The 57,671-nt window shown below is 61.9% G+C and carries 44 protein-coding genes (2 of these 44 cut by a window edge); 24 read left to right on the top strand and 20 right to left on the bottom strand.

What is annotated here, in order from left to right; translation table 11 throughout:
- On the top strand, positions 1 to 3,416 hold the 3' portion of the coding sequence (gene metH, locus JKA62_RS21350; RefSeq protein ID WP_011334495.1) for a methionine synthase. It extends 295 nt beyond the left edge of the window; the window shows 3,416 of its 3,711 coding nt (coding positions 296-3,711); its start codon lies beyond the left edge, outside the window; the stop codon is at positions 3,414 to 3,416.
- Positions 3,417 to 3,420: 4 nt separating this feature from the next.
- On the opposite strand, the gene JKA62_RS21345 is transcribed toward metH, so the two are convergent.
- A complete protein-coding gene (locus JKA62_RS21345) occupies positions 3,421 to 8,202 on the bottom strand; it encodes a leucine-rich repeat domain-containing protein (RefSeq protein ID WP_201819310.1) in 4,782 nt (1,593 codons plus the stop codon).
- Positions 8,203 to 8,359: 157 nt separating this feature from the next.
- Between JKA62_RS21345 and JKA62_RS21340 the strand changes: the two genes are divergently transcribed.
- A complete protein-coding gene (locus JKA62_RS21340) occupies positions 8,360 to 8,578 on the top strand; it encodes a DUF2970 domain-containing protein (protein WP_201819308.1) in 219 nt (72 codons plus the stop codon).
- A gap of 5 nt (positions 8,579 to 8,583) precedes the next feature.
- On the opposite strand, the gene JKA62_RS21335 is transcribed toward JKA62_RS21340, so the two are convergent.
- Positions 8,584 to 9,657 carry an ABC transporter substrate-binding protein gene (locus JKA62_RS21335; RefSeq protein ID WP_011334497.1) on the bottom strand — a complete coding sequence of 358 codons (1,074 nt, stop codon included), beginning with the start codon at positions 9,655 to 9,657 and terminating at the stop codon, positions 8,584 to 8,586.
- Between the two features lie 525 nt (positions 9,658 to 10,182).
- On the opposite strand from JKA62_RS21335, the gene JKA62_RS21330 reads away from it, so the two are divergent.
- Both JKA62_RS21330 and JKA62_RS21325 read left to right on the top strand, forming a co-directional pair.
- Positions 10,183 to 11,841 carry a nitrite/sulfite reductase gene (locus JKA62_RS21330; protein WP_011334498.1) on the top strand — a complete coding sequence of 553 codons (1,659 nt, stop codon included), beginning with the start codon at positions 10,183 to 10,185 and terminating at the stop codon, positions 11,839 to 11,841.
- Positions 11,825 to 12,319, top strand: coding sequence for a DUF934 domain-containing protein (locus tag JKA62_RS21325; protein WP_007959510.1), 495 nt, complete (start codon positions 11,825 to 11,827; stop codon positions 12,317 to 12,319). The genes JKA62_RS21330 and JKA62_RS21325 overlap by 17 nt, the downstream gene beginning before the upstream one ends.
- Before the next feature lie 60 nt (positions 12,320 to 12,379).
- Here the strand turns inward: JKA62_RS21325 and sohB are convergent, their stop codons facing one another.
- The gene (gene sohB / locus JKA62_RS21320; protein ID WP_011334499.1) at positions 12,380 to 13,402 is read right to left on the bottom strand and encodes a protease SohB; all 1,023 of its coding nucleotides are present in this window, start codon (positions 13,400 to 13,402) and stop codon (positions 12,380 to 12,382) included.
- A gap of 207 nt (positions 13,403 to 13,609) precedes the next feature.
- On the opposite strand from sohB, the gene JKA62_RS21315 reads away from it, so the two are divergent.
- Entirely contained in the window at positions 13,610 to 14,320 is a 711-nt protein-coding gene (locus tag JKA62_RS21315; RefSeq protein ID WP_011334500.1) for a histidine phosphatase family protein, read from the top strand.
- Between the two features lie 48 nt (positions 14,321 to 14,368).
- Positions 14,369 to 14,686 (top strand): SCP2 sterol-binding domain-containing protein, encoded by a 318-nt coding sequence (locus JKA62_RS21310; RefSeq protein ID WP_007959502.1) that lies wholly within the window; start codon positions 14,369 to 14,371, stop codon positions 14,684 to 14,686.
- A gap of 52 nt (positions 14,687 to 14,738) precedes the next feature.
- Here the strand turns inward: JKA62_RS21310 and JKA62_RS21305 are convergent, their stop codons facing one another.
- The 10 genes from JKA62_RS21305 to JKA62_RS21260 all read right to left on the bottom strand — a co-directional run bounded on the left by JKA62_RS21305 (position 14,739) and on the right by JKA62_RS21260 (position 28,847).
- A complete protein-coding gene (locus JKA62_RS21305; protein ID WP_011334501.1) occupies positions 14,739 to 16,322 on the bottom strand; it encodes an ABC transporter ATP-binding protein in 1,584 nt (527 codons plus the stop codon).
- Between the two features lies 1 nt (position 16,323).
- The gene (locus JKA62_RS21300) at positions 16,324 to 17,346 is read right to left on the bottom strand and encodes an ABC transporter permease (protein ID WP_011334502.1); all 1,023 of its coding nucleotides are present in this window, start codon (positions 17,344 to 17,346) and stop codon (positions 16,324 to 16,326) included.
- Positions 17,346 to 18,410, bottom strand: a complete 1,065-nt coding sequence (locus JKA62_RS21295; protein WP_011334503.1) for a microcin C ABC transporter permease YejB — start codon at positions 18,408 to 18,410, stop codon at positions 17,346 to 17,348. Before JKA62_RS21295 ends, JKA62_RS21300 begins: the two co-directional genes overlap by 1 nt.
- Positions 18,397 to 20,250: an extracellular solute-binding protein gene (locus JKA62_RS21290; RefSeq protein WP_201819305.1), complete on the bottom strand. Its 1,854-nt coding sequence runs from the start codon at positions 20,248 to 20,250 to the stop codon at positions 18,397 to 18,399. The genes JKA62_RS21295 and JKA62_RS21290 overlap by 14 nt, the downstream gene beginning before the upstream one ends.
- 114 nt (positions 20,251 to 20,364) lie before the next feature.
- Positions 20,365 to 23,019, bottom strand: coding sequence for a TonB-dependent receptor (locus tag JKA62_RS21285; protein WP_201819302.1), 2,655 nt, complete (start codon positions 23,017 to 23,019; stop codon positions 20,365 to 20,367).
- Positions 23,020 to 23,137: 118 nt separating this feature from the next.
- Positions 23,138 to 23,641 carry an RES family NAD+ phosphorylase gene (locus JKA62_RS21280; RefSeq protein WP_011334506.1) on the bottom strand — a complete coding sequence of 168 codons (504 nt, stop codon included), beginning with the start codon at positions 23,639 to 23,641 and terminating at the stop codon, positions 23,138 to 23,140.
- A complete protein-coding gene (locus tag JKA62_RS21275; RefSeq protein WP_201819331.1) occupies positions 23,638 to 24,129 on the bottom strand; it encodes an antitoxin Xre/MbcA/ParS toxin-binding domain-containing protein in 492 nt (163 codons plus the stop codon). Before JKA62_RS21275 ends, JKA62_RS21280 begins: the two co-directional genes overlap by 4 nt.
- A 254-nt stretch (positions 24,130 to 24,383) precedes the next feature.
- A complete protein-coding gene (locus JKA62_RS21270) occupies positions 24,384 to 27,305 on the bottom strand; it encodes a TonB-dependent receptor (RefSeq protein ID WP_201819300.1) in 2,922 nt (973 codons plus the stop codon).
- A gap of 91 nt (positions 27,306 to 27,396) precedes the next feature.
- Positions 27,397 to 28,344, bottom strand: coding sequence for a FecR domain-containing protein (locus JKA62_RS21265; protein WP_201819298.1), 948 nt, complete (start codon positions 28,342 to 28,344; stop codon positions 27,397 to 27,399).
- Positions 28,341 to 28,847: a sigma-70 family RNA polymerase sigma factor gene (locus tag JKA62_RS21260; RefSeq protein ID WP_011334510.1), complete on the bottom strand. Its 507-nt coding sequence runs from the start codon at positions 28,845 to 28,847 to the stop codon at positions 28,341 to 28,343. The genes JKA62_RS21265 and JKA62_RS21260 overlap by 4 nt, the downstream gene beginning before the upstream one ends.
- A gap of 298 nt (positions 28,848 to 29,145) precedes the next feature.
- Between JKA62_RS21260 and JKA62_RS21255 the strand changes: the two genes are divergently transcribed.
- From JKA62_RS21255 to JKA62_RS21240, 4 genes are all read left to right on the top strand, one after another.
- The gene (locus tag JKA62_RS21255) at positions 29,146 to 30,864 is read left to right on the top strand and encodes a hydrogenase maturation protein (RefSeq protein WP_201819296.1); all 1,719 of its coding nucleotides are present in this window, start codon (positions 29,146 to 29,148) and stop codon (positions 30,862 to 30,864) included.
- Between the two features lie 239 nt (positions 30,865 to 31,103).
- Entirely contained in the window at positions 31,104 to 31,967 is an 864-nt protein-coding gene (locus JKA62_RS21250; RefSeq protein ID WP_041475306.1) for a LysR family transcriptional regulator, read from the top strand.
- A gap of 109 nt (positions 31,968 to 32,076) precedes the next feature.
- Complete coding sequence (locus JKA62_RS21245; RefSeq protein ID WP_201819294.1) at positions 32,077 to 33,222, top strand: sterol desaturase family protein; 1,146 nt, start codon at positions 32,077 to 32,079, stop codon at positions 33,220 to 33,222.
- A 56-nt stretch (positions 33,223 to 33,278) separates the two neighbouring features.
- Positions 33,279 to 34,295, top strand: a complete 1,017-nt coding sequence (locus tag JKA62_RS21240) for an SMP-30/gluconolactonase/LRE family protein (RefSeq protein ID WP_236676622.1) — start codon at positions 33,279 to 33,281, stop codon at positions 34,293 to 34,295.
- A 147-nt stretch (positions 34,296 to 34,442) separates the two neighbouring features.
- On the opposite strand, the gene JKA62_RS21235 is transcribed toward JKA62_RS21240, so the two are convergent.
- Both JKA62_RS21235 and JKA62_RS21230 read right to left on the bottom strand, forming a co-directional pair.
- On the bottom strand, positions 34,443 to 34,613 hold the full coding sequence (locus tag JKA62_RS21235) for a hypothetical protein (RefSeq protein WP_201819290.1): 171 nt from the start codon (positions 34,611 to 34,613) through the stop codon (positions 34,443 to 34,445).
- A gap of 109 nt (positions 34,614 to 34,722) precedes the next feature.
- Positions 34,723 to 34,965: a YdcH family protein gene (locus JKA62_RS21230; RefSeq protein WP_039768852.1), complete on the bottom strand. Its 243-nt coding sequence runs from the start codon at positions 34,963 to 34,965 to the stop codon at positions 34,723 to 34,725.
- A 205-nt stretch (positions 34,966 to 35,170) separates the two neighbouring features.
- On the opposite strand from JKA62_RS21230, the gene JKA62_RS21225 reads away from it, so the two are divergent.
- The 7 genes from JKA62_RS21225 to JKA62_RS21195 all read left to right on the top strand — a co-directional run bounded on the left by JKA62_RS21225 (position 35,171) and on the right by JKA62_RS21195 (position 41,359).
- On the top strand, positions 35,171 to 35,692 hold the full coding sequence (locus JKA62_RS21225) for a DUF4142 domain-containing protein (RefSeq protein ID WP_085695913.1): 522 nt from the start codon (positions 35,171 to 35,173) through the stop codon (positions 35,690 to 35,692).
- A gap of 240 nt (positions 35,693 to 35,932) precedes the next feature.
- Positions 35,933 to 36,784: an STAS domain-containing protein gene (locus JKA62_RS21220; RefSeq protein WP_064381281.1), complete on the top strand. Its 852-nt coding sequence runs from the start codon at positions 35,933 to 35,935 to the stop codon at positions 36,782 to 36,784.
- Between the two features lie 3 nt (positions 36,785 to 36,787).
- The gene (locus tag JKA62_RS21215; RefSeq protein WP_011334518.1) at positions 36,788 to 37,150 is read left to right on the top strand and encodes an STAS domain-containing protein; all 363 of its coding nucleotides are present in this window, start codon (positions 36,788 to 36,790) and stop codon (positions 37,148 to 37,150) included.
- Positions 37,147 to 37,551, top strand: a complete 405-nt coding sequence (locus tag JKA62_RS21210; RefSeq protein WP_011334519.1) for an anti-sigma regulatory factor — start codon at positions 37,147 to 37,149, stop codon at positions 37,549 to 37,551. The genes JKA62_RS21215 and JKA62_RS21210 overlap by 4 nt, the downstream gene beginning before the upstream one ends.
- Positions 37,548 to 38,558: an ATP-binding protein gene (locus JKA62_RS21205; protein ID WP_201819329.1), complete on the top strand. Its 1,011-nt coding sequence runs from the start codon at positions 37,548 to 37,550 to the stop codon at positions 38,556 to 38,558. The genes JKA62_RS21210 and JKA62_RS21205 overlap by 4 nt, the downstream gene beginning before the upstream one ends.
- Positions 38,551 to 39,426 (top strand): sensor histidine kinase, encoded by an 876-nt coding sequence (locus JKA62_RS21200; protein WP_201819287.1) that lies wholly within the window; start codon positions 38,551 to 38,553, stop codon positions 39,424 to 39,426. The genes JKA62_RS21205 and JKA62_RS21200 overlap by 8 nt, the downstream gene beginning before the upstream one ends.
- Positions 39,416 to 41,359, top strand: a complete 1,944-nt coding sequence (locus JKA62_RS21195) for a response regulator (RefSeq protein ID WP_011334522.1) — start codon at positions 39,416 to 39,418, stop codon at positions 41,357 to 41,359. The genes JKA62_RS21200 and JKA62_RS21195 overlap by 11 nt, the downstream gene beginning before the upstream one ends.
- A gap of 5 nt (positions 41,360 to 41,364) precedes the next feature.
- Here JKA62_RS21195 and JKA62_RS21190 read toward each other — a convergent pair whose 3' ends face one another.
- The 3 genes from JKA62_RS21190 to JKA62_RS21180 form a co-directional block, all read right to left on the bottom strand.
- On the bottom strand, positions 41,365 to 43,998 hold the full coding sequence (locus JKA62_RS21190; RefSeq protein WP_201819286.1) for an excinuclease ABC subunit UvrA: 2,634 nt from the start codon (positions 43,996 to 43,998) through the stop codon (positions 41,365 to 41,367).
- Between the two features lie 28 nt (positions 43,999 to 44,026).
- Positions 44,027 to 46,138 carry a hybrid sensor histidine kinase/response regulator gene (locus JKA62_RS21185; protein WP_201819285.1) on the bottom strand — a complete coding sequence of 704 codons (2,112 nt, stop codon included), beginning with the start codon at positions 46,136 to 46,138 and terminating at the stop codon, positions 44,027 to 44,029.
- 132 nt (positions 46,139 to 46,270) lie between these two features.
- A complete protein-coding gene (locus JKA62_RS21180) occupies positions 46,271 to 46,960 on the bottom strand; it encodes a GntR family transcriptional regulator (RefSeq protein ID WP_201819284.1) in 690 nt (229 codons plus the stop codon).
- Positions 46,961 to 47,100: 140 nt separating this feature from the next.
- Between JKA62_RS21180 and JKA62_RS21175 the strand changes: the two genes are divergently transcribed.
- The 7 genes from JKA62_RS21175 to JKA62_RS21145 all read left to right on the top strand — a co-directional run bounded on the left by JKA62_RS21175 (position 47,101) and on the right by JKA62_RS21145 (position 54,569).
- Positions 47,101 to 48,186, top strand: coding sequence for an ABC transporter ATP-binding protein (locus tag JKA62_RS21175; protein WP_011334526.1), 1,086 nt, complete (start codon positions 47,101 to 47,103; stop codon positions 48,184 to 48,186).
- A gap of 1 nt (position 48,187) precedes the next feature.
- A complete protein-coding gene (locus JKA62_RS21170) occupies positions 48,188 to 49,105 on the top strand; it encodes an ABC transporter permease (RefSeq protein WP_201819283.1) in 918 nt (305 codons plus the stop codon).
- A complete protein-coding gene (locus tag JKA62_RS21165) occupies positions 49,102 to 49,890 on the top strand; it encodes an ABC transporter permease (protein WP_064597101.1) in 789 nt (262 codons plus the stop codon). Before JKA62_RS21170 ends, JKA62_RS21165 begins: the two co-directional genes overlap by 4 nt.
- A gap of 15 nt (positions 49,891 to 49,905) precedes the next feature.
- Positions 49,906 to 50,958, top strand: coding sequence for an extracellular solute-binding protein (locus tag JKA62_RS21160; RefSeq protein WP_011334528.1), 1,053 nt, complete (start codon positions 49,906 to 49,908; stop codon positions 50,956 to 50,958).
- A 259-nt stretch (positions 50,959 to 51,217) separates the two neighbouring features.
- Positions 51,218 to 52,414, top strand: coding sequence for an amidohydrolase family protein (locus JKA62_RS21155; RefSeq protein ID WP_201819282.1), 1,197 nt, complete (start codon positions 51,218 to 51,220; stop codon positions 52,412 to 52,414).
- Positions 52,411 to 53,898: an amidohydrolase family protein gene (locus tag JKA62_RS21150; protein ID WP_011334530.1), complete on the top strand. Its 1,488-nt coding sequence runs from the start codon at positions 52,411 to 52,413 to the stop codon at positions 53,896 to 53,898. Before JKA62_RS21155 ends, JKA62_RS21150 begins: the two co-directional genes overlap by 4 nt.
- An 11-nt stretch (positions 53,899 to 53,909) precedes the next feature.
- The gene (locus JKA62_RS21145; RefSeq protein ID WP_011334531.1) at positions 53,910 to 54,569 is read left to right on the top strand and encodes a flavin reductase family protein; all 660 of its coding nucleotides are present in this window, start codon (positions 53,910 to 53,912) and stop codon (positions 54,567 to 54,569) included.
- Here JKA62_RS21145 and JKA62_RS21140 read toward each other — a convergent pair whose 3' ends face one another.
- Positions 54,570 to 57,647, bottom strand: coding sequence for an error-prone DNA polymerase (locus tag JKA62_RS21140; protein ID WP_201819281.1), 3,078 nt, complete (start codon positions 57,645 to 57,647; stop codon positions 54,570 to 54,572).
- On the bottom strand, positions 57,644 to 57,671 hold the 3' portion of the coding sequence (locus tag JKA62_RS21135; protein ID WP_201819279.1) for a Y-family DNA polymerase. It continues 1,388 nt past the right edge of the window; the window shows 28 of its 1,416 coding nt (coding positions 1,389-1,416); its start codon lies beyond the right edge, outside the window; the stop codon is at positions 57,644 to 57,646. Before JKA62_RS21135 ends, JKA62_RS21140 begins: the two co-directional genes overlap by 4 nt.

The raw sequence follows: 57,671 nt of genomic DNA, 5'->3' as shown, positions 1-57,671 counted from the left end.
TGGAAGAACTGGTCTACGAACTCAACGTAGAAGGCGCCCGTCTGGCACGCAAGGTCGCCGACGCGAAAACCCTCGAGACCCCCGACAAGCCGCGCTTCGTCGCCGGCGTTCTCGGCCCGACCAGCCGCACCTGCTCGCTGTCGCCGGACGTCAACAACCCGGGCTATCGCAACGTCACCTTCGATGAGCTGGTCGAAAACTACACCGAGGCCACCAAAGGCCTGATCGAGGGCGGCGCGGATCTGATCCTGATCGAAACCATCTTCGACACCCTCAACGCCAAAGCCGCGATCTTCGCCGTGCAAGGCGTGTTCGAAGAACTGGGCTTCGAATTGCCGATCATGATCTCCGGCACCATCACCGACGCCTCCGGCCGTACCCTGTCGGGCCAGACCACCGAAGCGTTTTGGAACTCCGTGGCTCACGCCAAACCGATTTCCGTCGGCCTTAACTGCGCCCTCGGCGCCCGCGAACTGCGTCCGTACCTGGAAGAGCTGTCGGACAAGGCCAGCACCCACGTTTCGGCGCACCCGAACGCCGGCCTGCCGAACGAATTCGGCGAGTACGACGAACTGCCGGTGGACACCGCCAAGGTCATCGAAGAATTCGCCCAGAGCGGTTTCCTCAACATCGTCGGCGGTTGCTGCGGCACCACGCCGGGCCACATCGAAGCGATCGCCAAAGCCGTTGCCGGTTACGCGCCACGGCAGATTCCGGACATTCCCAAGGCCTGCCGCCTGTCGGGTCTGGAACCGTTCACCATTGATCGCAGCTCGCTGTTCGTCAACGTCGGCGAGCGGACCAACATCACCGGGTCCGCGAAATTTGCCCGGCTGATCCGTGAAGACAACTACACCGAAGCCCTGGAAGTCGCCCTGCAGCAGGTCGAGGCCGGCGCCCAGGTGATCGACATCAACATGGACGAAGGGATGCTCGATTCGAAGAAGGCCATGGTGACCTTCCTCAATCTGATTGCCGGCGAACCGGACATCTCCCGCGTACCGATCATGATCGACTCCTCGAAATGGGACGTGATCGAAGCCGGCCTCAAGTGCATTCAGGGCAAGGGCATCGTCAACTCGATCAGCATGAAAGAAGGCGTCGAGCAGTTCATCCACCACGCCAAACTGTGCAAGCGCTATGGCGCCGCCGTGGTGGTGATGGCGTTCGACGAAGCCGGCCAGGCTGACACCGAAGCGCGCAAGAAAGAGATCTGCAAACGCTCCTACGACATTCTGGTCAACGAAGTCGGCTTCCCGCCGGAAGACATCATTTTCGACCCGAACATCTTCGCCGTGGCCACCGGCATCGAAGAACACAACAACTACGCTGTGGACTTCATCAACGCCTGTGCCTACATCCGCGACGAGCTGCCGTATGCCCTGAGCTCCGGCGGCGTGTCCAACGTGTCGTTCTCGTTCCGCGGCAACAACCCGGTGCGCGAGGCGATCCACTCGGTGTTCCTGCTGTACGCGATCCGCGCCGGCCTGACCATGGGTATCGTCAACGCCGGTCAGCTGGAGATCTACGACCAGATCCCGCAGGAACTGCGCGACGCCGTTGAAGACGTGATCCTCAACCGCACGCCGGAAGGCACCGACGCCCTCCTCGCCATCGCCGACAAGTACAAGGGCGACGGCAGCGTCAAGGAAGCCGAGACCGAAGAATGGCGCGGCTGGGACGTCAACAAACGTCTGGAACATGCGCTGGTCAAGGGCATCACCACCCACATCGTCGAAGACACCGAAGAATCCCGTCAGTCCTTCGCCCGCCCGATCGAAGTGATCGAAGGCCCGCTGATGTCCGGCATGAACATCGTCGGCGACCTGTTCGGCGCCGGCAAAATGTTCCTGCCGCAAGTGGTGAAATCCGCCCGCGTGATGAAGCAGGCCGTGGCGCACCTGATTCCGTTCATCGAACTGGAAAAAGGCGACAAGCCGGAAGCCAAGGGCAAGATCCTGATGGCCACGGTCAAAGGCGACGTGCACGACATCGGCAAGAACATCGTCGGCGTGGTGCTGGGTTGCAACGGCTACGACATCGTCGACCTCGGCGTGATGGTGCCGGCGGAGAAGATCCTGCAGGTGGCCAAGGAGCAGAAGTGCGACATCATCGGCCTGTCCGGTCTGATCACCCCGTCGCTGGATGAGATGGTCCATGTGGCCCGCGAGATGCAGCGCCAGGACTTCCACCTGCCGCTGATGATCGGCGGCGCGACCACCTCCAAGGCGCACACGGCGGTGAAGATCGAGCCCAAGTACAGCAACGACGCAGTGGTCTACGTGACCGACGCCTCCCGCGCCGTGGGCGTGGCGACGCAGTTGCTGTCCAAGGAACTGAAAGCCGGTTTCGTCCAGAAGACCCGCGAAGAGTACATCGACGTCCGCGAGCGCACCGCCAACCGCAGCGCCCGCACCGAACGCCTGAGCTACGCCGCCGCGATCGCCAAGAAGCCGCAGTTCGACTGGGCCACTTACACCCCGGTCAAACCGACCTTCACCGGCACCCGCGTGCTGGACAACATCGACCTCAACGTTCTCGCCGAGTACATCGACTGGACGCCGTTCTTCATCTCCTGGGACCTGGCCGGCAAGTTCCCGCGCATCCTCGAAGACGAAGTGGTCGGCGAAGCGGCGACCGCGCTGTACAAGGACGCTCGCGAGATGCTGACCAAGCTGATCGACGAGAAACTGATCAGCGCCCGTGCGGTGTTCGGCTTCTGGCCGGCCAATCAGGTGCACGACGACGATATCGAGCTGTACGGCGATGACGGCAAGCCAATGGCGCGCCTGCATCACCTGCGCCAGCAGATCATCAAGACCGACGGCAAACCGAACTTCTCCCTCGCCGACTTCGTCGCGCCGAAGGACAGCGAAGTGACCGACTACGTTGGTGGTTTCATCACCACCGCCGGGATCGGCGCCGAAGAAGTGGCCAAGGCCTATCAGGACGCTGGCGACGATTACAACTCGATCATGGTCAAGGCCCTGGCCGACCGTCTGGCCGAGGCGTGCGCCGAGTGGCTGCACCAGCAGGTGCGCAAAGAGCACTGGGGTTACGCCAAGGATGAAGCCCTCGATAACGAGGCGCTGATCAAAGAGCAGTATTCCGGCATCCGCCCTGCCCCCGGCTACCCGGCGTGCCCGGATCACACCGAGAAGGCCACCCTGTTCGCCCTGCTCGACCCTGAAGCACAGGAAATGCGCGCCGGCCGCAGCGGTGTGTTCCTCACCGAGCACTACGCGATGTTCCCGGCGGCAGCCGTCAGCGGCTGGTACTTCGCCCATCCGCAGGCGCAGTACTTCGCCGTGGGCAAGGTCGACAAGGATCAGGTGCAGAGCTACACCTCGCGCAAAGGCCAGGAATTGAGCCTGACCGAGCGCTGGCTGGCACCCAATCTGGGCTACGACAACTGAGCCATCAGATTCGGTCCGAGTCGTCGGAAGAGGAGGAACCCTCCGGTTCCTCCCACTCGCGATCAGCCAGCCATTGTTCAAGTGTCTCCCGGGATATTCCCAGCACCGACTGAGCGCCCGTTCGCTCAGCATGGTCACGGATCCGTTGCAGACTGTCTGTCGACAATGATCGCAAGTGTCCCGATAAATGTGTTCCGGCAAGCAGTTCATCATGGCGGCCGTCAAACGCCTGTGCCGGAATATCCCTGATCGGATTGCCGAACAGCTTCAGCGTATGCAGACGCTCGGCGTGCAGCACCCCGGCCGGCCATTCCTTCAGGTCATTGCCGTTCAAATGCAGCCGCTCCAGCCAGGGCGGGATCGCTGCGTTGAAATCCTTGAGTCGGTTGTGATTCAGTTCCAGCAGCTCCAGCGCCTCCAGAGACGCGGCGTTGAAGGATTTGAAACGGTTGTAGTTCAGACTCAGGCGCCTGAGGTGCTGCAGCGACTCCAGCCGCTGTACGACAGTGCGCCCGTCCTGCAAGCGATTGGCGGACAGATCCAGTTGCTCAAGCCGCTGCATGTCGCCGATGGCTTGCGGCAGGTTCTCCAGTGCATTGGCAGCCAGGTCCAGGGTTTCAACTTGCGTGAACGACAGGAGGAAATCGTTGAGGCCCTGCTCGCTCAGTTCCAGCCCTCGCAGATTCAAGCCCGCCACATGGGTAAAGGCTTCCGGCAGCCTGGGCAATGCTCCCACACCGAGAGTGCCTTCCAGATCCAGCACATAATCGGCCTCGCCAGCCTCACCGAGCAGACCCAGTCGCCAGCACTCGATGATTTTTTGTGCCGCGTCCCCGCGACCTTCCGATGAAATTCGCGGATGCCTGAAACGCTGTTCTGAACTGCGCCGGACGAAGATCCAGCCATTCAACTCCCGGGTCATCACGTCGAACCGCCGGTTCCACTCAGCGAGCCGCGCACTGACTTGTTCGTCGCTGGCGCCAATGCGCAGGTACTCGACTGCTTCAATGGCCTCCTGCTCCGACAGCTCGGGAATGATTCGCTGCAGGCGACCGATGAACGAACCTGGATGCTCTTCAGCGGGCAATGCCGGTGGCAGCGGCAACAACCGCGAGGCCACGCGCGACCCCGTCTCGATGGGGTGCGGGTAAGGGTCGGGTATCGGTTCAAGGGCAAACCTTGCCAACGTCCCCTCCGGCAGCCCCAGGGTCGACTCGACCCGTTGTTGTGCCGCCCGCAGGCGGACTTGCGTTTCGTCTGTAAGGGGAGCACCGGTCAGATTGGTATTGATCAACAGTTCGTCACGGGCAAGCATTTGCGGCGCCAGCGTGGTGATGCGGGTGTTGCGCAGATCCAGCCAGCGCAGCGCCCGAAGCTCTTCGGCTGCCCGCGGCCATTGTTGCAGTTGCGTCCCTTGAAGGTTCAGGACCTTCAGGTTCGGCATGTTCGAGACGTCCAGCCGATACAGCGGATTGCCGGACAGGTTGAGCTCCACCAGTTTCACGCGGGTATCGGTGGGGACGGGATTGGTGGTCAGCGCACATTCACTGAGATCGAGATGGCGAATCTCGGGGAACGCGCGCAGGAATCCACGCATTTGTGCAGCATCTGAACGGCGCGATTGCAGACGCAGGGATTTCACATGAGGAAAAGTCCCCGGCATGGGTGGCAGCGGGTCGTCGCAGATCCACTCGAGGTGACTGTAACCCGGGGTTTCGGCAGCAAGTGGTGCATTGCGCCAGCATTGCTTCAACTGACGCACAGCTCGCAAGCGCTCTTCGACATGCGCACCGGGAACCGCCCATTGAGCGAGCGTTGATTCAAGGCGCTCCCACTCAAGCGCGCGTTCGACCAGCCCTTGCATGATCTGCGCGTCGCTTTGGCCTTCTCTCATCGCTCTGAGGATGACCCCGTTGGCCTGTCGCAAATCCAGATTCGGATAGACGTCGAGCAATCGGATCACCAGCGAAGGATTGACACCCGAACGCCCTACTGCGCCCTCCCCACTGGCGAAATACCCCAGTCGACGACCTTCGAGACGCACTGGCGGTGTGAATGCACGGACGCCCTGGCCGGGTGGAACCACGAAGGCGCGAACCTGCTCCGGGTGAGCGGTGGCGTAATCGATCATCGCACGTTGTAGCCTGGCGCCGTCCGTCATCCCGAATATCCCCAGCGCCTCTGTTGTTTGCCGTGGCAAAGCGCGCATGAGCGCAGGGAAAAACCGATCGAGCCGAGCGCTCGATGCCTGCTCGCTGAATGCCTGGAACAACGGCCCCTGTTTCACCAGATACACCCGGTGTGCCGCTGATTCGCTGCCAATCGCCTCAAGCAGCCCGCCCTGTCGATGCCGATCGCGAAACTCCAGCCGCACATCACCCGGCCAGCCCGGCAGTTTCTCGAGCAACTGCAAAGCCAGACGCCCACTGTCGGCTGAAGGATGCTCCAGGTACAAACCGGCATACGCGCGACTCGCCCGCCCCTGACTTGCGTGCCAGCGCGCCTCCTCCAGCAGGCGGCGAGGGACTGGCCTGGAGGTTTGCAAGATCGCCAGCGAGTCGGCATCGGCATGGGTCAGCACCTCCCGGGCGGCGGCATCGCCGAGTCCCGGACACGCCGTTTGCAGCTTGATGATTCGCGCGTCCGGCGCGGCAGTGCCGCGAGGCGCTTCAAACAATTGCAACGCATCGGCCAGTTCGGGCGGCGGCGGCAGGTTATCCAGATGCATTTTGCGCAAAGCGTTGTCGCTGACACCGCCGATATCGGCGATGGCCAGCAATTGCGTGTCTGAAAGCCTGTCGGTTCGATGCCCGATGCGGCGCAGCAGCGTCAGCCGATCCCAGGACAACGGACGCTCCAGCGTATGGCGCCAGGCACCGACGCCGTTGTGGCTGAGCGGCGGCTGATAGGCGCGGGGATCGCGGGGATGCCGCACTCGCCAGCGTTTGATTGTCCCGTCCCAGTGCTTCTCGTACGCCCTGCCCTCGATTCGGATCCAGGTTTTTTTCCCTTCGGTGAATTGCCCCAGGGCATTGGGTTCGTGTTGGTGAAGATGCCAATCGGGGCTTTCATAGGCCGTCAGATCCGGACGCCACAGCCGGGTTTCGCCGCTGGCCAATGTGACCGGATGCAGTTTTTCCATCACGGGTGCAGCCGTTGCCGGTCTGACGCCGGCCAGGCTTTTTCCGGCCCCGGCGAGCACGCCGAACAGCACCAGATTTTCCGCGACATCGATCAAGTGCGCCTTGGCGGCCTGGCGATCCCCTTCGCTCCAGTCAATGACGCCTTCAATGGACTCTTCCAGCAACTGACCGACCATGACGCCAGTCATGATCTCGCCCAGCACAGGTACAAACCCTGCTGCCGTGGTCAGCACCAGCATGCCGATGTTCAGCAGTACCGCGAGCTTCTCACTGCGCACTTTCGCATCGACATCAGCCGTGGGTACGGCGTGACTGCGGGCATCGGCAGTGAGCCGGTCGCGGTGTTGCTCGAAAAGATAGTTCCACAGGTCAACGTTTTCGGATGCGGGGTCATCGCCCTCGCGGGGAATGACTGCCGGGGCCAGATAAGGGTCATCCTCCGGGAGCGATTGCTGGCGCAGGGGGGGCCATTCATGGACGGATGTGAAGCCGGTGAAGGGATTGAGCATTGTAAGAAGCTTGAGAACAACACGCCCGGCGGCCGATGCGTCCGAGGCATCGCGAGTGAACTGACTGAAATAGTCCGCGCGATCGGCATAAGCCACGAAACGGCTGAAAAACCGCTGATACGCCGTCGGCACAACCTCTGCCGACGAGCCGCTGTCGCGTTCGCTGAAGCGCTTCCTGAACATGTCCCACAGTTGCTTGCGCGTATAACGCTTCAACGGGTGCCGGGGATCATGGGGGATATAGAGCAGCAAATCGTCTGTATAGCGATCATTCTCGCTGATCGAGAAACAGACACATCCAGTCATACGATGCTTCATCAGGCTCAGTTCGTGAAACCAGACGCTCTTGTTCCCCAGGCGAGGATGACGGTTGCCATCGATGACCGACAGGATCATTGAGTAGTCGGCAGGCTCGATGTCGTTGCACAGCAGCGCCTGCTCGGCGGCAGCGCGCAGATCAGCCTTGGCGGCGCCGATGAAATTGTCCCGCAGGGTCGCTTGCACCTCTTCGGCGTGGAGATAGCCCCTGAGGTAAGCCTGATACTTGGCGCCGATGTCCAGCGAACGGCATAGCGTGATGAACCCGGGAACGGTCAACGTGGTTTGCAGGGGAAGGAGCACACCGGATGTCCACCATTCGATCAAGAAACCGGAAGAATCGTGGAATGCCTCAGGCTCACATTCCGAGGCTGCAAAGTTATGCAGCGCCGCCTGCAGCAGCGGCAGTTTCATGAACTCGAACACACCCACTTCTATCGAAAGGATCCCCATTTGAACCGGTTTGTTCAGGCACAGATAAATCACATCGACATCCATCTCCACGCCAAATTGCTCCTGCAGTGCCTTGGTCAGCAAAGGTCTGGCAAAGGTGTCGATGTTTTGCAGGGATGACAGTTGTCGGTCCAGCCGGGACTGGGCGACGAAACTGGCGACAACGGCGTCGTTCAACGCGCGACGCTGCTGCGCGGTGGCCTGGCGATAACCGGGCGTCAGTGCCGCGTTGGCGCTGCCCAGCTCCGCACGTCGCTGCGCCGTGGCGTCCGTCAGCCAATCGGGAATGGCCTGTTCAAGAAACGGACCGTGGATGCTCTGTGAGGCCGCGGGTCTCATATCAGCGGCGGGAATCGGTGGCATGGCGCCTCTCCTGTGGGATGAGGCGTCAGCACACCATTTCGCGGGCGACCGTTCGCAGTAGATAGTTATGCCGGCGCCACCAAGGCATTACCAACGGTTTCGCGCGCTGTCGGCCGATTGACTATGCTCAACAGGCACACTTTGAGACGAGGGATGTATGGACGATCCAGTCGACAACAAACCACCGACCTTCTGGCAGATGCTGCACAGCGTCATGGCGGCGGCGTTCGGGGTGCAAAGCGGCAAGAACCGGGCGAGGGATTTCACCCACGGCAAGCCGAGTCATTTCATCTTTCTGGGCATTGTGTTCACGGCAGTGTTCGCCCTGACGCTGTTCGGCATCGTTCAACTGGTGGTGCATCTGGCCGGCGTCTGACTCGCTCAGTGCATCAGTGTCTGCAGATTGAACGGATAGCGGTAGGAAACCGGACGGCCTTTCGCCGAGAGCTTGCGAAAGTGCACGCCATAGTCCGGTGAGGCGCCCATGGCAAGGATTCGGCGGGCATGATCCCGATCGATCAGTTGCAGCAACGGAATCTGTCGGTCACGACCGCCGTACTGATTCAGATCGACACCCTGCGCGTGATCATGCAGCTCGACCAGTGCCCAGCCACCGAGAGTGAAATGGCCGCCCAGCAACGCGCTCAGCCGCCCGTCAACCAACGCCTGCAACGCTTCGGGCGAGGTGTTGACCGCGCTGAACAGCACGTCTTTGCCCGGCACCTTGCCGGCTTCCGAAACGGCACGCATCGCGCCGAAGGCCATTTCATCATTGGCCGCCCACACCAATGACACCTTGGGATAGCGGACCAGCAATTGCCTGGCCTGCTCGTAGGCACGCTGTTGCGTCCAGCCGCCGTAGACCAGTTGCCGCAGGTGTACCTGAGGATGCTCGGCGAGTGCCCGTTGCATGCCTTTTTCTCGCAGTTGGGCCGAGGGCGTGATCTTCAGACCGGAAAAGGCCAGCAGGTCGATGCTTTCACCGGGCGCGACAGCCGGATGAAGACGAATCAGCTCCTTCATCATCAAGTAGCCGCCCTCTTCATCGTTGGGCACCAGACTGCCGATGCGATCAGCACGATCGGCCATCATCGCCTTCTGGTTGGGCGTCAGTGCCGAGTTGACGATAAAGAGCTTCACGCCGCTGCCATTGGCCATACGCAGGATCTGCGGCGCCACGTACTGTTCATTGACGAACACCAGATAGTCCGGGCGCTCAGGCCCCTGCAGGGCCAGTCGCGCCTGAGCCAGGGTCAGTTCCGGCTGGCGCTGGGCATAGAGGATGCGCAAGTCGATGCCCAGGTCCCGGGCGGCGGCCTGCATGAATTGCGAGTAGCTGACCCAAAACGCTTCCTGGGTCGAGCCCGGATTCAGGAACAGCACCGACTCTGCACGCGCGCACGTACCGAAAACCGCGCCGAACAGCAGCAGGCTGAGGTGGAGAAACTTGAACATGAATCATCCGGGCCCAAGGAAAAATGGCCGCGCATTATAGCCATTGATCACCTGGCCTTTGGCGCTTGATCCCGCCTTTTGTCCGACAATCGTCGCAAGCGGGGCCCGGACGAGTCGTTTTACTGATGGCTGACCCAGAACACCGCCGTTCCAACGACCAGAATGATCAGGAACAGAATGGCCCAAGCATCGACGCTGCTATCGCTTTTCCTTGCCTTGGTTGGGTTGCTCATTGCATCGCCTCTTGTCGGTTTTATCGGTGATTGCAGAAAGACTCGACCACAGTTAAGACGATGATTGACCGCACGACAAATGTGGGTTAGTTGACAGTGATTCTCGTTAGGCGATTTGGTTCTTTCCATATACTCAAACATCACTTTTGCGCATAACTGCAAACGGGTATATTGCCCCGGCTCCTTCAGGGAGTGCGCGGCCGTGCGCGCCGAATTGCAGAGGAACCATCGGACTCCAGCAAGCGAAAACGCAGCGTTTTCCGAGTGGCCAAAGCCTGAGAACAGGACTTATATGTACGTATACGACGAGTACGATCAGCGGATCATCGAGGACCGCGTCAAGCAGTTCCGTGATCAGACCCGACGCTATCTGGCAGGTGAGCTGAGCGAAGAAGAATTCCGCCCCCTGCGCCTGCAAAATGGCCTGTATATCCAGCGTTTCGCGCCGATGCTGCGCGTGGCGGTGCCTTACGGCCAGCTGACCTCGCGCCAGGTGCGCATGATGGCGAAAATCGCCCGCGACTATGACAAGGGCTACGCCCACATCAGCACGCGGCAGAACGTGCAGTTCAACTGGCCGGCGGTGGAAGACATCCCGGACATCCTCGCGGAACTGGCCACCGTGCAGATGCACGCCATCCAGACCAGCGGCAACTGCCTGCGCAACGTCACCACCGACCAGTTCGCCGGTGTCGCAGCCGACGAGTTGATCGACCCGCGTCCGTGGTGCGAAATCGTTCGTCAGTGGACGACCTTCCACCCGGAATTCGCCTACCTGCCGCGTAAATTCAAGATCGCCGTCAACGGTTCGACCTCCGACCGTGCGGCCATCGAAGTCCACGACATCGGCCTTGAGCCGGTCCACAACGCTGCCGGTGAACTCGGTTTCCGCGTGCTGGTCGGCGGTGGTCTGGGTCGTACTCCGGTGGTCGGCGCGTTCATCAACGAATTCCTGCCATGGCAGGACCTGTTGAGCTACCTCGACGCGATCCTGCGGGTCTACAACCGCTATGGCCGTCGTGACAACAAATACAAGGCGCGGATCAAGATCCTCGTCAAAGCGCTGACTCCAGAAGTCTTCGCCCAGAAAGTCGATGCCGAAATGGAACACCTGCGCGGCGGGCAGACCACCCTGACCGAAGCCGAAGTCCATCGCGTCGCCAAACACTTCGTCGACCCGGACTACAAGGCGCTGAGCAATCAAGACGCCGAACTGGCCGCCCTCGACAAAGAGCATCCGGGCTTCGCCCGCTGGCGCACGCGCAACACCCTGGCGCACAAGAAGCCGGGCTATGTGGCCGTGACCCTGTCCCTGAAGCCAACCGGCGTTGCACCGGGCGACATCACCGACAAGCAGCTCGACGCCGTCGCCGACTTGGCCGAGCGCTACAGCTTCGGTCAACTGCGCACGTCCCACGAGCAGAACATCATTCTGGCCGACGTCGAGCAAAGCCAGTTGTTCACCCTGTGGGGCGAGCTGCGTGAAGCTGGCTTCGCCACGCCGAACATCGGCCTGCTGACCGACATCATCTGCTGCCCTGGCGGTGATTTCTGCTCCCTGGCCAACGCCAAGTCGATCCCGATCGCCGAATCGATCCAGCGCCGTTTCGACGACCTGGACTACCTGTTCGACATCGGTGAACTGGACCTGAACATCTCCGGCTGCATGAACGCCTGCGGTCACCACCACGTCGGCCACATCGGCATCCTCGGTGTGGACAAGAAAGGTGAAGAGTTCTACCAGGTCTCCCTCGGTGGCAGCGCCAGCCGTGACGCCAGCCTGGGCAAGATCCTCGGCCCGTCTTTCGCTCAGGAAGACATGCCGGACGTGATCTCCAAACTGATCGACGTGTACGTGGAACAACGCACCGAAGACGAGCGTTTCATCGACACCTACCAGCGTATTGGCATCGACCTCTTCAAGGAACGCGTCTATGCAGCGAATCATTAAGAACAACGAGGTCGTCGACGAAACCTGGCACCTGCTGCCCAAGGATTTCAACATCGACGAAATCAGCAACTGCGACGACCTGATCGTCCCGTTGCAACTGTGGCGTGAACACGCCCGCATGCTCAAGGCCCGCGATGGCGGCCTGGGTGTGTGGCTGGACGCCGACGAAGAAGCCGAGGAAATCGGTGACGACGTGAATGAGTTCCAGGTAATTGCCCTGAACTTCCCGGCGTTCACCGATGGCCGCAACTACTCCAACGCCCGCCTGCTGCGTGACCGTTACGGTTTCAAGGGTGAATTGCGAGCAATTGGCGACGTGCTGCGTGACCAACTGTTCTACATGCGCCGTTGCGGCTTCGATGCCTTCGCCCTGCGCGCGGACAAAGACCCGTACGACGCCCTTGAAAGCCTGAAGGACTTTTCGGTGACCTATCAGGCCGCCACCGATGAACCGCTGCCGCTGTTCCGTCGTCGATAAAACCCTGAGTCAAACACAAAAAAACGCCGGTCATTCGACCGGCGTTTTTTTATGCCCGATTCACCAGAATCGTTGCTGGGTCAGCCGGCTCCACCAGCTCAACAACACGCGATCCACCGAACCGCTGGCGGCCATGCCGATACGTTCCTGGAGGCTTTTGCGTTCGGCATAGTGCAGGTGATAGACCTCGGACTGTTTGGCACGCTCGGCCAGGTATTCGTCGCTGGTCTTGAGTTCGTCGACCAGTTGCTTTTCCAATGCCGCGATGCCGAGCCAGACTTCACCGGTGGCGACTTCGTCGATCGCCAGTTGCGGGCGATAGCGGGCAACGAAGTTCTTGAACAGCTGGTGGGTGATGTCCAGGTCTTCCTGAAACTTTTCCCGACCCTTCTCGGTGTTTTCGCCAAATACGGTCAGGGTGCGTTTGTATTCGCCAGCGGTCAGCACTTCGAAATCGATGTCGTGCTTTTTCAGCAGGCGGTTGACGTTGGGCAACTGCGCCACCACACCGATGGAGCCGAGAATCGCAAACGGCGCGCTGATGATCTTCTCGCCGATGCACGCCATCATGTAGCCGCCGCTCGCCGCGACCTTGTCGATGCACACGGTCAACGGCACGCCAGCTTCCCGGATGCGCGCCAGTTGCGACGAGGCCAGACCATAGCTGTGAACCATGCCGCCGCCGCTCTCCAGACGCAGGACCACCTCGTCCTTCGGTGTGGCCAGGGTCAGTAGCGCGGTGATCTCGTGGCGCAGGCTTTCAGTCGCCGAGGCCTTGATGTCGCCGTCGAAGTCCAGCACGAATACCCGCGGTTTGGCGTCGGGTTTCTTCTTCTGTTTCTTTTCGGACTTGGCCTGGCCCTTGCGCAAGGCCTTGAGCTGATCCTTGTCGAGCAGGGTCTGCTCCAGCCGCTCACGCAGGCCTTTATAGAAATCGTTGAGCTTGCTGACCTGCAACTGGCCGGCAGATTTGCGCCGGCCCTTGCTGCGCAACGCAGCAAAACTCGCCAGCACCACCAGAATGGCGATGACCAGCGTTACGGTCTTGGCCAGGAAACTGGCGTATTCAGTCAAAAACTCCACAGTGACTCCTTCAAACGATGCGCGGTCGTGAAACACACGCGGGAATTGGCTCCAGCATACCCATGCACCGGCCCGTCGGCCAGCCGTGAAACCTCTGGCAACAAGGCTGGAACGGGCATTTCAAACAAGCGTATGTTTTTTCATTGACAGCTCACCGTCATCCCCATAACCTCGCCACAACCTTCAACGTACCGGGATGACGCGGACGTGGGCAGCATCTACTTGATTCGACATGGCCAGGCCTCCTTCGGTGCAGACGACTATGACGTCCTGTCGCCGACCGGTGTACGCCAGGCAGAAATCCTCGGCCGTCACCTCGCCGAACTCGGAATCAGCTTCGACCGCTGCCTGTCGGGCGACCTGCGCCGCCAGCAACACACGGCCAACAGCGCGCTGGAACAGTTCGCCGCCGTCGGTTTGCCGGTTCCGGCTCTGGAAATCGATTCGGCCTTCAACGAATTCGATGCCGACGCCGTGATCCGCGCCCTGCTCCCGGCCATGTTGCCGGAAGAGCCCGAAGCCCTGGAAATCCTGCGTAACGCCGCGCAAAACCGTGGCGAGTTCCAGCGCATCTTCGCCCTGATCATCGAACGCTGGCTCGCCGGCACCTACGACACACCGGGCCTGGAAAGCTGGCTGGGTTTCGTCGAGCGGGTCCAGGCAGGGCTGCAGCGGATTCTCGAACAGGCTGACAACGCCCAGAAAATCGCGGTGTTCACCTCCGGTGGCACGATCACCGCCCTGCTTCACCTGATCACTCAAATGCCTGCCCGGCAGGCCTTTGAACTGAACTGGCAAATCGTCAACACCTCGCTCAACCAGCTGAAGTTCCGCGGTCGCGAGGTGGCTCTGGCTTCCTTCAACAGTCATGCACACCTGCAACTGCTGAAGGCCCCGGAACTCATCACGTTTCGCTGAGTCCGGATTACTGTGACCCTGCTGCAATCAACCAAAAAGGATCGAACCATGACCTCCGTAGCTGATGCCGTAAAAGCAATGCAAGCCAAGTTCAACCCAGCCGCCGCTGCCGGTCTGGATCTGGTCTTCGGTTTCAACATCACTGACGAAGACAAGCAATACGCCCTGATCGTCAAAGACGGCACCTGCGACATCCAGGAAGGCGAAAACCCGGACGCCAACTGCACGCTGGTGCTGGACAGCGAAACCCTCAAAGGCATCGTCAGCGGCGAAACCGACGGCATGCAGGCGTTCATGGGCGGCAAGCTGCGCGTTGAAGGCGACATGATGCTGTCGATGAAACTGTCCGAGCTGTTCCCCGCGTAAGACCGCAGCCAGTCTGCAAACAAATCCCGCCCCTGTGGCGGGATTTGTCGTTTCAGGCGTTCACACCGGCAAACGATGCCGCCAGCAATTCCCGTGTGTACGGGTGCCGGGCCGAATCAAACAACCCGGCCGTTTCGCCACGCTCCACCACTTCGCCATCCTTCATCACGATCAGATCGTGAGCCAGCGCCCGCACCACCGCCAGGTCATGGCTGATGAACAGATAAGTCAGCCCGTGCTCCTCCTGCAACCGGCGCAACAGCGCGACGATCTGTTTCTGCACCGTGCGATCCAGGGCCGACGTCGGCTCATCGAGCAGGATCAGATCCGGCTTGAGCACCAGCGCCCGAGCGATGGCGATGCGTTGTCGCTGCCCGCCGGAAAACTCGTGGGGATAGCGATGACGCGTCGCCGGATCGAGCCCGACTTCCTTCAGTACATCAATCACCGCCTGCTCGCGCGCCTGCGCATCCAAGTCACTGTGCACCTGCAAACCCTCGGCAATGATCTGCTCCACGCACAAGCGCGGGCTGAGGCTGCCGAACGGATCCTGAAACACCACTTGCAGGCGTTTGCGCAACGGACGCAATTGTTTGCCGCTCAGTTGCTCAAGCGCCTCGCCGTTGAAGCGGATGCTGCCGTCGGCATCGATCAGGCGCAGGATCGCCTGACCCAGCGTGGATTTACCCGAGCCCGACTCACCAACAATGCCCAAAGTCTTGCCCCGCTGCAGGTCCAGATCGATGCCATTGACCGCGTGCAGATACGACTTGGCCCGCAGCCAGCCGCCTCCCAGCGGAAAACGCACATGCAGATCGCGAACTTCGAGCAAATCCTCCGCCGCATCCCGGCACAGCGCCGCGCCGCCGGGTTCGGCGTTGAGCAACTCGATGCTGTAGGGATGCTGCGGCGCACGGAACAACTGCTCGCAGCTTGCCTGTTCGACGATCTCACCCGCACGCATCACCGCCACCCGCTGGGCGATGGTGCGCACCAGATTCAGGTCGTGACTGATGATCAGCAGCGCCATACCCAGCCGCTGTTGCAGCTCCTTGAGCAGCAACAGAATCTTGCGCTGCACCGTGACGTCGAGGGCCGTGGTCGGCTCATCGGCAATCAACAATTGCGGTTCGCACGCCAGCGCCATGGCGATCATCACCCGCTGCCGCTGCCCGCCGGAGAGCTGATGCGGATACGCTTTCAGCCGCTCGCGCGGACGCTGAATGCCCACCAGTTCCAACAGCTCCAGAATCCGTTTGCGCGCCGCCGCGCCGGCCAGGCCTCTGTGCAGCGCCAGGCTTTCGCCGAGTTGCCGCTCGATGCTGTGTAACGGGTTCAGCGAGCTCATCGGCTCCTGAAAAATCATCGCGATGCGGTTGCCGCGCAGTTGCCGCAGGTAGCGCTCGTGTACACCCAGCAACTCTTCGCCGCCGTAGCGGATGCTGCCGTCGATCCGGGTGATGTTCGGATCCAACAGTTGCAGGATGCTGTGGGCCGTCACCGACTTGCCGGAACCCGACTCGCCCACCAGCGCCAGGCATTCGCCCGGGCAAATGTCGAAGTTGATGCCGTGCACCACTTCCTGCCCTTTGAACGCCACCCGCAGGTCGCGTATTTCGATCAGATGTTCACGCATATCAAGTCCTGGGGTCGAAGGCATCTCGGCAGGCTTCGCCGATGAATACGAGTAGAGAAAGAATCAGCGCCAGGGCAAAAAATGCCGTCAGGCCCAACCACGGTGCTTGCAGATTGTTCTTGCCCTGGCCGATCAACTCGCCCAGCGAAGCGCTGCCGGCAGGCATGCCGAAGCCGAGAAAATCCAGCGCCGACAACGTGGCAATTGCCCCGGTCAGGATGAACGGCAGGTACGTCAAGGTCGCACTCATGGCATTGGGCAGAATGTGCCGCACGATCACCTGTGCATCGCCGACACCCAGCGCCCGCGCCGCTTTCACGTACTCGAGCCCCCGGCTGCGCAGGAACTCGGCGCGCACCACGTCCACCAGACTTAGCCAGGAAAACAGCGCCATGATCCCCAGCAACCACCAGAAATTCGGCTCGACGAAGCCCGACAGAATGATCAGCAGATAGAGCACCGGCAGCCCCGACCAGACCTCCAGCAGACGCTGCCCGAGCAAGTCGACCCAACCGCCGTAATACCCCTGCAAGGCACCGGCGGCGATACCGATCAACGCGCTCACCGCCGTCAACGCCAGGGCGAACAACAGCGAGACCCGCGTGCCGAATATCACCCGCGCCAGCACGTCCCGCGCCTGATCGTCGGTGCCCAGCCAGTTTTCGGCGGTGGGCGGGCTCGGGGCCGGTTCAGTGAGGTCGTAGTTAGCCGTGTCGTAGCCGAACGGGATCGGCGCAAACCACATCCGTCCGCCCTGCCCCTCGATCAATTCACGCACCTGGGCGCTGCGGTAGTCGGGCTGGAACGGCAGCTCGCCGCCGAAGTCCTGCTCGGTGTAGCGCTTGAACGCCGGGAAAAACCATTCGCCCTGATACGTCACCAGCAACGGCTTGTCATTGGCGACCAGTTCGCCGCCCAGGCTCAGGCCGAACAGCGCGAGAAACAGCCATAACGACCACCAGCCGCGCCGATGGGCCTTGAACCGCGCCCAGCGGCGCTGTCCGATGGGAGAAAGCGTCGGCATCAGGCAGTCCTCGCGGTGAAGTCGATGCGCGGATCGACCAGCGTGTAACACAGGTCGCCCAACAGTTTTATCAAGAGCCCGAACAGGGTGAAGATGAACAGCGAACCGAACACCACCGGGTAATCCCGCGACACCGCCGCTTCGTAGCTCAGGCGGCCGAGACCGTCGAGGGAGAAGATCACTTCGATCAACAATGAACCGCCGAAAAACACCGTGACCAACGCCTGAGGCAATCCGGCCACCACCAGCAGCATCGCGTTGCGAAACACATGCCCGTACAACACCTGTCGTTCGCTCAGGCCTTTAGCGCGGGCCGTGACCACGTACAGCCGCGAGATCTCGTTGAGGAAGCTGTTCTTGGTCAGGATCGTCAGCGTTGCAAACCCACCGATCACCAACGCGCTGACCGGCAACACCAAATGCCAGAAGTAGTCAGCAACCTTGCCCCACAGCGACAGCTCGACGAAGTTGTCCGAGACCAGCCCTCGCACCGGGAACCAGTCCAGCGCCGTACCGCCGGCGAACACCACGATCAGCAGCAGCGCAAACAGAAATCCCGGCATCGCGTAGCCGATGATGATCGTCGCGCTGCTCCAGACATCGAACGCCGAACCGTTGTGCACCGCCTTGCGAATGCCCAGCGGAATCGATACCAGATAAGTGATCAGCGTCGCCCACAATCCCAACGACAAGGTCACCGGCAGCTTCTGCCAGATCAGCTCGGTCACCGACGCACCCCGGAAGAAACTCTTGCCGAAATCCAGTTGCGCATAGCTCTTGAGCATCAGCCACAAGCGCTCGCCGGTGCTTTTATCGAAGCCGTACTGGCGCTCGATCTCGGCCACCAGTTTCGGGTCCAGCCCACGGGTCGCGCGGGACTCGCCGCCAATGCTTTCGACATGACTGGCACCCACCGCCGCACCGACACCGATCCCCTGCAATCGGGCGATGGCTTGTTCGACCGGGCCACCGGGCGCGGCCTGCACGATCACGAAGTTCACCAGCAGAATCGCCAGCAAGGTTGGCACGATCAGCAGCAGACGCCGCAGGCTATAACCCCACATGGGCGGCGTACTCCTTTTGCTGTTGCTGCATTTGCGTCGAGGTCAGCGCGGTCGGACTGATTTCCCACCAGGTGTCGAGGCCGGCGTCGTACAGCGGCGCAATCGCCGGGCGACCGAAACGGTTCCACCACACCGTGGAAATCCCTGGCGGGTAATAGTTGGGAATCCAGTAATAGCCCCACTGCAACACCCGATCCAGCGCATGGGCGTGGCGCAGAAGGCTCTCGCGATTGTCGGCCTGCACCACGCCTTCAAGCAGCGCATCCACCGCCGGGTCGCGCAGCACCATGTAGTTGTTGGAGCCGGGATCATCAGCGCCGTCGGAGCCGAAATAGTTGAACAGCTCGCGCCCCGGTGCCTGACTCACCGGGTAACCGACCACGATCATGTCGTAGTCGCGGCTGCGTACGCGGTTGGTGTATTGCGCGGTGTCGACCTGACGAATATCGAAGCCGATGCCGATCTGCGCCAGGTTGCGTTTGAACGGCAGCAGCAGACGCTCGAACCCCTTCTGGCCGTTGAGAAAGGTGAATCGCAGCGGATCGCCGGCGGCATTCACCAGTTGATCGCCTCGGGGTTTCCAGCCGGCGGCCTCCAACAGTTTCAGCGCCTGCAACTGTTGCGCGCGGACGTTGCCGCTGCCGTCGGTGCGCGGCGCCTCGAACACTTGACTGAAGACTTCATCGGTAATCTTGCCGCGCCACGGTTCGAGGATTTTCAGCTCTTCGGCATCTGGCAGTTCGGTGGCCGACAACGCACTGTGGGAAAAGAAGCTGCGCTGACGCAGGTACATACTGCGCATCATCTGCCGGTTGCTCCATTCGAAATCCCAGAGCATGGCGATCGCCTGCCGCACCCGGCGATCCTGAAACACCGGCTTCTGCAAGTTGAACACAAAGCCTTGGGCACCTTGCGCGGCCCCGGGTGCGAGGTGTTCGCGCAGCAACTTGCCCTGCTCCAGCGCCGCGCCGGCGTAACCGATGGTGTAACTGGTGGCGGAGAATTCGCGGTTGTAATCGAAGCCACCGGCCTTGAGCACTTGTCGCGACACGTCCGTGTCGGCAAAGAACTCCACGCTCAATTGATCGAAGTTGTAGAGCCCGCGAGTGATCGGCAGATCCCTGCCCCACCAATCCTTGATCCGCTGAAATTTCACGCTGCGCCCGGCGTCCACCGCGCTGACCTTGTACGGCCCGCTGCCCGGCGGAATCTCGAAGCCTGCGCCATCGGCGAAATTGCGTGTGCGCCACCAGTGCTCGGGCAGCACCGGCAACGTCGCCAGATCCAGCGGCAATGTGCGGCTCTCGTTGTTCTTGAACACGAAACGCACCTGGGTCGGCGACTCGACCTGCACCTCGGCGACATCGCGAAACTGTTGGCGATATTTGAGGCTGCCCTGAGTGGTGAACAGCTCGAAGGTGTAGCGCACGTCTTCGGCGGTGATCGGCGTGCCGTCCTCGAACCGAGCCTTGGGGTTCAGGTAAAAGCGCAGCCAGCGCCGGTCCGCGTCCAGCTCCATCCGGTGGGCGACCAGACCGTAGACACTGTAAGGCTCGTCCTTGCTGCGATAGGCCAGCGGCGCGTAGAGCCAGCCGTCTATGTCGGCAACGCCGGTGCCTTTGTCGATGTAGGGAATCAGGTGATCGAACGGGCCGCTCTCCAGCGAAGAGCGGCGCAAGGTTCCACCCTTGGGGGCGTCGGGGTTGGCGTAGGCCAGGTGCTGGAAGTCCGGGGCGTATTTCGGGGCTTCGCCGTAGACCGTGAGGGCGTGTTGGGGCGCCGCGAACAGCACCGGGCTCAGCGACAGACCGACGCTGAACAGAATGACTCTGGAAAACATGGGCAGATCCTTTCACCACGTGCCTGCCTGATGGTGATGTGCAACAGGCCGGGCCTTTTTATAGGTCGGGGGTTAGAACGATGTGTTACTAAAACCCGCCCCGACCTATCTTTCTCAGAACTTGTAATTGATCCGCGTGTACAGCGTGCGGCCAAACGGGTCGCCGTATTTCGGGTCGTAGCCGCTCTGGAACGTGTAGGTCTGGTTGCTGAATGGCGGCTCGCGGTCGAACAGGTTTTTCACCCCGAGGGTCACCGCCAGGGTCTTGCGCCAGATATAGGTGCCGGCCACGTCCCAGACGTTGTACGAGCCGACGTAATCGTGAGTCTCGCGATCCGAGTCGTGGTAACCGCTGGTGTAGCGGTTGGTCAGGCTGGCACCGAGCGGACCGTAGTTCCAGCTGCCGGTCAGGCTGTGACGCCAACGGGCCACAGCGCCGGCCGAGGCAAAGTCGCCGCCACGAAAATCGCCGAGCTTGTCGATGTAGTCGCCCTTGAGCTGCTGCTGATAGTCGTAACGGGTGACGTAAGTGCCTTGCAGACCGATGCCGAAATCGCCATACGGAGTGCTCGGCAGGCGATAGTCGAAGCTCACGTCGACGCCGTTGGTCTTGATCTTGCCGAGGTTGGCCAGGCCGGTGACGATGTGATCAATGGAGCCATCAGGCTTGCGGATCAGGCGCTCCGGGTACAGCTCTGGGTTCTCGAACACCGCCGATTCGGGGAATTCGGCGATCTGGTTGGCGATGTCAATCCACCAGAAATCCAGCCCGGTGGTCAGTCGATCAAACGGCTGATAAACGAAACCGAGGGTGACGTTGCGTGCGGTTTCCGGGCTCAGGTCGGTGTTGCCGCCGGAGGTGCGATTGAACTGCTGGGCGCAGTCGCGGTTGGCGATCCCGCCGTTGCTCGGGTTGCCACCGGCGCACAGGCGCGGGTCGTTGTAGTTGGCATTGGTGAACGAGGTGAACGTCGGGTTGTACAACTCATAAAGCGACGGCGCACGGAAGCCTTCACTGTAGGCACCACGCACCACCAGCTCCTTGAACGGCTGGAAGCGGAACGAGTACTTCGGGTTGGTGGTGCTGCCAAAGTCGCTGTATTTGTCGTGGCGCACGGCGGCGGATAATTCAAGGCTGTCGAGCACCGGCACGTTGACCTCGGCGTATTGGGCCGAGACGCTGCGATCGCCCTCCACACTGCCGTTGGGATCGACTCCCAGGCTCTGCACGTCGCCGGCAAACGCGGCGAAATCCTGATGGAAATCTTCCTTGCGATACTCGCCGCCCAGCGCCAGTGCCGAAGGCCCTGCACCGAACCAGTCGCCTATCTCGCGGCTGATGCGTCCGTCAATCGCCTTGACCCGGCCCACCGCCGTCGCGTAATCGCCGTCTACCTCATTGGCCGCCAGCAACGCCGAACCGGCAGCCGTCTGCGGACCGAACGGGTTGATCACACCGTCGGCGATGCCCTGGCTGACGGCACGGTCGTTCACGTAACCGCTGCGAATCGTGTTGACCACCTTGTTCTGGTTGTACGACGCGCCGAGGTTGTAATCCCATCCCACCAGCGTGCCATCGAAGCTCAACAGCAGGCGCTGACCCGTGTTGTCATCTTCATGCTGCCGGGCACCGACGGCAGTTTCACGCCAGTTCACGTCCACCGGTTGCGTCGGGTCGAGGGCGAAACCGCTCGGGCCGGGCGTAATGCCGTTACCCGGATAGAACGCGGTGCCAGGATTGACCTGATTGCCCATCAAAGTGCCGGGGCCGATCTGCGTCCGGTTTTCGTTGCGTGCCCAGAAGTATTCGAGGCTGACGCTGTGATCATCCGACAGCTTGCCGGTGGCCTTGGCGAACGCGGAGGTCTTTTCGGTTTCCGGCACCAGATCCAGGTAATTCCACAGGCTCTGGCGGCAGATGCCGTTGCGTGACAACAGCCCCGGCGCATTGCAACCGGAACCGGCCAGCGGGTTGGTGGCGTTACTGCCCTGGCTCCAGTTGGCGGGCGATGCCGTGCCGGAGGTGTAATCGAGTCCGCGTCCCGGCTGGTAGTTATAGGTGTAGCCGCGATCGTCGGCCGCCAGGCGATTCTGCTTGTCGTAGCTCACCACGCCGAAAACGTTGAAGCGATCGTCCTGCAAATCACCAAAACCCCAGCTGCCGCTGAAGTTGCGGCTTTCACCGCCACCGGAATGGGTCGGCGTATCGTAATTGGTGCTGATCTGGCCTTCGGTGAGGCTGGTCTTGGTGATGAAGTTGATCACCCCACCGATGGCATCGGTGCCATACAACGCCGAGGCGCCGTCGCGCAGCACCTCCACCCGGTCGATGGCGGCGAACGGGATGGTGTTGAGGTCGACGCCAGAGCCATTGATCGCATTGGTCGCGTTGTTGCTCAGACGCCGACCGTTGAGCAGCACCAAAGTCTTGTTCGGGCCAATGCCACGCAAGTCCGCATAAGACGCGCCGCCGCTGGAAGAACCCACCGAACGCCCGGAGCCTACGGACGACTGGTTGGCAGAGATACGGCTTACCAGCTCTTCGGTGGTGGTCACGCCCTGCTTCTGCAATTCCTCGACCCGCAGGATGGTGACAGGCACAGCGGTTTCGGCATCGACCCGGCGAATCGCGGTGCCGGTGACTTCGACCCGTTGCAATTGGGTGGTCGGTTCTGTCGCACTGCTGTCGGCAGCGACAGCCGGCAACGTGTTGATCGCCAGCAGCAAGGCCAGGCTCAAAGGGGATTTAACGGGTGAAAAATGGATCATGAACAGCCATCCCTGCGTTTTGGTTTATGCAGGGATGTGCGATGGCGGATGACGATTTATAGGGTGCGATTTAGACCGTTGGGTGCTGAGGTTATGCAAAATGCGGCATGACGCTTCATCAGACCAACGCCATTTCCGCGAGTAAGCGGGTATCGAGGCCGAACCGCTCCTGCGAGACCATCCTGAACTGCCCTTCTGCCAGGTCGCAGCTCACTAGCAAGTTCCACGAATGGCGGGTTGCCGCCGACGGAATCAATACAAACGGGTGCTCGGCCAGCAACGCGTCGGCGAACAATTGCTGATTGGGTGAAGGCTGTGCAGGGCTCAGCCAGTAAGGGTTCGGCACCTCTTCGGGCTGCACGATTTTCACCTTCGCGTCGCTGATGACCTCAAAGCACGTCAATACATAAGGTTCGCGGTCCAGGGCATCAAAACTGCGGTTGGCTGCCACCTCCAGAATGGCCGAGGAAGGATCGACTGAGGCGTAGACGACGCGTCGTCCGGGTATATTCCAGCGACCGCCTTTCAACTTCGATCCAATCCCGCTGTCCCACGTGCCTCCGTAAACCTCGGGATCCAGCCGCCAGGCATACCAATGCTTGTCCCACGGCAAGGGGTTCATGGGTAAACCCCGTAGATAAGCTGCTGCAAATACTGCTCGACCATCTGAAAACCCAATGGATGCAAGGTCAACTCCAGCGGCACATGACCGTGAAAATAGGTAGAGGGTTTCTGCAGCCAATCCTCCGCCCGTGGTTGCCCCCCGAAGGCCCGAATGGCCAACTCCAGCACCAACGCATATTGGTAGGCGATGACACTCTGCTGCGGGTCAAGTCGTACCGGTTTTCCTTCCTTCAGCAGCCGCCGAACCGTTCTGACCGACTTGCCAGTGATGAGTTTGACCACGTCGCCTTGCTGGTAAAGCTCGGAGGTTGAAAGCATGTCGACGACGTCGTTCAACTCGAAACCTTCATCGGTAAGGTGAACAATCAGCAGGGCGTCATCACCGATGTTTTGGCCATGCACGAGCAATTCGACAGGTTTGCCCTCAACCTTCTTCAAGCCCGCCAACCGGGTTACTTTTGCGCTGGGCAACGCGACATCCTCCATGGGGCACCTGGCACGGTCATCGCGCCACTGTTGGCGTGCGGAATAAGCCGGCGTTTCGTATTCGAGGTGTGCAGTTCGCATGATCAATCCATTATCAGAGGCCTGAGTAATCAGGCCGTTAACGACTTCAATGTCATCGCCGATGCTATAGATCACGCTTCCGACGACCAACCTGAAAAAGTCGTCGGAAATATCCCTGCTTTCACATGAAACCCGGCAACTTCCGTAGGACGTTGTCGGGCGTCATTACGTATTCAACTCCCGAAGTGATAACTCACATCCAGCCACCACTGGCGCCCGTACGGGTCGTAGTTGCCGGTCGGGTAATAAGGCCACCCCGCCGAGTCGTCATGCTTGACCTGGTTGAGCACGTTGTTCACGGTCAGCCCGACGCTTGCCCGGTCGTTGAGCTTGTAGCGTGCACTGGCATTGAACACCGTCCACGGCGACAGACGCCCGTCGCCCGCGCCGTTGGTGACCGAGCCGTAGCGAATCCCCATCAATGTTGCCGTGGCCTTCTGGTAATCCCAGGTCAGGCTGGCGTTGACCTTGCTGCGCCAGTCGTAGTTGGTACGCGAGGTGCGCCAGTCCTGGGTCGGGGCTTCGTCCGACTCCTTGTAGTAATGCGAGAGCACCAGGGTGTAGCCCAGCGCCGAACTGAACGCGCCGTACTGCCCGGCGCCCCAGCGGATGTTGCTCTTGAAGTCCAGGCCGCTGACCCGTTCGCTGGCGGCGTTGATCGCGTTCACCCGCACCCGCTGCAACTGATTGGGATCGACGGCCGCATTGCCGGGATTGCGATCGACGCGCGCCAGGGTCGACTGGCAGTTGGCCGAGTTGATGTCCTGGGTGCCATTGCGGCATTCGTTCTCTTGCTGCAGCAGACGGTTTTCGTCGACGGTGGTCAGCAGGTCATCGATCTCGACTCGCCAGAAATCCGTCGAGAAGTCAAAGTTGCGCGAGGGTGACCAGACGAAACCGTAGGTCCAGGATTTACCGCGTTCGGATTCCAGATCCGCCGTGCCGCTCTGGGTGTAATCGACCCGCCCGCGATCACAGGCGCCCTCCACGCCCTGGCTGCAACCGTAATAGTCGATCTGCGCCGGGTAGTAGCCGTTGCTGTCGGACTGATAGATGTAGTTCAGGTCCGGGGCGCGGAAACTGGTGCCGTAGCTGCCGCGCACCAGCAGGCTGTTCACCGGCCGCCATTCCAGGCCGAGGTTGTAGGTTTTCTGTTGTTCGGTGCGGCCGCTGAATTTGTATTGGTCCCAGCGCCCCGCCGCTGTCGCCAGCACCGTGTCGGTGACCGGAATGCTGAACTCGCCACCGGCCGCATAACGCTTGCGCGAGCCGCCGGAGCTTTGCGCAGGCGTCACGCCGTAGAAACTGCCGTCGTTGAGGCTGTCATCCGGGTCGATACGATATTCCTGCTTGCCCGCCTCCAGCACCCCGGCGAATCCCACCGGGCCAGCCGGCAGATCAAACAACTCGCCGTTGACCGACGCGTTGTAGCTGGTGGAAACCGACTTGCTGCTCTGCGTCAGGTTGCCGCGAAACTGCTCCCACTCCTGGGTTGTCAGTGGCCGGTCAAGGCGCGAGGCATCCGGCGCGAACACCGGATAACCGTCGCGGGTGCCCAGCTGCGGGCCGAGGTAGAAATCCTGGATCGACGAAAGCGGCGTGTAACGCGTGGTGCGCACGCTTTTATATTCAGACCGGTTGGCTGCCAGTTCATAGTTCCACCCGGTGTCGGCGATCTTGTCCGAGAGGCCCAAGGTGCCGGTCCATGAGGTATCGCGCCACTTGCTGTTGTTGCTGGTGCGTCCGCCGATTTCCTCTTCGCCGAAGCGGCGGTACCAGCGCTCCAGATTGCCGCTGTTCTGGTTGATGAAGTCCGGCGAGGTGAAGCTCGGGCCGCGTGTGTTGTTCTGGATGTGATCGAGGCCGTACATCAGGTCGGCGAAGACCTGACCACTGTCGCTGAAATGCCAGGTGCCACGGGTGTAGCCGTCGTAGTTTTCCTTTTGCGTCTGCACCGTCCAGTAATCGTTGTACATCTGGTCGGTGCGGCAGCGCCCGCCGCTGTTGAAGAGCTTGTTATCGAACGTGCCCTGATAGGCACCGCAGCCGGGTCCCAAATAGCGGTTGTTGGTCAGGTCGCGACGGTAGCCGACATCCGCCAGCGGCCCGCTCTGCATGAAGCCACGATCATCGGCCCAGATCGGGTCGCGGTGGGTCAGTTCGAGTCCGAACAAACCGTCGAAGTCGCCCCAACTGCCGCCGCCGCTGATCTGCAAGCGCTGGTTGTCACCGCCGCCGCGCTCGCTGGTGCCGCCCTTGAGATTGACGTCGACGCCATTCATTTTGTCTTTGAGGATGATGTTCACTACCCCGGCAATCGCGTCAGAACCGTAGATCGCCGAGGCGCCGCTGCTGAGCACTTCGATGCGCTCGATGATCGCCGAGGGAATGTTCGCCAGGTTGGTGAAGTTGACCTTGCCGTCATACGGCGTCGGGTAATCGGCGACCCGCCGGCCGTTGATCAGCACCAGCGTGTGATTGGGGCCGAGGCCGCGCAGGTTGAGGGCGCTGGCGGCCGGTTGCCAGGTGTTGCCGTAGTCTTCGCCCTGGGTCATGCCGGTGTTCTGGGTTTGCGTGGCGAGGGCGTCGTAGACGTTCTTGTAGCCGCGCGCTTCCATTTCTTCGTGGGTGATGACATTGACCGGGGTCGCACCATCGCTCTGGGCGCGGGCGATGCGCGAGCCGGTGACGGTGACTTTTTCCATGCGGTAATCGGCGCTGCTGGCGGGCGCCACAGCGGCGGCTTTCACGGGCGCGGCGTTCGGCGCATCGGCCTGACGAATGCTCAGACCCTGAGTGCCCTGCTCGACTTGCAGACCACTGCCGAGCAAGGCCTTCTCCACCGCCTGGCGGCCACCCAATGCGCCGCGCACCGCACTGCTGCGCTTGCCCTGAACCAGATTCTGACTGAAGGAAATCGGCACGCCAGTCTGGCGCGAGATGTCCAGCAGCACCTCGTCGAGAGCCCCTGCGGCAATGTCGAAGGTAAAGACCTGAGCGGCGGCGTCTTGTGCCTGAACGGCGACCGGAGCCATGCCCGCCACCAGCACGATGGTCAGCGTCAGGCGGGACAATTGTTGTTTGAATGAGAACATCGAGGGGCTTCCCTGTTGAAGGCGTCTGCAGGGAATGAGCAGCGGGCCGGCGCTTTTTATAGGGGGACGGATAGACCGGGAAGTTATGGATTTATAACCGCGCTTCGATGCTGACCCAGTACGCGTTATGCCAAGTGACACGGATCGGCAGCGAACGCTCCAGCAGTTGCAGGGTGCGGTCGCTGTCGTCCAGCGGATAGAGACCGCTGAGACGCAGACCGGCAACCTCCGGACTCAAGTGCAGGATGCCTCGACGGTAGCTGCGCAGGCTGTCGATGACTTCGCTCAAGGGGCGATCGCGTACTTCAAGCCGCCCTTGGACCCAGGCACTTTCCTGCCCGTTGCCGGGTTTCAGCGCGAGGATCTCCTGAGCGTTGAACAGCAGACTTTCGCCCGCCTCCACCACTTGCCGCGCGCCGCTGGCGGTGACCACTTCGACTTGCGAATGCAACATCACCAGCCGCGTCGAATCCTCACCGCGCTGCACCAGGAATTTGGTCCCGAGCGCACGAATCCGCCCATGCTCGGTTTCGACCACAAACGGCCGGGACAGATTTTTCGCCACATCGATCAGCAGTTCACCGCTGCGCAAGTCCAGCAAACGCTCGATGTTGTTGAAGCGTGGCACCACGCGGCTGCGGGCATTCAACGTAAGGGCGCTGCCATCCTCCAGCGTGAATTCCCGACGCTCGCCGGTACCGGTCGACAACTCGCCGGCCTCGGGCAACCAGCCATAACGTCGACCGAGCAAACCGGCCAGCACCGCGATACCGAGCACGCTCAAACTGCCGCTGAGGAATCGACGGCGACTGGACGGCGCATTCAGGCTGTGCAACACACTCTCGCGGGGCAAGCCGCGCAGGTTCGCATGACGCAACAGGTTCAGCCCGCCACCCATTTGTTCGATGATCTGCTGATGCCGTGGATCCGCCGTGCGCCAGGCGTCGAAGGCGGCGCGCTCCTGCAGGCTGACGTGCCCCGATTGCAGCAGCGCCATCCATTGCGCCGCTTCGTCGATCAGCGTTTCGTCCGGCCTCATGCCTGCATCGCCTGATAGCAACGCTTGAACGCCTCGACCATGTATTGCTGCACGCGGCTGGTGGACACGCCGAGGCGTTCGCCGATTTCGCTGTAGGTCAGGCCGTCGAGTTGGTGGTAGAGAAACGCCGCCTTGGCCTTGGCCGACAGGCCGTTGAGCAAGCGATCCACCGCCAGCAGCGTTTCGATCACCAATTCCCGTTCCTCGGGCGACGGATGCACCGGTTCCGGCGCCAGCGCCAGGCTTTGCAGATAAGCGCGCTCCAGATCCTGCCGGCGCCAGCCTTCATAGACCAGCCGCCGGGCAATCGTGGTCAACAGCGCGCGGGGTTCGCGGATTGCCAGCGGATCGGGCAGCGCCAATACCCGAAGAAAGGTTTCCGAAGCAATGTCCTGTGCGCTGTGCGGGCAACCGAGCGTACGGCTGACCGCCGCGCACAGCCATCGGTAGTCCTTTTGGAACATCTGCCCGATGACCTGGTAATGCGGGTTGTGACTCCCCATGCGTTACTCCCTGAAAACGGGTTCCACCCGCTGCGAAAATCCATGGATACGCCGGGATCTTCCGGCGGTGATCAGGGATGCGACTGTGCAATAGCGCCTGAGACATTTGAAGTAATAAAAAATCAGGATCAGCAAACCTTTGAGAATAAGGCACGTCGTCGCCACGGCAATATTGGCTGACACAACGTTGATCTCGATCAGTGGCGCGAGCCACGCCAGTCACTAACCTTGCGCCTCCATCGATAGCCACGGACGGCTCACAGGGAGCCTGCGGCTGACCTTTCAAGGAAGAACAATCATGCGATCACTCAACATCATTCTTTTGTCGTCGGCGTTCAACGGCCTGACTCAGCGTGCATGGCTGGACCTGCGCCAGGCCGGGCACTCGCCGAGCGTGGTGCTGTTCACCGACGAAGCCGCCGTGTGCGAACAGATTGAAAACAGCGGTGCCGACCTGGTGATCTGCCCGTTCCTCAAGGACCGTGTGCCCCACGCACTGTGGAGCAATCCGCAGCGCCCGGTCGTCATCATCCACCCCGGCATCGTCGGCGATCGCGGTGCCAGCGCACTGGATTGGGCGATCATGCGCGAGCTGCCGTCCTGGGGCGTGACCGCCCTGCAAGCGGTGGAAGAAATGGATGCCGGCCCGGTCTGGGCCACCTGCGAATTCAACCTGCCAACGGGGCTGCGCAAATCCGAGCTGTACAATGGCCGGGTCAGCGACGCGGCGATCTGTTGCATCCGTGAAGTGGTGGAGAAATTCATCGACGGCTTCGTGCCGGTGGCGCTGGACTACAACGATCCGAAAGTGCGCGGGCGTTTGCAGCCGAACATGAAACAGGACGACCGCACTTTCAGCTGGCATGACTGCTCGCGCTTCATCAAACGCTGCATCGATGCGGCGGACGGCCAGCCCGGCGTACTCGCCAGTCTCGCCGGCGGGCAGTATTACGTGTTCGACGCGCACCTTGACCAGCGCACCGGCATGCCCGGCGAAATTCTCGCGGTACACGACGACGCGGTGCTGGTGGCGACCGGTGATCACAGCCTGTGGATCGGCTCGCTGCGACGCAAACCGCAACCGGGCGAGGAAACCTTCAAGCGTCCGGCGCGGCATGTACTGGCCGGGCAACTGGCGCACGTGCCGGTGCTGGACTGGTCGATTGCCAACGCGCCGTTCAGCGACGAGCCGTATCAGCCGATCCGCTATCGCGAGTCCGGCCAGGTCGGCGAGCTGACGCTGGAGTTCTACAACGGCGCCATGAGCACCGAACAATGCCGGCGCATGGTCGAGGCGTTGCGCTGGGCCAAGTCCCGCGACACGCAGGTACTGTTGATCAAGGGCGGGCGCGGCAGTTTTTCCAACGGCGTGCACCTGAACGTGATTCAGGCTGCAGAAGATCCAGGCGCCGAAGCCTGGGCCAATATCCAGGCCATCGATGATGTGTGCGAAGAATTGCTCAGCGCGCGGCAGCTGGTGGTCAGCGGGGTCACCGGCAATGCCGGCGCGGGCGGTGTGATGCTCGCCCTGGCGGCTGACATCGTGTTCGCCCGTGCTGACATCGTGCTCAACCCGCATTACAAGAGCATGGGCCTGTACGGCTCGGAATACTGGACCTACAGCCTGCCCCGCGCCGTCGGCCCGGCCATGGCCGAACAACTGACCCAGGCCTGTCTGCCGGTCAGCGCTGCTCAGGCGCTGCAACTGGGCATGGTCCAGGAAATCGGCCCACGCTGCCCGGACGAATTTTCGCTGTGGCTGCTGCAACGGGCCAATAGTGTGCTGAGTGATCCGACTTATGCGGCAGTGCGGGAGCGTAAGTTGCGGGTCGATCATGTGTTGATTCGTCAGTGTCGCGAGGCGGAGTTGCAGGAGATGCAGGAGGACATGCTGTACAACCGCAATCAGTTTGCCGAGAAGTGCCGGGGTTTTGTTTATAAGCGCAAGACTTGCTGCACGCCGGCGCGGTTGGTGGAGGAATGGGCTCGGGTGGTTGATACCGAGCTGGTCAGTTGATCGGCGGCGTCTGCTTTTCCCCTCACCCTAGCCCTCTCCCGGAGGGAGAGGGAACCGATCCGGGGAAATTGGGGAGATACATCGACTTGAAAGATCTGCTTTGAATCCATAATCGACACGATTTTTCAGGTCGATGTACAGCGCAAGACAACTCGGTCTGTCCCCTCTCCCTCCGGGAGAGGGCTAGGGTGAGGGCGCTTTTGCCTTACAATGCGCGCACCTAAACCACCGGCCCGCCCATGGACATCGACCTCGCCCGCACCTTTCTGGAAATCGTCCGCCACGGCAGCCTCGCCGCGGCGGCGGAAAAGCTGTTCGTCACGCAAACGGCAATCACCGCCCGGGTCCAGAAACTAGAAAGCCAGTTGGGCAGCACTCTCTTCGTGCGCAACCGTGCCGGCGCACGCCTGACCGCCAACGGCGAGGCCTTCGTGGTCTACGCCAATCAACTGGTGCAGACCTGGGAGGCGGCGCGCCGTGATCTGCCTTTGCCCGAGGGTTATCACAACGTGCTGCATATCGGCGGCGAGGTCAGCCTGTGCAACCCGCTGATGCTCAGTTGGGCCGCCGAATTGCGCGAGAAAATCCCCGGCCACGCGTTGCGCATGGACATCCGCGACGGCGAAAACCTGCTGCGCCAACTCGAACTGGGGGTGCTCGATGCCGCGCTGGTCTATCAACCGGAATACTGGCCGGGGCTGCAGGTCGAGCAGGTGCTGGAAGAGAAACTGATTCTGGTCACCACGCCCGGCCGCCCTGCGCCCTACGTGTACATCGACTGGGGCCCGGACTTCCGCCGCCAGCACGACGCCGCCCTGCCGGAAAAGGCCAAGGCCGCCCTGAGTTTCAACCTCGGCCCGCTGGCCCTGCAATACATCCTCGAGAACGGCGGCAGCGGCTATTTCCGGACCCGGGTCGTGCGTACTTATCTCGAAAGCGGCGCGCTGGAGCCGGTGACCAAAGCCCCGGAATTCGGCTATCCGACCTACCTCGTCTACTCCCGTGACCGCGATTCGGCGATCCTGCAACAGGCGTTCGACCTGCTGCGCGAAGTGATCAAGGCCGATGACGACTGGTCGCAGCGCTGGAACCCGTTGAGCTGACGGCCGCCATACACCGGAGCATGGCACTTGTGACCTGAAGGTTGGCCCTGCACAAACGGCGGGATCGGCTACGCTGCCGGGATAACGACAATATCCGCAGGTGAGCGCAGTGAGGCAGACCACCGAGGCATTTCGCAGCCGCTATCGGGCGGCGATCCATCCCCGCTACAACCCGTGGCTGCACGGCGCATTCGTGCTGCTGTTCGGTGTGCTGGCCATCGGCGCGTTCTGGAGCAGCGTGCACCAGGTGCAACCGCTGGAATGGCTGGCCGTGCCACTGACCCTGCTGTTCTTCAATTTCGGCGTGTACATGGTGCACCGCCACCTCGGTCACCACAAAAAGCGCTTCGCGCGGATGTTCTACGCCCGGCATGCCGGCGATCATCACAGCTTCTTCACCCCCGGCCACATGACCTACGACGGCGCCCGCGACTGGCGGGTGATCCTGTTCCCGGCCTGGCTTATCGTGCTGCACACGCTGGCGATCACCCTGCCCCTGTGGTGGCTGTTCGCTCAGTTCAACAGCAACGTCGCCGGACTGTTCGGCGGCTGCATGGTGTTCGGTTACCTGACCTATGAAGTGTTTCACGCCTGCGAGCATCTGCCGCCGCAGAACCCGCTGACCCGGCTGCCGTGGATCCGCCAGATGCGCCGTCTGCACGAGCTGCATCACCGTCGCGAGCGCATGCAGGAGCGCAATTTCAATATCGTTTTTCCGCTGATGGACTACCTGTTCGGCACCCTCTACTGGGAGCCGGAAACCGCCTCTCTTATCGATTCGAGAACGCCCATGACCCGCATGCAGCACACCGTCGACATTGCCGGCGATCCGATCGCCGTCCTCGCCTACGCCGCCACCGTCAGTCGTTGGCCGGAGTGGCATCCGTCTTCGCTGAAGATCGACGGCCCCAGCGGGGCGTTACACGCCGGCGCGCGATTCGACGAGGACATCCATGCCGGGGGACGCGAGGGGCATTTGCGCTGGGAGGTCACCGAGTATCTGCCCGGCCGGCGCTGGTGCGCCCGGGCCCAGGGTGATCAGGGGCTGTCGTTGCGGCTGACCTATGAATGTTCGGCGCAAAACAGTGCCACGCGGTTCGTGCGCACTCTCGATTACCAGTTCGAGGGCATCGGCCTGCGCATCGCCAACCATCTGCTGCTCAAGCGTCGCATCGAGCGCGAATCGGCGACTTCGATGCTCGCCTTGCGCGACATGGCCACCCGGCACCTGGCCCTTGCAGGAGCTCACGTGTGAAGTGGCGCTATTCGGTGTTGTTGCTGATCGTCGTCATCGTGGCGTTCCTGCTGCTCATGCCGACCAAGGTCGAGCCCGTGGCATGGACACCGCAACCAGCGCCCTCGCTGAGCGAAGGCCAATACGCTGACAATCAGCGGCTCAAGAGCGCGGCGCAGGTCGGTCCAAGTGACATCGAAGGCCCGGAAGCGCTGTTGCTGGAAAACGACTTTCTGATCACCGGCCTGCACGACGGACGCCTGCTGCAAACCAGCCTCGATGGCCAGCAACGCAAGGTGCTGGCCGATACCGGCGGCCGGCCGCTGGGGCTGGCGCGGCATCCCAACGGTTTGCTGGTGATCGCCGACGGGGTCAAGGGTTTGCTGTCCCTCGACGCACAGGGTCAGCTGGTGGCGCTGACCACCGAAGCCAATGGTCTGCCGTTCGGCTTCACGGATGACGTGGCGATCGACAAGTCCGGACACTACGCCTACTTCAGCGACGCCTCGAGTCGCTGGGGTTACGGTCACGATGGCGAAGCGATCATCGAACATGGCGGCGACGGCCGCCTGCTGCGTTACGACTTCCAGACCGGAAAAACCAGCCTGTTGCTGGACAAGCTGGAGTTCGCCAACGGCGTAACCCTCGGCCCGGAAGACGCTTATGTGCTGGTCAACGAAACCGGCGCCTATCGCATCAGCCGCTACTGGCTGACCGGCCCCAGGGCCGGCACCCACGACCTGTTCATTGACAACCTGCCGGGGCTGCCGGACAACCTCGCCTTCAATGGCCGGGATCGCTTCTGGGTGGCGCTGTACACGCCGCGCAATCCGCTGCTCGACCGCACCGCTGAACAACCGTTCGTACGCAAGATGATCGTGCGGGCCATGACCGTGCTGCCCAAACCGGTGGAGAAACGCGGGTTCGTGTTGGGGCTGGATCTGGACGGCAAAGTGATCGCCAATCTGCAGGACGCCAGCGCCGGCAATTACTCGCCGATCACCACCGTGCGCGAGTATGGCGAGTGGTTGTATTTCGGCTCGCTGAAGGCCACGCACATGGCGCGGATGCCATTGGACGCCGCCTTGAAGTGAGGCTTTGAGATTTGTGATGAATCGGCTGACGTCATCGCTGGCAAGCCAGCTCCCACAGGGTTTTTCGTCGTTTGCAGGTTCCGCGACCAACACGGTCACTGTGGGAGCTGCGGTGCGACGATTCGACTTGCCAGCGATGGCGGACTATCAGTTACTGGATCGATCGAACTTGTCCGGATCCTCGTCCTCCGGCACTGCCTCGCTCTTGCGTTTCTCTTCAGGATTACGAACGGTGTGCGCCGGGCTGTTCGGCTCGGGTTGGGTCGGAACCGGGTCGAATGCACCCTGCTCTTCACTGGGGAATTTTGGATCTTTCATAAGGCACCTCGTTGAGAGTCGCAATGTGAAGACTCTGAACATTCGAGGTGCCGGTCGTAGCTATCGTTCCAGTCGTTTCACCAGCGAGGGCCGGTGGCGCGACTGACGGTCAGGATCGGGCCTGCAACTGCTCGACGATCTTGTCTTTGACCTGCAGGCGTTTCTCTTTGAGTTTCTTCAGGGTGTCGTCGCTGGGTGCATCCGAGGTCGCCGTCTCGGCCTTGACGACTTCGGCGTCCGCCTGGGAATACTTGTTGATCAGTGCATCCAGATGTGGATCCGCGGTGCGTCGTTGCTGGATCTCTTCCTTTGTCAGTTTCAAGTCCTGTAACAAATCATGGGTCACCGGCATGGAACACCTCCGTCAGTTGATCGGCAGCCAACGCGACCGATTGCGCTGGCCAGGTATCAGAATGGCCTCGGTTGACCGGTTCTGTCGACCTCCTGTCAGACCAGCGGTGCCCGTTCGTCGCCCTTTCGCAAATGCGATAAAACCTTTGGTCGGCGAAATCCCTCCATTGGTTAACGCTCACAAAAACCTGCGTGGAGAAACACCAATGGACGGATTCAAACTGCGTCATCTCTTTCTGGCTGTCGCCCTCAGCACCGGCATGGGTTCGGCCTTTGCCGCCACCGACAACGATTTCGTCGATAACGCAGCAGCCGGCGGCATCGCCGAAATCGAAACCAGCCGTCTGGCACTGGAAAAGAGCCAATCGGCCGACATCAAGGCGTTTGCCAACATGATGATCACCGACCATGGCAAGGCCAACGATGAACTGGCCACGATTGCCAAGGCCAACGACATTGAAGTGCCGGACACCACGACCCTGGTCAAACAGGCCAAAGAGAAAATCCTCGACATGCGCGATGAATCCTTCGATGCCGCCTATGCCAACAATCAGGTCAAGGCGCACGAAGAAACCATCGAGCTGTTCAAGAAACAAGCCAACACCGTGACCGACGACAAAGTCAAAGGCGCCACCGAACTCAAAGCCTTTGCGCAGAAAATGTTGCCCGGTCTGGAAAAACACCTGGCCGCCGCCAAAGAGCTACAGGCCAAACACCCCAGCAAGTAACCGCCAGGTACTCAAAGAGGCCGCCTCCATTGGACGCGGCCTCTTTGCGTTGGGGCCTTGTTGCAGGCAAAAGATCAGCATTTCCGGCCACGCCGACTAGAGTTACCGGTGCATTGCTTGCGGCAGATCAAAAATATCCTCGCGGGAACGAACAACTATTTCGAACGGCCAGGGTCATTCACTTCGCGCCGGTCATTTTCCGAAGATCCGGCCCCCAATTCGCAATGGAGCAACAGGCACATGGCAGCACTGCAGAACAGCACACTTAATGCGATTAAAAACAATCAGGTTCAACTGCTGGGCGAATGGATCAACGGGCTTCAAACCACCGGCGCTACGCGCAACCTCAAAGAACACGACATACAGCAACAGACCGGCGAATTCCTGCAACTGGTGGTCAGTGGCCTGGAAAACGACAGCGGCACCAACATCGCCGCGCCGGGCTGGGAAGGCATGCGCCAGTTCCTCGAAAAACTCTCCCACAGCCGCGCCCAGCTCGGTCAGGATTCCCAGCAGACCGCCAGCTTCATTTTCTCGCTCAAGGGCCCGCTGTTCGCCCTGCTGCAAAACCATTATCGGGACCAGCCCGCCCTGCTCGCCGAACAGCTTTGGGAAATCTCCGAACTGTTCGATGCTTTCGGCCTGTACACCATTCGCACGTTCCAGAAGTCCCGTGAAGCGGTGATCAAGCGCCAGCAGGAAGAACTGCTGGAGCTGTCGACCCCGGTGGTCAAACTGTGGGATGGCGTGCTCGCCCTGCCGATGATCGGCACCCTCGATTCACAGCGCACCCAAGTGGTGATGGAATCGCTGCTGCAACGCATCGTCGACACCGGCTCGGAAATCGCCATCATCGACATCACTGGCGTGCCAACCGTCGACACGCTGGTCGCCCAACACCTGCTCAAGACCGTGACCGCGATCCGTCTGATGGGCGCCGACTGCATCATCAGCGGCGTGCGTCCGCAGATTGCCCAGACCATCGTGCACCTGGGCCTCGACCTGCAAGGCGTGGTCACCAAAGCCAATCTGGCCGACGCACTGAAGCTGGCCCTGACCCGTCTGGGCATCACCCTCACCAAGACGGTCTGAACAATGGAACGTATCCCGATTCTTCAGATGGGTGACTTCCTGCTGGTGACCATCCAGGTCGACATGCATGACCAACTCGCCCTCACCCTGCAAGACGACCTGTCCGAGCGCATCAGCAAGACCTCCGCGCGCGGCGTGCTGATCGACATCTCGGCGCTGGACATGGTCGATTCGTTCATCGGCCGTATGATCGGCACCATTTCCGGCCTGTCGAAAATCATGGACGCTGAAACCATGCTGGTCGGTATGCAACCGGCAGTAGCGATCACGCTGGTGGAGCTCGGCCTGTACCTGCCGGGCGTCAGCACCGCGCTGAACGTCGAGCGCGGAATGAAACTGCTGCAGGAACGAGTACGCCAGCAATGACCGTGCGCAGCAGCGGTACCCAACCGATCAACATCGAGCAGGATGTGGTGCTGGCGCGGCAAACGGCGCGCAAGCTGGCCACCGAGTGCGGCATGCGCCTGATCGACCTGACCAAACTGGTGACCGCCGTCAGTGAACTGGCGCGCAACACCATGGTGTATGGCGGTGGCGGAGACATGGACTGGCAGATCCTCGATGACAACCACAAGGTCGGCCTGCGCCTGACCTTTCGCGATGAAGGCCCGGGTATTCCCGACATCAAACTGGCGATGACCGACGGCTGGACCTCCGGCAGCGGTCTGGGTCTGGGCCTGACCGGGGCCAAGCGACTGGTAGATGAATTCGAACTGGACACCGAGCCCGGCAAAGGCACTCGCATAACGATCACCCGATGGACATGAACATCAGCGGGACATTGACCCAGGTGTTGGTGATCGAGGACAGCAGCCAGATCGGCCATGCCCGGCGTACGGCCCAGCGTCTGGCCGAGCAACACGGTTTTGGCGAAAGCGATGCCGGCCGCGTCGCGCTGGTGGCCACGGAGCTGGCGAGCAATGTGCTCAAGCATGCCGGGCACGGCGAACTTCACTTGCGTCTGTTGCCGCGTCAGGGTGACGACGGCATCGAAATGATTGCAGTCGACCGGGCCCAGGGCTTTGATCTGGATGCGTGCATGGCCGATGGTTTTTCCACCGGCGGTACTCAGGGCATCGGCCTGGGCGCCGTAGCCCGCCAGGCGGATGTCTTTGATGTTTTTGCCGACCATCGCGGCGCAGTGCTGCTGGCTCGTTTATACCCGCGCAGCGACCGGCAGTTGGATATGCCGTATGGTGTCAGCCAACACTCGCTGCACGACGATCCGGCCTGCGGCGATGTCTGGCATCTGGCGACGCATGGCGCCGATGTCAGCGCTCTGATAGTCGACGGACTGGGCCATGGCGAGGACGCCGAGCGTGCGGCCCGTGCCGGAGAAAAGGCCTTTGCCCTGAATCCGTTCGGTGCGCCGACGCTGCTGATGGAAGACATGCATCGCGAGATGATCGGGAGTCGGGGCGGCGCGGTGGCATTCGCGCAGTTTCATGCCGACCGCGCCAGTCTTTCGTTCACCGGTGTCGGCAACATCGGTGCCAGCCTGATCGCCTCCGACAAGTCGCGCGGACTGGCCTCGCATCCGGGCATCGTCGGTGGCCAGTACAGAAAAGCCCAGCCTTTTGACTATGCTCACGTGAACGGACATCTATTGATCATGTATAGCGACGGCTTGCAGTCCCGTTGGAACCTTCAGGATTACCCCGGTCTGGTGCATCGCCATCCCGCCGTGATTGCCACCGTCCTGCACCGCGATTTCTGTCGCGGGCGCGACGATGTCACCGTACTGGTGGTTGCCCTGGAGTCCGCCCATGACTGAATCCCCGACCTTGAACAACGCCGAACAGGCAGAACTGATCGCACGCTTGCAGAGCGAAACCGCAGCGCTGCGCGAAGAGCTCGATGAAACCAATCAGGGCGTGCTCGCGCTGTACGCCGAACTCGACACCCAGGCCGAACAACTGCGCCAGGCGTCCGACCTGAAAAGCCGTTTTCTGTCGTACATGAGCCACGAGTTCCGCACGCCGCTGGGTTCGATCCTGAGCATCAACAGCCTGCTCGCCGACGAACTCGACGGCCCCCTCAGCCCCGAGCAACACAAGCAGGTGGCGTTTGTCAGCACCGCCGCCCGGGAACTCAGCGACATGGTCGACGACCTGCTCGATCTGGCGAAGATCGAGGCCGGACGCATCAGCATTTCTGCGGCGTGGTTCGACATGTTCGACCTGTTCGCCGCACTGCGGGGGATGTTCCGGCCGATTGTCGATGCCACGGCCGTAGACCTGATTTTCGAAGAGCCGGTAGGCCTCCCGCGTCTTTACACCGACGACAAGAAGCTGGCGCAGATCCTGCGCAACTTCATTTCCAACTCGCTGAAGTTCACCACCCGTGGCGAGGTCCGGATCTCGGCGCGTCTTGAGGGTGAGGGCAAGGTGCGGTTCGCCGTCAGCGACACCGGCATCGGTATCGCTGCGGAGCTGCACGGCACCTTGTTTGAAGACTTTTCCCAGGTCGACTCACCGCTGCAAAAACGCCTGCGCGGCACCGGGCTCGGCCTGTCGCTGTGCAAACGCTTCGCTGAATTGCTCGGTGGTGAGGTTGGTGTCGAAAGTACGCCGGGCGTGGGCTCAAGCTTTTTCGTGATCATTCCGCTGGCACTTGCCCAGGAGAACGTCGATGAAACATGACATCCGTCTGTTGATCGTCGATGACAACGTCGCCACTCGCTATGCCTTGCGCCGACGGCTGGAGCGCCACGGTTACGAAGTGCTCGAGGCCGGCACCGGCGGCGAGGGGCTGGCCCTGATCGCCAGTCAGTCGCTCGATGCGCTGATCCTCGACGTCAACCTGCCGGACATGAGCGGGTTCGACATCGTGCGTAAACTGCGCGCCGACCCGGGCACCGCCCTGCTTCCGGTGATCCACGTGTCCGCCGCGTCGATCCAGACCGGCGACATCATCACCGGCCTCGATGCCGGGGCCGATGCCTACCTGATTCATCCGGTCGATCCCGACGTGCTGCTGGCAACGTTGCGCACCCTGCTGCGGGTGCGTGACACGGAGAACGCGTTGCGCGAAAGCGAGGCGCGTTTCCGCGAGATCTTCGTCAACGTCTCCGCACCCATCGCGGTGCTCGATGCCGATCTGAAAGTCCATGAGTGCAATCACGCCTTTTCCCAGCTGATCCAGGACAACCGCGACCCGCAGACCCTCAGCGAATGCTTTGCCGAGGATCAGAGCGCGATCCTCGACGAACTGCGTCTGCGACTGGTGGACGGCGAGCGCTGGAAGGGCACGCTGAACATGCGCGTGCAGGGTGAGGTTCGCGAGACCGAATGGCAGATTTCGCCCTACCGGACTCCGAAGCTGAGCCTGGTGTTCGTCGAAGACGTCACCGAACACCGTCATCGCGAGCGCTCGCACCTGGCGCAGCTGGACGACACCACCACGCAACTGGCCAAGGAAGTCGCCGACCGGGTACGCGCCGAATCGCAACTGCTGCAAGTACAGAAAATGGATGCGCTGGGCAAGCTCACCGGCGGCATCGCCCATGACTTCAACAACCTGCTGACCGGGATCATCACCAGCCTCGAACTGATCCAGAAACGTGTTGCCGATGGCCGAACGGACAAGGTCCAGTTCTACGCCGAAGCGGCTCTGAACTCGGCGAGGAGCGCGGCCTCGCTCACCCATCGCCTGTTGGCGTTTGCCCGTCAGCAACCACTCGACACCCGTCCGGTCGACATCAACAGACACGTCCGCTCGCTCGAAGAATTGCTGGTGCGCACCATCGGCGAACGCATCGCCCTCAAGCTCGAATTGACCACCAAACCTGCCATCGCGCTGGTCGATCCGATTCAGCTCGAAAGTGCGGTGCTCAATCTGGTGATCAATGCCCGGGACGCATTGCCACGGGGCGGCAATATCTGGGTCAGCACTTACGCGGCGTACTCCCACGGCGACCCGAACCTCGCCGATGGATCCTACGTGGCGCTATCGGTGCGCGATGACGGTACCGGCATCGAGCACAATGTGATCGACAAGGTGTTCGAGCCGTTCTTCACCACCAAGCCGCTGGGCCAGGGCACCGGGCTGGGGCTGTCGACGATCTACGGTTTTGCCCGTCAGTCCGGTGGCGATGCGCACATCCGCAGCGTCGCGCGACGCGGCACCGAAGTGACGATCATGCTGCCGGCCACCAGCGATCCGACCGCTGTCGATGTGGCCCCGGTGACGATTGATCCGCAAGGCTCGGGCGAACATGTGTTGATCGTCGAAGACATGCCGGCGGTACGCCTGTTCGTCACCGAAGTGCTGGAAGACGCCGGTTACCGCTGCACCCAGGCCGGCGATATCGAAACGGCGCTGGAACGCTTGCAGAACGACGCGTCGATCGACCTGCTGCTGACTGACGTTGGTCTGCCACGCATGACCGGCCGTGAACTGGCCGACGTTGCCCGGGGCTGGCGTGAGGGGTTGCCGATCCTGTTCATGACCGGTTATGCGGAAACCGCGATCAACCGCCAGGTGTTCCTCGGGGCGGGTATGGACATGCTGGTCAAACCGTTTCAGATCAGCGCATTGCTGGACAAGGTGCGTCGCACGCTCGACGGTGCCTGATACACCTAGCGGCTGAGGGCGCGGGCGAGAAACGGCGCAGTCCGGCTCTTCTTGCTCGCCGCCACTTTCTGCGGCGTTCCGGCCACGACGATCTTGCCGCCCTGATCCCCCGCACCCGGGCCGATGTCGATTACCCAATCGCTCTGCGCCACCACGCGCATTTCATGCTCGACCACGATCACCGTGTGTCCTGCGCTCACCAGATTGTCCAGTTGTTCCAACAAGCGGTCGACGTCTCGCGGATGCAAGCCGGTGGTAGGCTCGTCGAGCACATACAACGTCGCGCCGCGCTGATTGCGTTGCAACTCGGTGGCCAGTTTGATCCGCTGGGCTTCGCCGCCGGACAGCTCGGTCGCCGGTTGCCCGAGGCGCAGGTACCCAAGGCCGATGTCGCGCAGCACCTCCAGCGAACGGCGAATCGCCGGTTGCTCGGCAAACACCGTCACCGCTTCGTCCACCGTCATTTGCAACACCTGCGCGATGCTCAACCCCTGCCAGAGGATGGCAAGCGTTTCGGGGTTGTAACGCGCGCCGTGGCAGGTCGGGCACGGCGCATAGACGCTGGGCATGAACAGCAACTCGACACTGACAAAGCCTTCGCCTTCGCAGGTCGGGCAGCGCCCCTTGGCGACGTTGAAGGAAAACTGTCCGGCGTCGTAACCCGCCGCTTTCGCTTCGCTGGTTGCGGCAAACAACTTGCGCACGTTGTCGAACAGCCCGGTGTAGGTCGCCAGATTCGAACGCGGGGTGCGGCCGATGGGTTTCTGATCGACCTGAACCAGACGCTTGATCGACTCCAGCCCGGCGCTGACCTGGCCGGTGCTGGCAGACGGGGTATCGTCTTCCAGATTGAGCTCTTCCGGCTCGGCGTCACTGACGCTGCGCCCAAGCTGCGCGCCGACCAGTTCCAGCAGCGCCTGGCTGACCAGGCTCGACTTGCCGGAACCGGAGACACCGGTGACCGAGGTAAAGCAACCCAACGGAAATTCGGCGCTGAGGTTATTGAGGTTGTTGCGGGTGACGCCATCTAGCTTCAGCCACCCAGAAGGCTTGCGCGCGGCACGGGTCGACCGTTGCTGTTCGGCGAACAGGTAGGCGCGGGTCTGCGAGTGTTCGATCGCCGCCAGCCCCGGCGGCGGGCCGCTGTAGAGAATCTGCCCGCCCTTTTCACCGGCTGCCGGGCCGACGTCGATCAGCCAGTCGGCCCGGCGCATGGTGTCCAGATCGTGCTCGACCACAAACACGCTGTTGCCGTCGGCCTTCAGTCGCTGCAACGCTTCGAACAGGGCCTCGCCGTCAGCCGGGTGCAGGCCGGCGGAAGGTTCGTCGAGCACGTAGATCACGCCAAACAGTTGCGAGCCCAGTTGGGTGGCCAGTCGCAGGCGTTGCAATTCGCCGGACGACAGGGTCGGCGTGCTTCGTTCCAGGGCCAGATAACCGAGGCCCAGATCGGTCAGGGTGCTGACCCGTTCCAGCAGATCCTCGGCAATGCGCTGCGCGGCCAGGCGTTTTTCCAGCGACAGGTTCGGCGTATGGCGCACGTCCGGCGCATTGGCGTGGCCGCTGGCGCCATGGGCCACGCGCTGCTGCCGGGCTTCGCGGGTCTGGCTGTGGGTCAGGGTTTCACCGGTTTCATCGGCGTGTTCCAGCCAGCTCGCGTCCGCGACCGGCCGCAAAACCTCGGCGACTTGCAACAGAGACATCCGCGACAACTCGCCGATGTCATGCCCGGCAAACGTTACCGACAGCGCCTCACGCTTGAGGCGCTTGCCATCGCACAACGGGCAAAGGCTGCCGATCATGAACTGCGACACGCGCTTCTTCATCAGCGCACTTTGCGAATGGGTGAAGGTATGCAGGATGTAGCGCCGGGCGCCAGTGAAGGTGCCTTGATAACTGGGCTCCATGTTGCGCTTGAGGGCGACGCGGGTTTCTTCCGGCGTCAGCCCGGCGTACACCGGAACGGTTGGTGTTTCCTCGGTGAAGAGGATCCAGTCACGCTGTTTTTTCGGCAGCTTGCGCCACGGGATATCGACATCGATACCCATGGTCACCAGGATGTCGCGCAGGTTCTGCCCCTGCCAGGCCAGCGGCCATGACGCTACGGCGCGCTGGCGGATGGTCAGATTCGGATCCGGCACCATCAACGCCTCGGTGACCTCGTAGACCCGGCCCAGTCCATGGCATTGCGGGCACGCGCCTTGCGGCGTGTTCGGTGAAAAATCTTCGGCATACAGCATCGGCTGACCCGGTGGGTAGCTGCCGGCGCGCGAGTACAGCATGCGGATCAGGCTCGACAACGTGGTGACGCTGCCCACCGACGAACGCGTGCTCGGCGTGCCGCGCTGCTGCTGCAGGGCCACGGCCGGCGGCAGGCCTTCGATGGAATCGACGTCCGGCACGCCGACCTGATCGATCAGCCGCCGCGCATAGGGCGCCACCGATTCGAAATAGCGTCGCTGGGCTTCGGCATACAGCGTCGAAAACGCCAGCGACGACTTGCCCGAGCCCGACACCCCGGTGAACACCACCAGTGCATCGCGAGGAATGTCGACGTCCACGTTCTTCAGGTTGTGTTCACGGGCACCGCGCACGCGAACCATGCCGGCGGCAGAACTGGAATTGCGCCTGGAAGTCATCGGCCAGCCTTGGTCAAGGGATTGGAGCTCAGGTGCTGAGCACGGAACGGATCATCTGCAGCAGCGCTTCGGGGCCATAGGGTTTGCCGAGCAAATGGGTGTCGGGGCTGAGCTGGTGGTTGCGCGAGATGATGTCGCGGGTGTGGCCCGAGGTGAACAGCACGGCCACCGGCGGCATTTGCACCTTGGCCCACGCCGCCAGATCGGAGCTCTTGATCAGACCGGGCATCACCACGTCGGTGAAGATCAGGTCGACCCGAGCGCCTTCCATCAACATCTGCATGGCCGCGTCACCGTTGCCCGCCGTCAGCACGCGGTAGCCTTCTTCGCGCAACAGCTCGACCGCCGAGGTGCGCACCGCTTCGTTGTCCTCGACCACCAGGATCGTCTCGTGACCACCCGCCTGCTGATGATTGACGCTCGGCGAGTCATCGAGCACGGGGCGCAGGCTGCGCGGGAAATACAACTGCACTCGCGTGCCCTGGCCCACCTGGCTGTCGATCTCGACATGCCCGCCGCTCTGTTTGACGAAGCCGAACACCATGCTCAAGCCCAGGCCGGTGCCCTGGCCGTCGGCCTTGGTGGTGAAGAACGGTTCGAACACCTGCTCGAGTATGTGCGGGGCAATGCCGACGCCGCTGTCACTGACCGAAACCCGGACGAAATCCCCCGGCACGATGCCCTTGCCCGAGCAGAACGCCCGATCCAGTGAGAGATTCGAGGCACCGAGCACAATGGTGCCCTCGCCCTTCATGGCGTCCCGGGCATTGATCGCCAGATTGAGAATGGCGTTTTCCAGTTGATTGCGGTCGACGTTGATGTGCCACGGATCTTCCGGCAGCTGCACGTCGATCTGAATGGTTTCGCCCAGTGCCCGTTGCAGCAACTCGCCGACGCCTTCGAAGATCTGGCGGGGATTGCACACCGCCGGCGACAGCGGCTGGCGACGGGCAAACGCGAGCAGTTGCGAGGACAGCTTGGCGCCACGTTCCACCGCTGCCAGCGAGGCGCTGACCCGGCGCTGGACGTTGGCGTTGTTCGGTTCATGTCGCGCCAGCAGGTGCAGGTTGCCGGCGATCACTTGCAGCAGGTTGTTGAAGTCGTGAGCCACGCCGCCGGTGAGGCCGCCGATGGATTCGAGTTTCTGCGACTGGCGCAGTTGCTCTTCGGCGGAGAGACGCGCGCCGACTTCATCAGCCACCCGTTGTTCGAGATTGCGGGTGAATTTGAGCAGGGACTCTTCGGCGATCTTGCGCTCGTGGATGTCGATCAGCACGCCGGGAAAACGGAACGGCTGTCCCTGCTCGTCGAACTCGCAGCAACCGCTGGCCAGCACCCAGAGGAAACTGCCATCAGCGCGTATCACGCGGTATTCGGCGTTGTACGGCTCGCCGGTGCGCACCGCATTCTCGACGCATTCCTGCACCCAACTGCGGTCGTCGGGATGAATGTGCGCCTCGGTAATGTGCTGCGGCAGGTTGGTCAGGTCCTGATCCGGCGGAAAGGAAAATGTGCGGGCAAATCGCTCATCGGCCGACAGCACATTGTTTCTGACGTCCCAGACAAACGAGCCAAGCAGTGCCCCGGCATTCAGTGCCAGTCGCACCCGCTCGTTATCGGCGCGATAAGCGTCTTCGGCGGCCTGACGCAAGCGTTCGGACAACACCAGTTCAGTGGTTTCCACCACCATCGCCATGACGCCCGAAGGCACACCGGCATCGTTGGCCACCGGGCTGTAATACAAATCGAGCCAGACATCCTCGGGTACGCCGTCGCGCAGCAACACCAGGACCTTGTTGCGATATTCCAGGGTGCCGCCGGCCAGACAGGTGTCGACCACATGCCGGTTGAAATCGGCCACCTCCGGCCAGCCCAGTTCCACCGGCGATCCGAGCAGGTAGGGATGTCGTCCGCCGGCGAATCGTGAGTAAGCATCGTTGTAGATCATGTAACCGGCATGGCCCCAGAGCATGACCATCGGCAGCGGCGATGCCAGCATCAGTTGCACTGTGCTGCACAGGCTGGCCGGCCAGGTTTCGAGCGGGCCCAGATCGGTCCTGCTCCAGTCGAACGCACGGATTCGCCCGGCCATCTCGCCTTGCCAGCCGTCACACCCATGGCTATCGGATAAAAACTGCATCAGCTGCTTCAACGCCTTGTGGTTGATCCGGATCTATCGCTGCGCGGTCAAACGTCGCGCCCGTCTGTTTCGAGCGCATCGGGCAACGATGGTTTCATTAGAGGTATAGCCGATTTCAGTGGCAGCCGACGCTCAGACTTCGATCAGATGCTTGAGCGGATGGTAGCCGGTCTTGAGCTTCGCAGCGACGTCGAGAATCGCCTTCTGGATGCCGTCCAGGTGTATGCAGGTCAGCTCGATGGCGGCGCTCTGATTGCCAGCCTCGATGTACTCGATCAGGCGCAGGTGTTCGTCGTCGCGACAGGCTTCGTGGCTGTCGTCATCCAGCGCCGCGGCGTACAGCGAGGCGCGGGAAATCAGCTTCTGGAACCAGTCGAGCAGCACCGGGTTATTCAGGCTGCGGGCGAGCTTGATGTGGAACTCGCCCAGCAGGTGAATCAGTCGCTCGTGGTCGCCGGCTTCGTGGGCTTCGTCTTCCAGCAGCAAGTGATCGCGCAGGTCCTGCATCGCCGCAGAGTCTTTGCGCCGGCACAGTTCGGTGACGATGCCGATCTCGATCAGGCGCCGGGTTTCGAACAGCGAACGGATCTCTTCATCGCTGGGCAGCGACACCGACGCACCTTTATTGGGCTCGGTGGTGACCAGTCCATCGGCCTCCAGTTGCTTGAGCGCGGCACGAACCGACGTGCGGCTGACATTGAACAATTCCGCCAGCGACGCCTCGCCCAGCTTCATCCCCGGACGCAGCGAACGTTTGCTGATCGCCTCGTAAACCCCTTGGTAGACGCGGTCGACCGTGGTTTCCGGTTTTTTCTCGGTCATCTGAAAACTCCTTCAATGCTGGCAGCGCTGCCCGACGAGCGACTCAGTCAGGGAAATGGGGGGTTGCGCCAGCAGATTAATCCGGGTATTTCTAAATTGCATTCAGATATTGCATACAATAATTAGAGGATTGCACCATTATGGGTCAGCCAATAGCCATTGAAGTGCGTAACGTATCCAAGCGGTATTCTGATGACCCTGGCCTCGCGCCTGCCCTCGACAACGTCTCGGTGAACATCGCCGACAACGAATTCTTCACCCTCCTCGGCCCCTCGGGCTGCGGCAAGACCACCCTGCTGCGCGCCATCGCCGGTTTCGAACACGTCAGCGACGGCGAGATCCGTCTGGCGGGCGAAACGGTCAATCACCTGCCGCCGTTCAAGCGTCGGGTCAACACGGTGTTCCAGAGTTACGCGCTGTTTCCGCACATGAGTGTCGCGCAGAATATCGCCTTCGGCCTCGAGATGCAGGGTCTTGATCGCAAGACGATTCCCGGACGGGTCGACGAAATGCTCGCGCTGGTGCAGATGGAGCACCTGGCCGGGCGCAAACCGGCGCAATTATCCGGCGGCCAGCAGCAGCGCGTGGCTCTGGCCCGGGCCCTGGCGCCGAAGCCGAAAGTGCTGTTGCTCGACGAGCCGCTGTCGGCGCTGGACCTGAAGCTGCGCAAGGAAATGCAGGTCGAACTCAAGCGCGTGCAGCAGGAAGCCGGCATCACTTTCATCTTCGTCACCCACGATCAGGAAGAAGCGCTGACCCTGTCCGACCGGATCGCGGTGATGTCCGCCGGCAAGATCCTGCAGATCGGCACCCCGATCGACATCTATGAACGTCCGCAGCACCGCTTCGTCGCCCAGTTTATCGGCGACATCAATTTCCTTCCCGGCCAACTCAAACGCGGGGAACACAACGAAAACATCTTCGTACCGAACGGCATGCCGGTGGAAATCCCCTGCCCGCCCCAAGGCGTCAATGGCAGCAGCGTGCAGCTGGCATTCCGGCCCGAGCGCTCGCAACTGGTTGCAGCGGATCAGCCGCATCATCTGCGCGGTGTGATCGAAGCGGTGCTGTATGTCGGCACCGCGACGCTGTACCAGTGCCGCTTGAACAACGACATCAAAGTCATGCTGCGGGAAAACAACGAAGGCCTGAACCGTGGTCGCGCAGTCGGTGAGCCCGTGGCGGTGCACCTGCCGCCCCAGGCCTGCCTGTTGATGGAGGCCTGAGATGAGCGTCAGCAGCACTTCCCCCTCCCTCAACCGCGTGCTGTTGCTCAGCCCGGTGGTGTTGACCCTGCTCGCCCTGATCGCCATTCCGCTGGGGATCATGGGTTACATCAGCCTGCTGCCGCGCAACACCTACGGCGGCGTCGACTGGCAGGCTCAATGGCAACTGCAGAGTTATGTGCAGCTGTTCTTCCAGGAAGGCTTCGACGGCGAACTGGAGCTGAACTGGGTCTACGCCCAGGCGCTGTTGCGCTCGGTGTTCCAGGCCGGTGGCACCACGGTGTTGTGCTTCCTGTTCGGCTTTCCGGTGGCATTGTGGATGTCGAGCCTGACCCCGCGTCGGCGCAATTTGATGGTGTTGCTCATCACCATCCCGTTCTGGACCAACCTGCTGATCCGTAACTACGCGTGGCTGATCATCCTGCGCGAACAGGGCTGGGTCGCCCAGAGCCTCAACGCGCTCTTCCCGAGCGCCGGCGGCATCACCCTGCTCTACAACGACTTCGCCGTGAGCGTGGGTCTGGTCTACAGCTTCCTGCCGTTCATGATTCTGCCGATCTACTCGACCCTGGAAAAACTCGACTGGCGTCTGGTGGAAGCCGCCTATGACCTGGGCGCCAACCGCTGGCATGCGCTGCGCCGGATCATCCTGCCGCTGTCGATGCCCGGCGTGATTGCCGGCGCGTTGCTGGTGTTCGTGCCGAGCCTTGGCGCCTTCATCACCCCGGCGATCCTCGGCGGCGGCAAGACCCTGATGATCGGCAACCTGATCCAGCAGCAATTCGGTACCGCGCGCAACTGGCCGCTCGGCAGTTCGTTGTCGTTCCTGCTGCTGGGGATTCTGCTGTTGTCCCTGGTGCTCTACGCCCTCTACAGCCGCAGCGCGATGAAAAACCTGAACCGGGGAGCGAAAGCATGATCTCTTTGCACCTGAAAAAACTCCCGGCGACCCGGGAAATCAGCCTGCTGATCCTCGCTTATCTGTACGTGCCGATCCTGGTGTTGATCGCCTACAGCTTCAACGCCAACCGCTCGGCGACGGTGTGGACCGAGTTTTCGTTCGCCTGGTACGGACGGATCCTGGCCAACCCTTCGATCCAGACGGCGGCGCTGAACTCGATCATCGTCGCGACCATCGCCACGGTGTGCGCCACGGCGATTGCACTGCTCGCGGCGCTGGCGACTTACCGGCCGTTCTACGGACAGAAAATGGTCGAGGGCGGGATCAACCTGCCGCTGATCCTGCCGGAGATCGTCACCGCCGTGGCCACCCTGCTGCTGTTCATGGCCCTGGGCATCAAGCTTGGGCTGATGACGGTGATCGTCGCGCACATTGGCTTCTGCATTCCGTTCGCCTACCTGCCGATCCGCGCACGGCTCAACGATCTGGACAAGAGCCTGCTGGAGGCCGCCAACGATCTGTACGCCAACCCGTGGCAAGTGTTCCGCCGCGTGACCTTGCCGCTGTTGTGGCCGGCGGTGCTGTCCGGTTCGGTGCTGGCGTTCGTGGTCAGCCTCGACGATTTCATCATGACCTTCTTCGTCGCCGGGCCCGGTTCGACCACGTTGCCGGTGTACATCTTCTCGGCGATCAAGGCCGGCGTAACGCCCGAGATCAACGCGATTTCGACCCTGATGCTGGTGATTTCCATCGTGCTGGTGGTGCTGGCCTTCTGGCTTGGCCAACGCGGCAAACAACAATAAACCTGGAGCGCGCTCATGAAAGTGAAAAACATGCGTCTGGCAGTATCCGGTCTGGCCCTGAGTTGTTTCACCGCGTTCGGCGCCCACGCCGCCGAGCCCAAGCAATTGTTCTTCTACAACTGGACCGATTACTACCCGGTGGACCTGCTGGCCAAGTTCGAAAAGGAGACCGGGATCAAGGTCACCATGGACGGCTACGACAGCAACGAAACCCTGCTCGCCAAGTTGCAGGCCGGCGGCGCCGCGTATGACGTGATCGTGCCGTCGCAGTCGATCATGCAGACGCTGATCAAGCAGGACCTGCTGTTGGAAATCGACGCCCCGACCCTGAGCAACTTCCAGTACGTCAAAGGCCCGTTCCGCGATCCGAGCTTCGACCCGGGCCGCAAGTTTTCGGCGCCGTACCTGTGGGGCACCACCGGGTTTTCCTATGACAGCGCACGGGTACCGGGCGGCAAGCTCGATGATTCGTGGAAAGAATTCTTCGAACCGCGCAAGGAACTGCAAGGCCAGCTCGCCGCCCTCGACACTTCCAGCAGCGTGATCAACGCCGCCAGTCATTACCTGAACGTCGACGAATGCACGGAAAACCCGCAGGAGGCCAAACGCATCCTCGAACTGCTGCAAAAACAGAAACCGTTTTTGAAGATGTACAGCTCCGACAACACCGTCGACCGCATGGCCTCGGGCGAAGTGATCATGATGCAGAACTGGAACGGCTCGACGGCCCGCGCCACGTTGCAGAAGAGCACGATCAAATACGTGTACCCGAAAGAAGGCCTGGCGATGTTCCAGGACAACTTCGCCGTACCGAAAAGCGCTCCGCATCCGGGCAACGCGAGGATCTTCATCGACTGGATGATGAAGCCCGAGAACGCGGCGGCCGTGTCCAACGCGATTGCCTATGCCAACGGGATTCAGAGCGATCAGTTGCTGGATGCGAAATGGAAGGTCATGGACGCGATCAACATGCCCGAGGAATACGCCTCGCGCCTGCGGCCGGAGAAGGAATGCAGCAACAAGGCGCGGGAGCTGCAGGATCGGATCTGGTCGAAGCTCAAGGGTTGATTCGGGATCACTGGTTGATCTGAACGCCGACCACCCAGTTCGACCTGGAGAAGCCCCTCACCCTAGCCCTCTCCCAGAGGGAGAGGGGACTGACCGCATTGTCTCGAGAGATACGCCGACCTGAGAAATCGAGTTGATTACGGATTCACAGCCAATCGTTCAGGTCGGCGTAGCTCTTCAATATCCCCCATTCGGTCCCCTCTCCCTCCGGGAGAGGGCTAGGGTGAGGGAAAAAATTTCAAAGAACACCGAGGTTCCCATGTCCCACCCCCGCTGGCTCAGAAACATCCGCCCCTACGGCGCCCCCGCCGAAGACCTGCTGATCGAAAACGGCAAGTTCAGCCAACGCCGCCCGGCCTCCAATGCTCCACTGACCGCCACCGACATCGACGGCCAGAACCAGCTCCTGACCGCTCCGCTGGTGGAAAGCCACGTCCACCTCGACAAGACCCTGTACGGCCAGCCCTGGCGCCCGAACAGCGCCGGCCCGACGCTCAAGGACTACATCAGCAACGAGCGCCGTGTGCTGCGTGAAGTCAAGGCGCCGATCGCCGAACGCGCCGGCGCGCTGCTGGAAAACTGCATCGCCCGGGGTTCGCTGACGATGCGTTGCCACGTCGACATCGACCCGGAATTCGGCCTGCGCCACGTCGAGGCCATGCAGCAACTGCGCGAAACCTACAGCGACCTGATCGACCTGCAACTGGTGGTGTTCCCGCAAACCGGCCTGATCAGCCGACCCGGCACCGCCGAACTGATGCGCGAAGCCATGGCCCTGGGCGTGGAGAACGTCGGCGGCCTCGACCCCTGCGGCATCGACAACGACCCGATCGCGCAACTGGATTTCGTGTTCAAACTGGCCCGCGAGTTCCAGCGTGGCGTCGACATTCACCTGCACGACAAAGGTGAACTGGGCCTGTGGCAGATCGCCCGGATCGCCGATTACACCGAGCGTTTCAACCTGCAGAACCGGGTGATGATCAGCCACGCCTATTGCCTCGGCATGCTGCCGTGGAGTCAGGTCAAACCGGTCGCCGAACGCCTCGCGGCGCTGGGGATTTCGCTGATGAGTTCGGCACCGGCCGACTGCGCGGTGCCGCCATTTCTGGCGCTGCGCGAGGCAGGCGTCAACGTCTGCCTCGGTTCCGACGGCATTCGAGACGCGTGGTCGCCGATGGGTAATGGCGACATGCTGGAACGGGCAATGTTGCTGGCGTTTCGTTTTGATCTGGGCAAAGACGATGAACTGGCGGCAGCCTTCGACGCGGCGACGGGCAACGGTGCCCGCGCATTGGGGATCAAGGATTACGGCTTCGCCATCGGCCGGCCGGCAGACTTTCTGCTGATGCCGGTCGAAACCCTCGGCGAAGCAGTAGTTTCGCGCCCTGTGCGTCAGGTCTATCGCGGTGGCGAATTGATCGCGAGCGGCGGTCGTTTGCTGGGCAGCCGTCTGTGAAACGGATCGGTCTGAAGGCTGGTTGCGTGGTCGGTTTCGACGGCACGCAACATGTACTGTGGCGCGACGGCGAAGTGGTGTTCGCCGGTTCACGGATCGAGTTTGTCGGGCGCGGATACCAAGGGCCGGTGGATCAGTGGATCGACTACGGCAATGCGCTGATCGGACCCGGTTTCATCGACCTGGATGCCCTCGGCGATCTCGACTCCACCGTGCTGACTCTGGACAACGGCGACGAACGCGCGATGGGCCGGATGTGGTCGGCGGAGTATCTGGCGGCCGGCCCGCGTGAGTCGTTCAGCCCCGAAGAAGAGGTCTTCAAGTACCGCTACGCCTTCACCCAGTTGATCCGCAACGGCATTACCACGGCCATGCCGATCACTTCGATGTACTACCGCGAATGGGCGGAGACCTACGACGAGTTTGCCGCTGTCGCCGACGTCGCGGGCGAATTGGGCCTGCGTACCTATCTCGGCCCCTGCTACATGAGCGGCATGAGTTACTGGCGCGCCGACGGCACCCTCGCCCATCACTGGGATGAGGCTCGGGGCCTGGCGGGACTGGATGCGGCCGAACGGTTTTTCAAGGATTTCGATGGCGCCCACGCCGGGTTGATTCGCGGTGCGCTGCTGCCGGATCGCATCCAGACCTGCACCCCGGCGCTGCTCCAACGCACGTCCGCCTTGAGTCGTGAACTGAACGCACCGATGCGTCTGCATTGCTGTCAGGCGCCCGGCGAAGTAGCGATGGTCGAACAGTTGCGCGGCACCACGCCGCTGGGCTGGTTGCAGCGGTTGGATTTGCTCAACCCGCGCAGCCTGTTGCCCCACGGCATTTACACCTCGGGAGATGACGACTTGCAACGGGTCATCGACGGCGGCGCCAGTCTGGTGCACTGCCCGCTGGTGTTCGCCCGTGACGGCGAGGCGCTGAATTCGTTCGGCCGCTATCGGGCCAAAGGCATCAACCTCGCCCTCGGCACCGATACCTGGCCGGCGGATTTGCTGGCCAACATGCGCCACGGTCTGAACATCGCCCGGCTCATGGAGGGAGGGCCGTCGCAGACCCGCAGCCTCGACCTGTACAACGCCGCGACCCTCGGCGGCGCCAAGGCGTTGGGCCGTGACGACCTCGGTCGCCTGGCCCCCGGCGCCAAAGCGGATATCACCGTGTTCAACCTGCGCGGCCTGCACCTGGGCCCGCTGTTCGATCCACTGAAAAACCTGCTGCTGGCCGGGCGCGGCGACGACTGCCTAGCCAGTTACATCGACGGTCGCTGCGTGATGCACGACGGTCAGGTCAACGGCGTCGACTACCCCACTCTGCAACGCCAGGCCCAGCGCCAATACGAAAAACTGATGCGCAGCCACAGCGACCGGGCCTTTGGCCGACCGGACTGGAAAAAGCTGTTCCAGCCGGCCATTGCGTTCGCCGACGCCTACAGCGCCGAAGCGCCGTTGAGCGCCATCGATCCACTTCTTTAGAGAACACTGCCATGCACAGCTTCGATTTCAGCCAACTGAGTCCACGGGAAAAATACAAGATTCTGATCGGCAGCGTGGTCCCGCGCCCGATTGCACTGGTCACCACCATCGATGCCGAAGGCCGGGTCAATGCCGCACCGTTCAGTTTCTTCAATGCGCTGTCGGCGGATCCGCCCATTCTCGCGCTCGGCGTGGAGAACTACGGCGACCAGAGTCCGAAGGACACCACGCGCAATATCCAGATGAATCAGGAGTTCACCGTCAACATCGTCAGTGACGCCTTGGTGGAGGCCATGAACGTCTGCGCCGTGCCGTTCGCGCCGGGCTTCGATGAGTTGACCGCAGCAGGGCTGACGGCGATTCCCGGCACTTCGGTCAAATGCCCGCGAATCGGCGAAGCACCCGTGGCGCTGGAATGTCGACGGATGATGGCGCTGAACATCGGCCAGTCGCGGGAGATCATTTTTGGCGAGGTGTTGATGGCGCATGTGCGCGACGAGTTGATCGACCCGAAAACCCTGTACATCGATCAATTGGGGCTGGATGCGATCGGACGCATGGGCGGGCATGGTTATGCACGGACCCGGGACTACTTCGACCTGCCGACCCGCTCGTTGCAAGCGTGGACGGAAGCGCCGGGGGGTGGCGAGCGGTTCTGGCCACAGCGCTGATCAGTGGAAGTCGCGGCTCTGTACGCGGATGCCGTTGAGCAGCGGAGTCAGATCGCTCAAGCGTCCGGCGATCAGGTGCCGCACCTCGCCTTCCCGCTCCCAGCGGCCATCGACCTTGAGCAATTGCGAGCCCACCAGCACCTGCCGCTGACGCTCGGCCAGATCGCGCCAGACCACTACGTTGACGTTGCCGAACTCGTCTTCCAGGGTCACGAAGGTCACGCCACTGGCAGTGCCCGGCCGCTGACGCCCGGTCACCAGCCCCGCCACGCTGACCGGCCGGCCGTGTTCGACCTCCAGCAACTCCCGGGAACTGCGACAGCGCCGCGCCCGCAACTCGTTGCGCAACAGCGTCAGCGGGTGCGGCCCCAGCGTGGTACCAAGGGTGGCGTAGTCGGTGAACAGGTCTTCGCTGACACTCGGCGTCGGCAGCAACACATCCGGCTCTTCCTGACTCGGCAACCCGGCAAACAGCCCGAGCTGTTTCTGCACCCCAGCCACTTCCCAGCGTGCCCGATGGCGGTGACCAGCCAGGCCGCGCAACGCCCCGGCATCCGCCAGCAGCGCCTGGGCGCGACTGTCGAGCCCGGCCCGCTCACCCAGATCGGCGACATCGGCAAACGCCCCCCTCGCCCGAGCCTTTTCAATGCTCCGGGCATCCTCCTCGCGAAAGCCCTTGATCATCCGCAGGCCCATGCGGATGGCCGGTTGCTCGCCGGCAATCGGCTCCAGGCTGCAATCCCAGTCACTGGCGCGCACGTCCACCGGACGGATCTGCAAATGATGCCGGCGCGCATCCTGAAGAATCTGATCCGGACTGTAGAAACCCATCGGCCAGCTGTTGATCAGCGCACAGGCGAACGCCGCCGGTTCATGGCACTTGAGCCAGCAACTGGCATAGGTCAGCAAGGCAAAACTGGCGGCGTGGGATTCAGGGAAACCGTAACTGCCGAAGCCCTTGATCTGCTCGAAGATCTGCGCGGCGAATTCCGGGCTGTAGCCGTTTTTCTTCATGCCGGCGGCCAGTCGTTCCTTGTGCGGTTCCAGCCCGCCGTGGCGTTTCCACGCGGCCATGGAGCGGCGCAACTGGTCAGCTTCGCCGGGGCTGTAGTCGGCGGCAACGATGGCGATCTGCATCACCTGTTCCTGAAACAGCGGCACACCGAGGGTGCGCTTGAGCACCACTTCCAGCTCCGGTGACGGATAGGTTTCCTCTTCCTCCTGATTCCGACGGCGCAGGTACGGATGAACCATCCCGCCCTGGATCGGCCCCGGCCGGACGATGGCCACCTCGATCACCAGGTCGTAGAAGGTTTGCGGGCGCAAACGCGGCAGCATCGACATCTGCGCCCGGGACTCGATCTGGAACACGCCGATGGTATCGGCGCGGCTGATCATGTCGTAGGTCGGGCGATCCTCAGGCGGGATGGTGGCCAGGCTCAGGTCCTGATGGCGATGGCGGCGCAGCAGGTCGAAACAGCGGCGGATCGCGCTGAGCATGCCGAGGGCGAGGATATCCACCTTGAGCAGCCCGACCGCATCGAGGTCATCCTTGTCCCACTGGATGATGGTGCGGTCGGCCATGGCGGCGTTTTCCACCGGCACCAGAGTGTCCAGCGGTTGCTCGGATATCACGAAACCACCGGGGTGCTGCGACAGGTGCCGGGGGAAGCCGATCAGTTGCCCGGTCAGGCTCAGCACCCGGTGCAGCAGCGGACTTTCGGGGTCGAAACCGCCCTCGCGTAGGCGCTCCACGGGTGGGGTTTCATCGCTCCAGTGACCGCAACAGTCGGCCAGCGCATTGATCTGGTCCGGCGGCAAGCCCAGCGCCTTGGCCACATCGCGGATCGCACCGGAAGCGTGATACGTGCTGACCACCGCGGTCAGCGCCGCACGACGGCGGCCATAACGACGGAACACGTATTGCAGGACTTCTTCCCGGCGTTCGTGCTCGAAATCGACGTCGATGTCCGGCGGCTCGTTGCGCTCCCTCGACATGAAACGCTCGAACAGCAGCGTGGTGCGGTCCGGGTCGATCTCGGTGATGCCCAGGGCAAAACACACCGCCGAGTTGGCCGCCGAACCCCGGCCCTGACAGAGAATTTTCTGCTCACGGGCGAAGCGCACCACGTCGTGCACGGTGAGGAAGTAGCTTTCGTAGCCGAGTTCGGCAATCAGCTCCAGCTCATCGTCGATCTGCTTGAGCACCTTGGGCTGTGCGCCTTTCGGCCAGCGCCAGGCGATGCCTTGTTCGGTCAGGTGGCGCAGCCAGGAACTGGCGCTGTGTTCCTCGGGCACCAGCTCTTTGGGGTATTGATAGCGCAACTCGCCCAGATCGAAGGTGCAGCGGCGGGCCAGCTTTAGCGATTCGTCTAGCAAGGTCTGTGGATACAGCTCGCGCAATACATCGAGGCTGCGCAAATGCCGCTCGCCGTTGGGGTGCAGGCGCAATCCGGCCTCGGCCACCGGGACGTGATGGCGGATCGCGGTCATGGTGTCCTGCAAGGCTCGCCGGCCACGGGCATGCATGTGCACATCGCCGCTGGCCACGGCTGGAATTTGCAGCTCATCCGCCAGACTCAACAGTGCGGCAAGCCGTTGCTGATCGTTCTGCCCACGATGCAACTGCACCGCCAGCCACAGCCGCTCGCCGAACGTCTGTTTCAGCCAGCGCCCCTCTTCCACCTCATCGACCGCCTCCGGCACCCACAGCACCAGCAATCCCGGCAACGGCTCGCTGAAGTCCTCGCGCAGTATTTGATACTGGCCTTTTTGGGTACGCCGTCGAGCCTGGGTGATCAAGCCGCACAGGGCCTGATAACCCTCGATGTTCTCCACCAGCAACACCAGTTTCGGGCCGTTCTCGATACGGATTTCGCTGCCGATGATCAGCGGCAACTCCACTGACTTGGCTGCCTGCCAGGCACGGACGATCCCGGCGAGGGTGCATTCATCGGTAATCGCCAGCGCCTGATAGCCGTGCTTTTTCGCGCGCTGAAACAGTTCCAGCGCACTGGACGCGCCGCGCTGGAAACTGAAATTCGACAGGCAGTGCAGCTCGGCATAACCCTGGTTCATGCGAACCAGCCCTGCAGCCACAAC

The sequence above is a fragment of the Pseudomonas sp. B7 genome (genome assembly GCF_016735645.1).
Classification (GTDB): Bacteria; Pseudomonadota; Gammaproteobacteria; order Pseudomonadales; family Pseudomonadaceae; genus Aquipseudomonas; species Aquipseudomonas glycinae.
Note: the sequence above shows the minus strand (reverse complement) of the source record. Positions and strands in the feature narration are given on the sequence as shown.

Coding starts and splice junctions, on each gene's coding strand:
- JKA62_RS21300 (WP_011334502.1), bottom strand. CDS start 17,346: ATGCCGACGCTTTCTCCCATCGGACAGCGCCGCTGGGCGCGGTTCAAG.
- JKA62_RS21220 (WP_064381281.1), top strand. CDS start 35,933: ATGGCAGCACTGCAGAACAGCACACTTAATGCGATTAAAAACAATCAG.
- JKA62_RS21290 (WP_201819305.1), bottom strand. CDS start 20,250: ATGTTTTCCAGAGTCATTCTGTTCAGCGTCGGTCTGTCGCTGAGCCCG.
- JKA62_RS21155 (WP_201819282.1), top strand. CDS start 51,218: ATGTCCCACCCCCGCTGGCTCAGAAACATCCGCCCCTACGGCGCCCCC.
- JKA62_RS21275 (WP_201819331.1), bottom strand. CDS start 24,129: ATGGAGGATGTCGCGTTGCCCAGCGCAAAAGTAACCCGGTTGGCGGGC.
- JKA62_RS21195 (WP_011334522.1), top strand. CDS start 39,416: ATGAAACATGACATCCGTCTGTTGATCGTCGATGACAACGTCGCCACT.
- JKA62_RS21345 (WP_201819310.1), bottom strand. CDS start 8,202: ATGCCACCGATTCCCGCCGCTGATATGAGACCCGCGGCCTCACAGAGC.
- JKA62_RS21305 (WP_011334501.1), bottom strand. CDS start 16,322: ATGCGTGAACATCTGATCGAAATACGCGACCTGCGGGTGGCGTTCAAA.
- JKA62_RS21310 (WP_007959502.1), top strand. CDS start 14,369: ATGACCTCCGTAGCTGATGCCGTAAAAGCAATGCAAGCCAAGTTCAAC.
- JKA62_RS21340 (WP_201819308.1), top strand. CDS start 8,360: ATGGACGATCCAGTCGACAACAAACCACCGACCTTCTGGCAGATGCTG.
- JKA62_RS21180 (WP_201819284.1), bottom strand. CDS start 46,960: ATGACCGAGAAAAAACCGGAAACCACGGTCGACCGCGTCTACCAAGGG.
- JKA62_RS21330 (WP_011334498.1), top strand. CDS start 10,183: ATGTACGTATACGACGAGTACGATCAGCGGATCATCGAGGACCGCGTC.
- JKA62_RS21175 (WP_011334526.1), top strand. CDS start 47,101: ATGGGTCAGCCAATAGCCATTGAAGTGCGTAACGTATCCAAGCGGTAT.
- JKA62_RS21285 (WP_201819302.1), bottom strand. CDS start 23,019: ATGATCCATTTTTCACCCGTTAAATCCCCTTTGAGCCTGGCCTTGCTG.
- JKA62_RS21200 (WP_201819287.1), top strand. CDS start 38,551: ATGACTGAATCCCCGACCTTGAACAACGCCGAACAGGCAGAACTGATC.
- JKA62_RS21265 (WP_201819298.1), bottom strand. CDS start 28,344: ATGAGGCCGGACGAAACGCTGATCGACGAAGCGGCGCAATGGATGGCG.
- JKA62_RS21190 (WP_201819286.1), bottom strand. CDS start 43,998: ATGACTTCCAGGCGCAATTCCAGTTCTGCCGCCGGCATGGTTCGCGTG.
- JKA62_RS21145 (WP_011334531.1), top strand. CDS start 53,910: ATGCACAGCTTCGATTTCAGCCAACTGAGTCCACGGGAAAAATACAAG.
- JKA62_RS21170 (WP_201819283.1), top strand. CDS start 48,188: ATGAGCGTCAGCAGCACTTCCCCCTCCCTCAACCGCGTGCTGTTGCTC.
- JKA62_RS21205 (WP_201819329.1), top strand. CDS start 37,548: ATGAACATCAGCGGGACATTGACCCAGGTGTTGGTGATCGAGGACAGC.
- JKA62_RS21185 (WP_201819285.1), bottom strand. CDS start 46,138: ATGCAGTTTTTATCCGATAGCCATGGGTGTGACGGCTGGCAAGGCGAG.
- JKA62_RS21255 (WP_201819296.1), top strand. CDS start 29,146: ATGCGATCACTCAACATCATTCTTTTGTCGTCGGCGTTCAACGGCCTG.
- JKA62_RS21295 (WP_011334503.1), bottom strand. CDS start 18,410: ATGTGGGGTTATAGCCTGCGGCGTCTGCTGCTGATCGTGCCAACCTTG.
- JKA62_RS21325 (WP_007959510.1), top strand. CDS start 11,825: ATGCAGCGAATCATTAAGAACAACGAGGTCGTCGACGAAACCTGGCAC.
- JKA62_RS21215 (WP_011334518.1), top strand. CDS start 36,788: ATGGAACGTATCCCGATTCTTCAGATGGGTGACTTCCTGCTGGTGACC.
- JKA62_RS21240 (WP_236676622.1), top strand. CDS start 33,279: ATGCCGACCAAGGTCGAGCCCGTGGCATGGACACCGCAACCAGCGCCC.
- JKA62_RS21210 (WP_011334519.1), top strand. CDS start 37,147: ATGACCGTGCGCAGCAGCGGTACCCAACCGATCAACATCGAGCAGGAT.
- JKA62_RS21270 (WP_201819300.1), bottom strand. CDS start 27,305: ATGTTCTCATTCAAACAACAATTGTCCCGCCTGACGCTGACCATCGTG.
- JKA62_RS21160 (WP_011334528.1), top strand. CDS start 49,906: ATGAAAGTGAAAAACATGCGTCTGGCAGTATCCGGTCTGGCCCTGAGT.
- JKA62_RS21280 (WP_011334506.1), bottom strand. CDS start 23,641: ATGAACCCCTTGCCGTGGGACAAGCATTGGTATGCCTGGCGGCTGGAT.
- JKA62_RS21225 (WP_085695913.1), top strand. CDS start 35,171: ATGGACGGATTCAAACTGCGTCATCTCTTTCTGGCTGTCGCCCTCAGC.
- JKA62_RS21165 (WP_064597101.1), top strand. CDS start 49,102: ATGATCTCTTTGCACCTGAAAAAACTCCCGGCGACCCGGGAAATCAGC.
- JKA62_RS21250 (WP_041475306.1), top strand. CDS start 31,104: ATGGACATCGACCTCGCCCGCACCTTTCTGGAAATCGTCCGCCACGGC.
- JKA62_RS21335 (WP_011334497.1), bottom strand. CDS start 9,657: ATGTTCAAGTTTCTCCACCTCAGCCTGCTGCTGTTCGGCGCGGTTTTC.
- JKA62_RS21235 (WP_201819290.1), bottom strand. CDS start 34,613: ATGAAAGATCCAAAATTCCCCAGTGAAGAGCAGGGTGCATTCGACCCG.
- JKA62_RS21140 (WP_201819281.1), bottom strand. CDS start 57,647: ATGAACCAGGGTTATGCCGAGCTGCACTGCCTGTCGAATTTCAGTTTC.
- JKA62_RS21260 (WP_011334510.1), bottom strand. CDS start 28,847: ATGGGGAGTCACAACCCGCATTACCAGGTCATCGGGCAGATGTTCCAA.
- JKA62_RS21230 (WP_039768852.1), bottom strand. CDS start 34,965: ATGCCGGTGACCCATGATTTGTTACAGGACTTGAAACTGACAAAGGAA.